The sequence below is a fragment of the Tardiphaga sp. genome (genome assembly GCF_044336785.1).
GTDB lineage: Bacteria > Pseudomonadota > Alphaproteobacteria > Rhizobiales > Xanthobacteraceae > Tardiphaga.
The window spans coordinates 1-57,671 of record NZ_JBIIOT010000022.1; the positions used below are offsets into that span (position 1 = coordinate 1).

Sequence of the window (57,671 nt, forward strand, 5' to 3'; positions counted from 1 at the left end):
TGGCAGTAAACCGTCCGGTGTCCGCCGCACGCCCAGCCTATACTCCCGCATAGCTTGTCCAGCCCTAGCGCTTGGTGCACCCAGACAGTCAGGCTTTGGTGCTGTCGTTATTCGGTTGCAGCCGGCAGACCGGAGCCCCGGGTCGGTCGCGAGGCTTAACCGGCCGACCCACCATGGCTTTTGGAACAGCGATGACCACTCTGATATATATTGATGGGGCTGAACGGTCTGCTCAATGTCGGCAACGGGATCTATATGCTCTATGACCCGGCGACCTGGTATGTCATCGTGCCGACGGTGACCGGGACCGGACCGTTCAACCAGCATTTCATCCGTGACATCGGTATCAGTCACCTGCTCGTCGGCATCGGCTATCTCTGGGGTATCGCCGCGCCGGTGCAACGCATCTGGATGTGGGGCGCCGCGACGGTATGGCTGACCTTTCACGGCATATTCCACCTTTGGGAGATAGCCGTTGGCATCTGCGGAACCGATGTCATTGCGCAGAACTGGCACGCGGTCTACCTGCCAGCCGCCGTCGGATTACTCGGCGTGATCTGGGCCTATGCGGAGCCAACAACAACTCCCGAGGCACGCGCATGATTCCTAATGCGCTCGTCATCGGCGGAAGGGGCCTGCTCGGGTCCGCCATCTGCCGTCAACTCGCCGCCCGCAACGTACCTTACGCCGCCGGGAGCCGGAGCATCTCGCCGTCGGAGATCTCCTCCAGATGGAAGCAATTTGATGCCGTGACCGGCGATGGCCTGGCCGATGCACTGACCTGCCGTTCGATGGTCTTCAACTGCGCCACTTCGCAGTCGAAGCCGACCGACGACCTCGTAGTGGTCGATCGCTTGATCGAAGCTGCCCGACGGAATCCGTTCCACATCGTGCAGGTGAGCATTGCAGGGATCGAGGCGTCTGCTCGCTATCTCGCCTACTACAGGGTAAAGTTGGAGATCGAGGAGAAGCTCGCGAAAAGCGGCGTGCCTCACACGATCGTACGGCCGACCCAATTCCACGAATTCGTCGATTTCATAATCCGCAAGCTAACGCTCGGACCATTCACCTTTGCGCCGAAAATGGTCCTGCAGCCGCTTGACGTGGATTTTGCCGCTACGCAGATCGTAACATCCACCCTCGATGGACCTCTCGATGATCGCAACATCATATGCGGCCCCGAGCGGATCGCGACCGGTTCTCTCGTCACGACCTGGATGGAGGCGAGGCACCGGCGAAGCTTCCGAATTAGCCTGCCATCGATCGGGCTACTTGCCGCATTCTCGACCATTGAATCGGTTTCCGGCGTAACTGGCGGACGTACATGGTCTCAATGGAATGCCGATGCCACCTCCGCTCAATCAAACAGCCGGAACGGATTGGCACGCGGTGCGTGAGACACAACGCACTCAAAGGAAATCGCTTCCATGCCGGTAGACGTTTCCGCAGTCTCGAATCTACCCATCTTCGCTGGTCTTGACGCAGAATCCTGCGAACGAGTCCTCTGGGAATCCCATTCAAGCCAGGTCGCGCAGGGCAAAGCGGTGTTCCAGCAGGGTGTGGAGGTTTTCTCCATCTATCTCCTGCTTCGAGGACACGTCCGCGTTTCACGAATAACCGAGTCCGGAGATCAAGTCATAGTCCGCCTCGTTTCCGGCGGCGGCATTTTCGGTGCCGCTCACGCAATGGGGGTGGCCACGCACCCGGTATCAGCGACGGCCGTGGAAGACAGCGTGGTTCTTTCTTGGCCGGCCACGGCTTGGGGCGCGCTGTCTGCACGATTCCCGCTTCTTGCCGCCAATACGCTCAAGGCCATTGGGGAAAAGCTGCAGGAAGCGCAGAACCGTGTTGTGGAGATGTCCACGGAACATGTCGATCAGCGCCTCGCCCGGACGCTGCTCCGCCTCGCGGATCGCTCCGGCTGTCGAACGGATGACGGTGTTGCGATCAACTTTCCGCTGACACGCCGGGACATCGCGGAAATGACGGGTTCAACGATCTTCACCGTCAGCCGCAGGCTCAGTAGCTGGGAGGAGCGTGGCTGGATCGACGGAAGTCGACAACGCGTGGTCCTCAAGCACCCTCAAGCCTTGCGGGCGATCGTCGCAGACGTTCGCGCTCCGAGAAGTTAACCTGCACGCCATATCCGCCGAAATGTTCGTACCGTGGCAATCGCCCAATGAACGGCATGAGGGGCTACTTGGCGGCAGCTTTTTCGAACAGTGAGGCAAAAGCAGGTTTGGCCTTGCCTGGCTGCGTGACGCGCTTCGCGTCCTCGACATTTGTCGGTGCGCCGACGACGACCAGGGCCACCATTCCCATGCCGTAGTGCGGAGCACACTTGACCCCGTAGACGCCGGGCCTGTCGAAGGTGACGGCGACATCCTGGCTCATTTTTCCAGCGAAAGGAGTGGCATCTGCGGGCATCATGCCTTTGATGGATTCTGCACTATGCCCTTTATCGCTTGCGACAAACTTCACGGTATCTCCCGCCTGGATCTTGATGAGGGCTGGCTCGAATACCATCGCAGTGCCATCGGATCCCTTGTTGAGCATCTTGACCTCGACTTCCGCCGCGTCGACGACGCCGGCCATCGAAACGAGAGCAACGGTGACTGCAAGAAACGTGATCTTGCGCATTTCAGTTCTCCTCGTCTTCCCGCAGACGCGCGGTGTGCCGGGAGACTAGGCTTTGACCGCGTAGCGGAGATTGCTCCAGCGCAATGTTGCCCTTGATCGCCGTCAATATTCGCGGCCTGGACATGCGCGGTGAAGAGCGAGACTGTTTTTTGCAAGGCAAGCAGGTGATCGTGCGCCAGGTTGCGAACGGGAAGGTCTTCGGCCTCAGGAAGGCGATCGGCTTTTCTCGATATCAGGCGACCGCGATCGCCGTCGATGGCAGCGCCGTCATGTACTGCCCGCCCCCGTTGGGCAAATCCTACCTAGCACTATGCTCCGCGCACAGTGCGACCGCCTCCTCCCAAATCGTGGCTTCGAGCAAGGACTTGATTTCGGCGGGCATGCCGAACTTGCGCTATCGCGCCGGAATGCGCCGGCGGAACCAGCAGGAGGCGCTGGGTGGGTTTATCCAGGGAAAGAGCATCTTCTTCGCAATTCGGCGCATGTTGTGGCCACCTTTGTGTACCACCGGACCGATTGTAAAAGCCTTGTTTCTAAAGAAACAATATGAATTTCAGGGCTTTAGGAGAGCTACTGGCGGAGAGAGAGGGATTCGAACCCTCGAAACGGTTTCCCGTTTACACGCGTTCCAGGCGTGCGCCTTCAACCACTCGGCCACCTCCCCAGTGCGCCTCTCATGACGGCTGCACGACCGATTTGCAAGCGCGCGCCGACACGGATCGTGCGCTTTTTCGCAATTATCTGGAAAATATGGGGATTTCGCCACCTAGGAGACCGTTCCCACCGCTAAATCTGCGCAGGAGAACGGCTAAAACTCAATGCAAACGGGACGTGGCCGCCGCCGAAGCGACCGAATGAACCGGCCAGACCACCGGGGCTGCGCCCGGCATATTGTCGTTCTGCGCGGTGTCGTTGAGTGCATGGGCATCCTGCAACGCACCGACGAAATCGCTGAACCATTCCTGGATCGTGCCGGCGCGCAGCTTGGCCATCATAGCTTCCCAGCGCATCCGGCGTTCCAGCAGCGGCATCGAAAAGGCGGTGGCGATGGTGCGGGCCATGCCGTCGATATCGTGCGGGTTCACCAGCAAGGCCGTATCGAGCTCATTGGCAGCACCGGCGAATTTCGACAGCACCAGCACGCCGGGATCGACCGGGTTCTGGGCCGCGACATATTCCTTGGCGACCAGGTTCATGCCGTCATGCAGCGGGGTCACCACGCCGACCTGGGCCGTGCGGTAGAGGCCGGCGAGCACGGTCTGGCTGAAGCCCTTGTTGAGATAGCGGATCGGCGTCCAGTCCACCTCGCCATGGCGGCCATTCACATCGCTGACCAGCTTGGCGAGCTGATTCTGCAGGTCGCCATAAGCCTCGATATTGCCGCGCGACAAAGTCGCGATCTGCAGCAGCGAGACCGAGCGCTTGAGCTGCGGCTTCGCCGTGAGCATGCGATCGAATGCTTCGATGCGATTGACGAGACCCTTCGAGTAATCGACGCGATCGACGCCGATTGCGAGCTTCTCGCCATTCAGGCTGCGACGCAGACGCGACACATCCGGATGCGACGACGATTTCGCCGCGAAGGCAGCGAACTTTGCGGGATCAATGCCGATCGGGAACACGGCGCAACGCGACGCGCCATAACGTGACTGTACGGTGCCGGCGGACACCTCGAGACCGAGATCGCCTTCGACATAAGACAGGAAATTGTCGCGATCACCGTCGGTCTGGAAGCCGATGAGATCGTAAGCCAGCATCGCTTCAACCAGTTCGCGATGATGCGGCACGCCGCCAAAGATGTCGCGGGTCGGCCATGGCGTATGCAGGAAGAAGCCAAGCGGCTGCGTCACACCAAGCGTGCGCAACTCGGCGCCAAGCGCGAGAAAATGATAATCCTGAATCCAGAACGCGGTGTCTGGCTTGCGGAATTTCAACAGCGCACGCGCGAAAAACGAGTTCACTTCGCGATAGGATTGATAATTGTCCTGCGTGGTGCGGATCAGATCGGTGCGGGAATGCAGCGCGGGCCACAGCGCCGAATTGGCGAAGCCTTCATAATAGCCTTCGTAATGGGCGGCCGGCAGATCGAGCATCGCCAATGCGCCCGCACCAAGGGCTTCAATTTCGGCGAACGGTTCTTTCTGCGCGCCTTCGCGCAAACGACCGGAGGAACCAACCCAAATCGCGCCGGACTTCTCAACCACGGGCAGCAATGCTGCAGCCAATCCTCCCGTCATCGGTTCATTGGCCGAAGCGCGGGAGACACGGTTTGAGACGACGACGAGATTCACAAGATTCCCTCCTGATGACTGGTCGAGAATAAACGTCCGTTCATCAATATGGTTCCTGGTCATCATTCGACCCGAATGAAACCAAATTCGGGCACGTGGGAATGGAACCGGACATTTTTGTGGAGTTCCGTCGCTTCATAGTGACGCGACGAAGCCCTTACGCGAGTTTTGCATCATCGATCAGAAGTCGTCCGAGCCACGCACGCACGTCGCGCGGCTCAGCGAAATGCCCTGCAACCCCTTGCGCATGTCGGCCCACGGAGAATGCCAATCCATTCATGCCGGGCATGATGGCGAATACGCTCTCGTCGGTCACATCATCACCGAGGAAAATCGGACGCCGTCCCTTGAACGGTTCATGCGTCATCAACTCGATCACGCCGGTCGCCTTGGTGAATCCCGACGGCTTGATCTCGCAGACAAACTTGCCAGGCAGCACTTCGATCGGCGCATTCGGCAGATCGGCGCGGATCGCCGACACCGCATCATAGATCGCCTTCTCCGCATGGGGCGCGAGGCGATAATGCAGCGCGAGTGAATAGCCTTTGTCCTCCAGCAGGATTCCGGGCGAGAGCTTTGCGATCGCAGCTAGCCGCCGCTTCAATTCCTTGTCCATCGGCGGCGCACCGGATGAGACGGATTCCACCTCACGCGCAAGCCGCATCTCGGCGCCATGGCCGCCGACAGCGGGGAACTGCTGCGGCGCAAAGATCAAATCGATATCGTTGACGGAGCGGCCGGACACCAGCGCCATGGCGCCATTGGTCCGCTGCAGCAGCTTGCCCATATTGGTGGCGAGATCCGGTGGCACCCAGACTTCGCGCGGCGTCGGTGCCATATCGAGCAATGTGCCGTCGATATCGAGCAGCAGCGCGCATTCAGAAAGACGCGGCAATTCGATATCGACGTGGTCGAAAATTGCCGATGCTGCGGGCGGCGCTTCATCCAAAGCGATTTCGATGATTTTCTGCGGTGAAGTCATGATGTCACTCCGTCGCGGCCAATGGCCGTGCAACTGATTCAAGCGGCTTGCGTTCCGCCGCGATGGCATAGCGCCAGCCGACGATCGCAGCTGCGATCATCAGGACAGCACCAAGGAGATAGCCGGCGAACACGCTGTTGCGCGAACCGGTATCGATGAGGACGCCAAACAACGCCGGGCCGGCAATGCCGCCGACGCCGGTGCCGATGGCGTAGAACAATGCGATCGCCAGCGCGCGAACCTCGATAGGAAAGGTTTCGCTCACCGTGAGATAAGCAGCACTGGCAGCGGGTGATGCGAAGAAGAAGATCACCATCCAGACAATCGTCTGCGTCTGCGCGCTCAGCACGCCGATGGAAAAGAGATAGCCGGAGCCGGCGAGCAGGATGCCGGACATGCCATAAGTGAAGGCGATCATGGTGCGACGACCGATCGTATCGAACAGCCGCCCGAGCAGCAGCGGCCCGAGGAAATTGCCGGCCGCGAAGGGCAGCAGATACCAGCCGACATGGCTGGACGAGATGCCGTAGAAATCTGTCAGGATCAGCGCATAGGTAAAGAAGATCGCATTGTAGAAAAATGCCTGCGCCGCCATCAGCACCAGCCCGACAATCGAGCGCTGGCGATAGGACACCAGCAGCGTCTTCGCGACTTCCGCCAGCGGCGTGTGATCACGCTGGGTCAGCTTGATCTTCGGCAGGGAGGCGATCACATCAGGTGAGGGTTTTTGATGCGCTGACGTTTCAATGTCGCGCACGATCTCTTCTGCACGCTCCGGCTGACCATGGATCATCAGCCAGCGCGGACTTTCCGGAATCCACATGCGCATCAGCAACACCACGAGGCCGATGGCAGCACCGGTGAAATAGGCGATGCGCCAGCCATAGGCTTGCGACACCACGGCGGGATCAAGCAGCACAATGGCACAGACGGCGCCCATCGCCGCGCCAAGCCAGAAGCTGCCATTGATGACGAGATCGGTCCAGCCGCGATAGCGCGCCGGTACCAGTTCCTGGATCGTTGAATTGATCGCCGTGTATTCGCCGCCGATGCCGGCACCAGTGAGAAACCGAAACAGCGCGTAGCTGGCGAGGCTCCAGGAGAATGCCGTCGCCGCAGCCGCCGAGAGATAAAGTGCCAGCGTGATGAAGAACAGTTTCTTGCGGCCGATGCGATCGGTGAGCCAGCCGAAACCGAGCGCGCCAGTCACGGCGCCAGCGAGATAGGCGCTGCTGGCGATGCCGATATCGAAATTGGAGAATTTGAGGACGGGGTCGTCCTTCAGGGCGCCGGACAACGCGCCGGCAAGCGTGACTTCAAGCCCGTCGAGAATCCAGGTGACGCCAAGCGCAATCACGACGCGGGTGTGAAAACCGCTCCAGTGCAGATTGTCGAGGCGCGAAGGAATATCGGTCTCGATCACACGCGCACCCTGCGCCGGCAGCCCGTCCGGCGCTATCGCTGGCGCGTTATTCATATCGCCCTGCTCCGAAGCATCGACACTGGGGCCCCTCGGTTCAAAGGCAAGGCGGCAACACCAAAGCGAAGATCACCCGACGCCCACAGGCACGGGTCGATTTGGTGCTGACAGAGAATTCCCACGCCGGGCTAACCGGTTGCCGCTGCGAAGGTTCCCGAAAGAAGGCCGCAGTAGCCCGCAGGACGGATAAAGCGCAGCGGAAACCCATCCTGCGATCTCGAAACGCGCGGTGATGGGTTATCGCTCCGGCGCTGCGTGCCTCCACTCAACCATCCTACCGGTTCGAGACTGGCGCTTGACAATGCCTGCGTTCCCCTCCCTTATTGCGACTAGTTCGCATTAGCATTCGCAGTAAAGACGAGGGTCCAGCGTGGGTTTGGGGAACTGGGTATCGGCGGCGGCGCTTTCCGGAGCGGCCTGCATCCTTGGGGCGAGCGCCGGCGCGCTGCGCGCGCAGGAAGCGTTGTCGGAGATCACTGTCACCGCGGAGCGCGAAAAGAAGGAGGCTGACGCCTTCCAGTCCACCACCCAACTCTCCGGCGAGGCGCTGCAGCGCGCCACCTCGTCGTCCCTCGCCGATCTGCTGGCGACCCAGCCCGGCATTGCCGCCTCGACCTTCGCGCCGGGCGCGAGCCGGCCGAATATCCGCGGCCTCGACGATTATCGCGTGCGCATTCAGGAAAACGGTGTCGGCAGCCAGGACGTCTCGGATTTCAGCCAGGACCATCAGGTGCCGGTCGATCCTCTCACCGCCGACAAAGTCGAAGTGATCCGCGGCCCGGCCACGCTGCGCTATGGCAATCAGGCGATCGGCGGCGTGGTGAATGCCGTCAACAACCGCATTCCGGAGGCGATGGTGCCGAATGGCTTTGCGGCCAAGATCAAGGGTGGCGGCTCATCGGTGGACAGCAGCGTCGATGGCGCAGCAAGCATCGATGCGTCAGGCAATAATGTCGCCATTCATGTGGATGCGTTCGCCCGCCGCGCCGGCGACTACCGCATTCCCGGCGGCGGCGTGCAGGCCAATACGCGCCAGCAATCCGAAGGCCAGGCCATCGGCGGCTCGTATATCTTCGATGGCGGCTATATCGGCACCGCGCTCCAGCACATTACCAGCCTCTACCACATCCCCGGCATCGCCGAGTCCGCGAGCCGCACGCGCATCGATCTCGAACAGACCAAGTGGACGACCAAGGGCGAATGGCGCGCGCCGAACGACAAGATCGACGCGATCCGCTTCGCCGTCGGCGTCAGCGACTACAAGCACAAGGAGCTCGGCATCGGCGGCGACGGCGTCGATGGCCTGCAAAACACCATCACCAACAAGGAGATCGAGGGCCGCATCGAGCTCGATCATGCGGCAGTCGCAACGCCATTCGGCGCGCTGACTGGTAGCTGGGGCATCCAGGCCTCTAATCGTAAGCTCGGCACATCAGGTGTGCTCGGCGGCCTGCTCGCGCCGACCAATACGGATGCCGTGGGCGGCTTTGCCTTCGAGCAGTTGCAACTGAACGATACTCTGAAGCTGCAGGCGGCCGGCCGTATCGAGACCCTCACAGTTTCCGGTATGGCCGCAACCTTCCCTGCCAATTTCCTGCCGCCGCCCGATACGTTCACCGAAACATCCGCGACGCGTAACTTCACGCCGATGAGCTTTAGCTTCGGCCTGCTGCAATCGCTGCCGTGGGACATGGTGGTGTCGCTCAATGCCAGCCGCACCCAGCGCGCACCCGCAGCACCCGAACTGTTTTCGCGCGGCTCGGACGGCGCCTCGGGCACATTCGTGATCGGCAATCCCGATCTCAAGATCGAGACGGCCGAGTCCGTCGAACTCGGCCTCAAGCGCACGGCCGGCCAGTTCCGTTTCGAGGCCAGCATCTATTACACGCGTTATCTCGACTTCATCTTCAAGCAGCTCACCGGCAATTTCTGCACCGATGTGTTTGCCAGCTGCGGCGCAGCAGGGCCGCTGATGCAGGTCGCCTATGGCCAGCGCGATGCGAATTTCCGCGGCGCTGAATTCATGGCGCAGCTCGACGTCGCCCCCATCCATGACGGCATGTTCGGCCTCGACGGCCAGTTCGACGTGGTGCGCGCCACTTTCGCCGATGGCAGCAGCGTACCGCGCATCGCGCCGATGCGGGTCGGCGGCGGCGTCTGGTGGCGCAGTGCGGAATGGTATGCACGGCTCGGCCTGCTGCATGCCTTCACCCAGAACGACATCGCCGAGTATGAGACACCGACCAATGGCTATAATCTTTTGAAGGCCGAAGTGAGCTACACGCACACCTTCACGAAAATCGACGGCGGCATGCGCGACATCACTTTTGGTGTGGTCGGCGACAATCTGCTCGACGAGCGCATCCGCAACCACATATCGTTCAAGAAGGCCGAGGTGTTGCAGCCCGGCCTTGGCGTGCGACTGTTCACGACCTTGCGATTCTAACCGCCATGACCTTGGAATCGCTCCAGTTTAGATCACAACACGCCGCCACGGTGGCGACATCGCCGGTGTCGGGGGATATGGTCCGCCGCACTTTGCACTTGGCCACGATCCACGGAATGCAGCTTCGATGACCGGCTCCCGCTCCACGCTCCTTCTCGCCGCCGCAGCACTCGCCACGCTCACCGTTACACCCGCCTTCGCCGCCGGCGCCGAGGGACTGCTGCCGGCCAATCTGTCGCCCTGGGGCATGTTCCAGAATGCCGACATCGTGGTGAAAACCGTGATGGTCGGCCTCGCTTGCGCCTCGCTAGCGACCTGGACGGTGTGGCTCGCCAAGACCATCGAATTGCGCCGCGAAACCAATCTCGCGCATAGCCGGCTCGAAATGCTGGAGAGCGACACCTCGCTGCGCCAGGTCGAACGCGACAGCGCCGACGCCCGCGATGCCGTCGCGCAACTGATCCACACCGCCGTGCGCGAGACCGAGCTTTCGCACGGCATTTTCGACGACGGATTCAAGGAGCGCATTGCGTTGCGGCTCGAGCGCGTCGAAGGCGCGATGGCGCGGCGCATTGCGCGCGGCACCGGCATCGTCGCCACCATCGGCTCGACCTCGCCCTTTATCGGCCTGTTCGGCACGGTCTGGGGCATCATGAATGCGTTCATCGGCATCGCCGAGACCAAGACCACCAATCTCGCGGTCGTTGCTCCCGGCATCGCCGAGGCGCTGCTGGCCACGGCACTCGGCCTCGTCGCCGCGATCCCGGCCGTCATGATCTACAATGCGCTGGTGCGCAGCATCACCGGCTATCGCGCGCTGTTGGGCGATGCATCGGCACAGGTCATGCTGCTGATCAGCCGCGACCATAGCCGCCGCGGCATGCCGCTGGCGCGGGCAGCAGAGTAAGAGCAATGGGCTCCAGGTTAGGCAGCCGTATCGGCGCGGGCGACGATCTCGAAGTCAATCACGAGATCAATGTCACGCCATTCATCGACGTGATGCTGGTACTGCTGATCATCTTCATGGTCGCAGCGCCGCTGGCCACCGTTGACATGGGCGTCGATCTGCCCGCCTCGACCGCCGAACCGCAACCACGACCGGACAAGCCGGTCTTCGTCACCGTGAAGCCGGACATGACGCTGGGTATCGGCGAGGACGTGGTGCCGCGCGAGGGACTGGGCGAGGCGCTTGGCACGGCGACCAGGAACAACAAGGACGAACGCATCTTCGTGCGCGCCGACAAGGCCGTCAGCTATGGCGACCTGATGGAAGTGATGAACATGCTGCGCAATGCCGGCTATCTGAAGATCGCTTTGGTCGGCCTCGACGGACGTGCCGCGCTGCAATGAACGCCTTCGCGCTCCATCACCCCGGCGACAAAGCCGCCTGGCGCTGGACAGGCTCGGCGCTGGCGATCATCGCCATTCACGCCGGCCTGATCGCGGCGGGCATCGCGTTCTATCAGAACCACGCACCGCCGGGCGTTGCCGAAACCACCGTGATGATCGATCTATCGCCCGTCTCGGCCGCGCCGGAAGCGCAGGTGCAGGACGTGGCACCCGGCCCGCAGATGCAGGAGGCCGAGGCGCCGTCCGCGCTGCCGGAGCCGCAGGCGCAGCAACAGGTCGAAGAACAGATTCCGCCGACACCTCTGATGGAGAAGGCCGAGGTTCAAGCCCCGCCGGAGCAGAAGGTCGAACCGACGCCGCCACCGCCGGAGCCCGCCAAGGTCGCGCCCGAACCACCGAAGCCGATCCCGGTGAAGCCGAAGCCCATCCAGGCCGAGGTGAAGAAGAAGCCGGTCGAGAGCAAACCGGCGCCGCGCACCACCGCACCGCAGCGCGCCGAAAACACCGCACCGACGACGTCGGCCGCCATGGCCGGCGCCTCACGCGCCGCCATCGTGAGCTACAATCAGCTCGTTCAGTCCCATGTGCAGCGCTACAAGCAGTATCCGTCCGGCGCGCGCAACGGACAGAGCGGCAAGGTCCGCACCATGGTGGCGTTCACGCTGAGCCGTTCCGGCAGCGTTTTGTCGGTGCGTGCGATCGGCTCATCGGGCAATCCGGCCTTCGATGCCGAGACCGTGGCAACGGTGCGTCGCGCACAGCCATTTCCGCCCTTCCCCGCCGAGATGGCCATGTCGAGCCAGTCGTTCACGCTGCCGCTGTCGTATGATTTGCGGTGAAGCTGTAGGGCGGATGAGCGCAGCGTCATCCGCCGTTCTTCGCCACACTCACTCGGCCGGCGGATGACGCCTTCGGCTCATCCGCCCTACGATTACTGCGCCGGGTTGGCCCGCTCGAACTGCCGCAGCAATTTATTGCCGCGCTCCACCGCTGCATCGAGCGCCTGCTGTGCCGGCTTCCTGCCCGCGAACGCCGCTTCCAGCTCATCCTCGATGGCATCGCGGATCAGCGTGAAAGAGCCGAGCCGCAAGCCCGTCGAATTCTCCGTCGGCGATTTGAGCGTGATCTGCTCGATGGATTTTTCCGTGCCGGGATTGCGCTGATAGAAGCCCTGCGACTTTGTCAGCTCATAGGCTGCGCGCGTGCTCGGCAGATAGCCCGTGTTCTGATGCCATGCCGCCTGGATGTCCGGTTGTGACAGGAAGGCGAAGAACTTTGCGACGCCCTTGTATTCGTCACGCGGGCGATCACGCAGCACCCACAACGTGGCGCCGCCGATCATCGAATTCTGCGGCGCACCGGCCACATCCGACCAGTAAGGCAGCATGCCATAGCCGACGTCGAACTTTGCATTCTTGAGAATGTCAGCGCGTGTGCCGGACGAGCCCAGAAATATTCCGCATTCACTCTTCTGGAAGCGTGGCTCCGCGGCCGTCGCGCGGCCGCCATAGTCGAACAGCTTTGTCTTCTGCCATTCCGCCAGCTGCGCGATATGGCGCACCATGGTCGGATTGTTGATGGTCAGCACCGCATCGAGGCCGCCGAGACCGTTGGACTTGGTCGCCATCGGAATATTGTGAAACGCCGAAAAGTTCTCGACATTGATCCAGGACGGCCATGACGTGGTGAAGCCGCAAGGGGTGCCCGCCGAGCGCAGCCGCTTGGCCATGCTGGCCAGCTCCGGCCATGTCTTCGGCGGCTGCTCGGGATCAAGGCCGGCCGCGCGGAACAGATCCTTGTTATAGTACAGGATCGGCGTCGAGGCATTGAACGGGAACGACAGCATGTTGCCCGCCGTATCCGTGTAATAGCCTGTGATCGCCGGCAGATAAGCCGATGGTGTGAAGTTCTCCGCCTGGTCGCGCATCAGCTCATAGACCGGATAGGTCGCGCCCTTGGCCGCCATCATGGTCGCCGTGGCGATCTCGTTGACCTGCACGATGGCCGGCTGACTTCGCGAGCGGAAGGCGAAGATCGCCGACGTCACCGTCTCCGTATAGTTGCCCTTGTAGACAGGAACGATGCGGAAACCGGTCTGGGTGGCGTTGAAGTCGGCCGCCAGCTTCTCGACCTGCCGGCCCAGCTCGCCGGACATGGCATGCCACCACTGCACCTCGATGGCCGCCCGCGCCGGCGCGATCGCCGGCAGCATGGCCGCGAGCAGCGCAAAACATCCCAGCGCGAGTTTTCGCATCATGAAAATGACATGTCCGACAAGGTTTTAACGGGCCGCTGCGTACGGCCAAGGGCGAATTAAGCATCAACCCGCCACCCTGTGTTAAATTCCGATGCCTTTCGGTTCAATCGCAAGTATAGCTGCAAGAGCTTAGACTTAGTTTGTCCGCCAGATGAACCTTTCCCGAAGCCAGATGACACACTCGTGGTGACAAGCCAAAGTGAAGTATCCGAAGGTCAGGAAGGGCTGGCGGCTCAGGGCCGGACCGGCATCGTCGGGCTTGTGCGCGCGATTCCGATCCGCTGGCGCATTCTCTCCATTGCAGCACTGAATTCGGCCGTTGTCCTCGTCCTGGCCGGCCTGATCTGGAGTGGCTCCCGCGTTCTGTCCTCAGCCTGGGAAGATGTGCGTCAGGTGCGCCAGTCCGACCAGGTGCTGGCGCTCTTGGAAAGCGAGACCGGCCGGCTGCAGAACCTGATCCATCGCTACATCAACCAGCCGAGCCCCGAACTCTTCGCCGAGATCCTGCTGCTGCGCGAAGCCGTGCTGGGCACGCTGAACACCCGCGCCTCCACCGACCCGATGATTTCGGGATCGGTCGAGGAACTCGAGCGTGTGACGGAACGCTTCCTCTCAGGCTTCGGCGAGCTGCGCGCGCTGCAGACCACCATCGCCAAGACTTATGAGGACCAGGTGCTCGGCCCGGCCAAGGACATGGCGGGTCTCTATTCCATCATCGAAGGGGCCACCGGCCAGCGCGATGCCCTGATCTGGCCGGCGCTCGGGAAGTCACGCGAAGCCTTTACGGCCATGCTGGTGGCGGCGAATTCCTACTATCTCTCGCTGGCCTCGGCCGCCGCCGAAGAAGCCCGCCGCAATGCCGAGACGATCGAACGCACCATTCCGGTGATGACCGATCTCTCCGACAATGACCTGCAGCGCATCGCCCTGCAGCGGCTACGGGGCCGCGCCATCGCCTTGCGCGAAGGCCTCGCCAAATTGTCGGAGCAATTGTCCAGCCGCACCGATCTGCTGCGCAACTCCATCGATGCCAGCCAGGCCGAAACCATCGCCGCCATCGATGGCCTGTCGGTGAAGATGCGCCAGCGCGAGCAGGCTGCGCAAACGACCTTCGCCCGTACGCTGGCCGCGATCTCCCGCAATGTGATGGTGATTGCAGGCGCTTTCCTCGGCATCATCCTCACTGCCGGCATCATTATTACGCTCAGCATCCGCCTGCCGCTGCGCCAGATCATGACCTCGATGCGGGCCATCACCTCCGGTGATCTCGATCGCAAGGTGCAGGGCACGACCGCTACCGACGAAATCGCCGCAATGGCGCGCGCCGTCGAGGTGTTCCGCCAGAATGCCATCGCCAAGCGCGACGCCGAAATCGAACTGCGCGCCGCCAAGGAAAGGGCCGAGAGCGCGCTGGTCGAACTCAACACCGCCCAGCAGAACCTGATCGATGCCGAACGCCTCGCCGCCCTTGGCGGCCTCGTCGCCGGCGTCGCCCATGAGGTCAACAATCCGATCGGTATCAGCCTCACGGTGGCCTCGAGCTTCGCCCGTCGCGCCGAGATGTTCGATGCCGAACTGCGCTCGAAGTCCCCGCTCAAGCGCTCGCAGCTGGAGGATTTCGTCAGGACATCGCAGGATGCTGCGCAGCAACTCGTCGCCAACCTGCATCGCGCGGGCGACCTCATCCAGTCGTTCAAGCAGGTCGCCGTGGACCGCTCCCATGCCGAGCGCCGTCAGTTCAGCCTCTCCGAGGCTACCGACCAGATCATCGCCAGCCTGCGGCCGGTATTGAAGAAGGCGCCGATCAGCATCACGGTGGATGTACCGGACGGCCTGCTGGTGGACGGCTATCCCGGCTCCTATGGCCAGATCCTGACCAATCTGTTCCTCAATGCCGCCAACCACGCTTTCCCGGAAGGGCATCCCGGCGCGATTTCAATCACCGCCAAGGCGCGCGGCAGCGATGACATCGAGATCAGTTTCTCGGACAATGGCGTCGGCATGAGCCCTGACGTACAACGGCAGGCATTCGATCCATTTTTTACGACGCGCCGCAACGACGGCGGCACAGGCCTCGGCCTGCATATCGTTTACAATCTGGTCACCCAGCAACTGGGCGGCCGCATGATGCTGGAATCCCGTTTGGGGCAAGGCACGACATTTCGAATTATCATGCCGCGTAGCGCCACCGGTGCCGCCGGCTCATTTGACGGGACGACGCAGCAATGGCCGACCAGGACGATGTCCTCTACCTGATCGAAGACGACGGCGAGGTACTCGAAGAGTCCTATGCCCGCAAATGGAAGATCGCCGTCATCGACGACGATCAGGCGGTGCATGAAGGCACGCGCTTCGCGCTCAGCGACTATGCGCTGAACGGCCAGTCGCTGGAAATTCTCTCGGCTTACTCCGCGGCCGAGGGCCGTGAGCTGATGCGCCAGCATCCCGACATCGCCGCGGTGCTGCTCGATGTCATCATGGAAACCGACGATGCCGGTCTCGCCCTCGTCGAATTCATCCGCAACGAGCTGCATAACGAGACCGTCCGCATCATCCTGCGCACCGGCCAGCCCGGCCAGGCACCCGAGCGCCGCGTGATCGTCGACTACGACATCAATGACTACAAGGCGAAGACTGAACTCACCGCCGACAAGCTGTTCACCTCGCTGACCGCGGCGCTCCGTTCCTATCAGCAGCTCGAACGCATGGTGCAGACCCGGCGCGGCCTCGAGATCATTCTGGATGCCGCATCGACGCTGTACGATTTCCGCTCGATGCAGCGGCTGGCTGAAGGCGTGCTGACCCAGATCGCCTCGCTGCTCAATGTGGATTGTGCGGGCATCCTGGTGCTGCGCGATGGCGGCAGCGGCCAGGAAGACTTTGCCGTGCTCGCGGGCTCCGGCTGCTACAGCCGTTTCACCGGCTGCCCGAAACCGGATCTGCTCGACAAGGATCTGCGGCAGATGGTGGAAGACGCCTTCCGCCGCCGCAAACATGATTTCGACGATCACCGTACCGTACTTTACATCCGCACCGGTTCTGGCCGCGAAGTGGTGGTGCTGCTGCAGGCCGAGCGCGAACTCTCCGAGACCGACCGCTCGCTGGTGGAGCTGTTCGGCAGCCGCCTCTCCATCGCCTTCGACAATGTGATCCTGTATCAGCAGCTCCAGGTGGCCAATACGCAGCTTGAGGATCGCGTCACCCAGCGCACCCGCGCGCTGATGCAGGCCAATCGCCGGCTCTCAGCACAGTGGCTGCGGCTGCAGCGCGCCAATGGCTTCAAGAATGAAATTCTCGGCACCGTCGCCCATGACCTGAAAAACCCGCTCGGCGTCATTCTCGGCCGCACCGAGATGCTGACCGAGCTGATCGCCGCAGGCTCGGCGAAGGAAGGCGTCGTCGCCCAGATCGATCACATTCGCGATGCCACCAAGCGCCTGACTTCGATGGTCGATCACCTGATCTCCGACGCCATGGCCGATGCCTTCGACATCACCATCCGCCGCGAGCCCGTCGATCTCTCGGCATTGGTCACCGAAGTGACCGAGGCCAATCGTCCCTCGGCCGTCAACAAGCAGCAGCAGCTCACGGTGTCATCGCCCGGCCATTCCGATCTCACAATGTGTGATGCCGATCGCATGCGCGAGGCCATCGATAATCTCGTCAGCAACGCGATCAAATATTCGCCCATCGGCGGCAAGATCGATATTCTCGTCGATGGCGATGCCGATCATGTCCGCATCAGCGTCAGCGATGAGGGCGCAGGCCTGTCGCCGGAAGATCTCGACCGCCTGTTCGGTCGCTTCCAGCGGCTGTCCGCCAAACCCACCGGCGGCGAGAGTTCGACCGGTCTCGGCCTCTCCATCGTCAAGCGCATCGTCGACATGCATGGCGGCGAGGTCACCGCCGACAGCGCCGGCCCCGGCCAGGGCGCGACATTCTCCATCCTGCTGCCGGCCACCATCGAGGCCCAGTCATGAGCACGAGCCCGCATATCATCGTCGTCGATGACGAAGCACCCGCCCGCGAGATGGTCGGCGATTATCTGAAGATGCACGGCTTCACCGTGACGCTCTGCGACGGCGGCAAAAGCCTGCGCGGCGAGATCGAAACCAAGGTGCCCGATCTCGTGGTGCTCGACCTCAACATGCCCGAGGAAGACGGCCTCTCGATCATCCGCGATCTCAAGAGCCGCATCAATGTGCCGGTGATCATGCTCACCGCCACCGCGAGCCCGATCGACCGCGTGGTGGGCCTTGAACTCGGTGCCGACGACTACATCGCAAAGCCCTGCGAGTTGCGCGAGCTGATGGCACGCATCCGCTCGGTGCTGCGCCGGAGCGGGCCGGCCAAGGCGGCGGCAGAGGCCGCACCGGCAAAGAACAGCAAGGACCATCTCGTCCGCTTCGGCACCAAATGGCTTGATCTCGAAGCCCAGGCGCTGCGCGACGAGGAAGGCAACGAACATCCGCTCACGGCGTCCGAATTCGGCCTGCTGAAGGTGTTCGCCGCCAATCCGAAGCGCGTGCTGTCGCGCGAGCGGCTGCTGGAGCTCGCCAATGCCCGCGACGCAGAAGCGTTCGACCGTGCCGTGGACCTCCGCATCATGCGCATCCGTCGCAAGATCGAGCCCGACCCGACAAAGCCCGCCGTGATCCGTACAATCCGCGGTGGCGGCTATTTGTTCTCGCCCGCCGGCGAGAAGGCTTAATCCGCCGTCCGAAATGCTATCTCATTAGAAACATTCGATTTTCATGCCCGAATGTTTCGTCTCCCCGGCCCCGACGAAACAATTCTTCCCTACCACGAAACCATTTTCCGCTTTTCAAGCCGCCGTCCTGAAACCGGCAAACCTTAACAACTGGATCCAACGAAACGCCCATCACCGACGTTTCACCGGGAGCCAGTCATGCAGAACGTCATCGCACTCAACGCCGCAGGCCGTCAGGGCATCATCACCGCTCGGGCCACCACGGATGAGATGCTGCTGGAACGCATCGCCGAGGGCGATCGCTCCGCGATGCACACGCTCTATGCCCGTCACAATGTCCGGGTCTATCGCTTCGTATTGCGCATGCTGCGCGACGTCACCGCGACCGAAGATCTGGTCAGCCAGGTGTTCCTCGACGTGTGGCGCACCGCCAGCCAGTTCGAGGGCCGCTCGCAGGTCTCCACCTGGCTTCTGTCGATTGCGCGCTTCAAGGCGCTCACCGCGCTGCGCCAGCGCCGATATGAAGACATCGACCAGGACGAGGTGATGGACGTCGCCGACAGCGCCGACACGCCGGAAGCCTCCCTGGATCGCAGCCGCACCAGCGAAATCCTGCGCGCCTGCGTGGCCAAGCTCTCGCCGGCACATCGCGAGATCGTCAATCTCGTCTACTATCACGAGAAGTCGGTGGAAGAAGTCGCCGGAATCGTCGGCATCCCCGCCTCCACCGTGAAGACGCGCATGTTCTATGCCCGCAAGCAGCTCGCCGATCTCCTGCGCAATGCCGGCATCGACAGCATTGCGGCGTAATCCAGCTTTTCCTCCCAACCTCCAAGCCTCCACCCGGACAGGATGCCTCCTGCTCCGGGTTTTTTGTTTGCCCGCGCTTTTAATCAAATCGTCACTCCCGCAAACGACCATGCCGGCAATTCACGGGTTCACGTGCTTGTGCCGCGATGCTATGCAGAGCCGAACCGTCAAATCGGGAGATGCCGGGATGATCGACCTCCGCCGCCTGCTCGGGCTCGCAGTCATTGCTGCAACCGGACTGACATTGTCGATCACGCATGCTAGCGCGCAGATGCAGCGCCCCGATGTCGGCGACGAGCCGGGCCTGATCGCCGACGACTCCATCGAATTGCCGCCGGAATTCCAGAAGCAGATGGTGCTGTACCGTACCACTGAGCCACCCGGCACCATCATCATCTCCACCAATGAGCGCTATCTGTATCTCGTGCAGGGCAACGGCCGCGCCATGCGCTACGGCATTGGTGTCGGCCGCGATGGTTTCCAGTGGCAGGGCCTCGTGAAAATCTCGCGCAAGGCGGAATGGCCGGACTGGACCCCGCCCGCGGAAATGATCCAGCGCCAGCCTTATCTGCCGCGCTTCATGGCTGGCGGCCCCGGCAATCCCATGGGCGCCCGCGCGCTCTATCTCGGCGCCACCGTCTATCGCATCCACGGCACCAACCGGCCCGACACGATCGGCACCGCCGTCTCCTCCGGCTGCTTCCGTCTCGTCAATGCCGATGTCAGCGATCTCTATGAGCGCGTGCCTGTCGGCACCAAGGTCGTGATCCGGCAGAAGCCGGAAATCTGAGCGCTGCCGCTCATCCTTTGCATCACATTCTGCCAGACAATCAGGGGGCTGACCGCTCATGGCGATGAAACGCACTTTCGTGACCGGCCTGGCCATCGGCCTCGCGGTCGCCACAGCCGTGGCTGCCGCCGCGATCACCTATGAACGCTACGACACTAAGACGCTGAAACGCACCGTCAAGCGCGACGCCGTGCTGTGCGGCGTCAATCAGAGCTTGCCCGGCTTCTCCGCGCCGGATGCGCAAGGCAACTGGACCGGCTTCGACGTCGACTTCTGCCGCGCGGTGGCCGCCGCCATCTTCGATGATCCGAAGAAAGTGAAATTTGTCGGCCTCGACGCCAATGAGCGCTTCAAGGAGCTGCAGAGCCGCAAGATTGACATCCTCGCGCGCAACACCACCTGGAGCATGTCGCGCGAAAGCAATCTGGCACTCTATTTCCCCGCCGTTTCTTACTATGACGGCCAGAGCTTCATGATCCCGAAGTCGCGCAATATCGACTCGGCGCTGGAGCTCGATGGCAGCAAGGTCTGTGTCCAGGACAACACCACGACGGTGCTGAATGCGCAGGACTACTTCCGCGCCAACAACATCAAGTACACCGAAGTGAAATTCCCGAAGCTGGAGGACGTGCTCAAGGCCTATAATTCCGGCCAGTGCGACACCTTCACCGCCGATGCGTCCCAGCTCTACGCGCTGCGCCTGACGCTGGCGAAGCCGGATGATCATGTGATCCTGCCTGATGTCATCTCGAAGGAGCCGCTGGCCCCCGTCGTCCGCCAACGCGACGACGACTGGATGATGATCGTGAAATGGACGCTCTATGCGATGATCAATGCCGAGGAGCTCGGCATCACCTCGAAGAATATCGACGAAGCGCTGAAGTCGAAGAAGCCCGACGTGATGCGCCTGGTAGGCACCGAGGGCGCCTATGGCGAGGATCTCGGCCTCTCGAAGGACTGGGCCGCCCGCATCATCCGCCATGTCGGCAATTACGGCGAAGTCTATGAGCGCAATGTCGGCGACGGCTCGAAGCTCAAGATTCCGAGGGGATTGAACCAGACGTGGAGCAATGGCGGCATCCAATACGCGCCGCCGATCCGCTAACCACCGCCACTGTCATCGCCCGGCTTGACCGGGCGATCCAGTAGACACTCACATCAGCAATAGCACCGCGGCGTCGGCGTTTACTGGATCACCCGCTTTCGCGGGTGATGACAGACCGAGGATGCTGCCCCTCAATACTTCTTCATCTTCGCCAATTGATCAGAGTGATAATTGCTGTCCCCCAGCAATTCCTGGCACACCCGCGCGCGCTTCATGAACAGGCCGACATCGAACTGGTCGGTCATGCCCATGCCGCCATGCATCTGCACGCCCTCCTGCACCGCCAGCGTCGCCGTCGTACCGGCCTTGGCTTTCGCCACAGCAACGGCCGCCGCCGCATTTGGCGCATCCGCATCGAGCAATTGCAGCGCCTTCATCGCCGCCGCCCGCGTCACCTCGATCTCCGTATAGAGATGCGCCGCGCGATGCTGCAGCGCCTGGAATTCGCCAATCAGCTTGCCGAACTGCTTGCGCTCCTTGAGATAGGTCACCGTGCGGCCGAACACCTCGTCCGACAGACCCACCATTTCAGCTGCGACTGCACCACGACCGATATTCAGCACACGATCGAGCAGCGCACCGCCCTGATCGACCTCGCCCAGCACGCTGTCCGCATCAACGGCCACATTGTCGAACACGATCCGCGCCGCATTATGCGCGTCCACCATAACTGTGCGTTCGATTGCGATGCCCTTCGCCTTGGGATCGATGGCGAACAGTGTCAGCCCCTCGCGCTCGCCGGCACTGCCACCGCTGCGCGCCGCGACGATCAGGAGATCGGCGGTATGGCCGTCGATCACAAACGCCTTGTCGCCGTTGAGCTTGAAGCCATTGCCGGAACGCTCGGCCTTTAGCGCGATGTTCAGCGGACGATGCTTGTTGCCTTCATCCACGGCCAGCGCCGCGAGCAGCGCGCCCTCCGCGATCTTCGGCAGATACGCCGCCTGCTGCGCCTCGCTGCCGCTACGGAGCGCGGTGACCGCTAGCACCGACGTGGCGAAGAACGGCGACGGCATCAGCGTGCGCCCGATCTCCTCCATGATGACACCGGCCTCGACAGCCCCGAGCCCGCTGCCGCCGTGGGCTTCCGGCACCAGCAGGCCGGCAAAGCCCATCTCGGCAAAGGTTTTCCAATGCGCGCGGGAGAAGCCGGTTTCGTCCTTGCTGTCGCGCAGCTGCCGGAAATGGGCGATCGGCGCCTTGTCACCGATGAAGCCGCGGGCGCTGTCGCGAAGCATGGTCTGTTCGTCGTTGAGGAGGAGAGGCATGGGATGATCCGATGTTGAATGGGTTATCTCGGTCCCCTCATGGTGAGGAGGCGCGCAACGCCGTCTCGAACCATGAGGATGCGGAGCTCCGTCGCCATCCTTCGAGACGCGGCCTGCGGCCGCTCCTCAGGATGAGGGCGGAGTGGGAGGCAGCTCATGCCCCTGGCAAATCCAGAATGCGCTTGGCGACAATCCCCAGCATGACTTCACTGGTGCCACCCTCGATGGAATTCGCCTTTGTCCGCAGCCAGGCGCGCGGCTTGGCACCCTCATGCGACCGCTCGCTCTCCCATTCCAGCGCGCCGCTGCCGCCGGCCGACATCAGGATTTCGTGGCGGCGCTTGTTGAGCTCGGTGCCGTAATATTTCATCGCCGACGAAAACGCGGGATGGCCCTGCCCCGCCTTGGCGAGATCCACCGCGCGCTCGGCCGCACAGGACAGCGCCGCTTCATCCACCTCGAATGTCGCGATCTGCCCGCGCAGCATCGCATCGTCGAGCCTGCCTTCGCCATCCACACCGACCGTATCCGCGGCGACCTGGCCGAGCGGACGGCCGACGCCGCGCTCGCCCATGCCTGAGATCATCGCCCGCTCGTGCTGCAGCAGATACTTTGCGACATCCCAGCCGCGATTGACGGTGCCGACCACATGCGACTTCGGCACGCGCACATTGTCGAAGAAGGTCTCGCAGAACGGCGACCTGCCGGAGATCAGCAGGATCGGCTTGGTCGAGACGCCCGTGGACGCCATGTCGAACAGGATGAAGCTGATGCCGTCATGCTTCTTGGCAGCACCATCGGTGCGCACCAGACAGAAGATCCAGTCGGCGTAATTCGCGTAAGATGTCCAGATCTTCGAGCCGTTGATCACATAGTGATCGCCGTCGCTCTCGGCGCGCGTCTGCAGCGAGGCGAGATCGGAGCCCGCATTGGGCTCGGAATAGCCCTGGCACCAGCGGATCAGGCCCGCCGCGATCTTCGGCAGATGCTCCTGCTTCAGCTCGTCATTGCCATATTTCAACAGCGCCGGCCCGAGCATCCAGATGCCAAAACTCGACAGCGGTGGCCGCGCGCCAATCCTTGCCATCTCCTCCCGCAACACTTTCGCCTCGGCGCCATCGAGGCCGCCGCCGCCATATTGCTTCGGCCAGTCCGGCACGGTCCAGCCCTTGTCGCGCATGCGCTCGAACCAGAGGCGCTGCGGCTCCGATGCAAATTTGGTGTTGCGGCCGCCCCAGAACACATCCTCGTCGGCCGTGACGGGCTTGCGCATCTCCGGCGGGCAGTTCGCTTCCAGCCAGGCGCGGGTATCGCTGCGGAATTGATCGAGATCCGGCATCGGGTGTTTCCTGTTGTTTGTGCGCAAGCGTGGGGCGCCCGCATTGTTGTTGGCGCGAAGCTTACCCGCCAGACCGTGGAATTCAATGGCTTGTGGTGGCTTGCGAAGAACCGTTAGTTTCGTTGCCAACAAGACCAAGACGAGGAAACGCGATGCGCCTGAAACTTCTTTCGCCTGGCGAAATGTCCGCCGACCAGAAGGCGATCTATGACGAATCTATCGCCAGCAAGCGCGGCAAGCCGCCGGAGCCGATGATGGCGTGGCTCGCCAGCCCGGAAATGGCGCGCCACGCCACGCGCCTCGGCGCGTTTCTGCGCTACGATACGTCACTGTCGGATGCCCATGCCGAACTGGCGATCCTGGTCACCGCGCGCCACTGGACGGCGCATTTCGAATGGTATGCCCACAAGCGGTTTGCGCTGAATGCCGGGCTCGATCCGGCCGTCATCGAAGACATCAAGAACCGCCGTACGCCGACATTCGGCGAGACGAGGGAGCGCGTGATCTACGATGTCGCGAAATCGCTGCATGAGGCGCAGGGACTGTCGAAGCCGCTTTACGATGAAGCCAATGAGGTGCTCGGCGCCAAGGCGCTGGCGGAGATCATCGGGTTGTGCGGCTATTACACGATGGTGTCGATGACGCTGAACACGTATGAGTTCGGCTTGCCGGATGGGCAGGTATCGGAGCTTGCCTCTTCGTAGGATGGGTTGAACGAAGCGAAACCCATCATCGCATGCGCCAAGCCCTGATGGGTATCGCTGACGCTCAACCCATCCTACGTTCGCGCTATTCCCGGAAACGATGGGTTTCGCGAAGACGCCCTACCCATCCACCGATTCGGTGCCTAGCTCTTTGTGAGCATCACATCACTTAGGAGCCTCTCATGCCCGCCACCAACCCGCCGATCCCCGCCGGCACCAGGATCGGGCATGTGCATCTCAAGGTCGCCGATCTCGATCGCGCGCTCGGCTTCTATCGCGATGTGCTCGGCTTCCAGGTCAAGCAGCGTTATGGCGACCAGGCCGTGTTCATCGCTGCCGGCGACTATCACCATCACATCGGCCTCAACACCTGGGAAAGCAAAGGCGGGCAGCCACCGGCGCCCGGCACCACCGGCCTGTTCCACACCGCCATCCTGTATCCGACCCGCCCGGCGCTCGCCGATGCACTGCACCGCGTGCTCGAAGCCGGCATCCAGCTCGACGGCGCCAGCGATCACGGTGTCAGTCAGGCGCTGTATCTGCGTGACCCCGACCAGAACGGCGTGGAGCTGTATTGGGACCGCCCGGAAAACGAATGGCCGCGCGATGCCAATGGCGGGATTGCGATGTTCACGAAGCGGCTGGATGTGGAGGATTTGTTGAAGGCAAGGGAGGCATAACAACACTCCCCCTCATCCTGAGGAGCGCGCCCTCGCGCGCGTCTCGAAGGATGGCCGCAAACTCCGGAGCGCCACAATCTCATGGTTCGAGACGGCGCTTCGCGCCTCCTCACCATGAGGATCAGAGTTTCACGGCCCGCCCCCGCACCATGATCATGACAGCCGCCATCATCTGCAGCGCCATGCAGCTATAGAACGGCACGCTATAGCTCCCCGAAATATCGCGCAGCCAGCCGACGATGCCCGGCCCGAAAGCGTAGGTCACCTGCGTCACCGACGTAATCAAGCTCACCAGCACACCGAATGAGCGCGGATCGAATTCGCGCTGCACGATCAGCGCCGGCAGTGTGATCAGGTTTCCCACCGAGAAGCCGAACAGCGCGCAGGCCAAGAAGATCAGCGCGTCGTTGTGGAAATTGATGACGATCACCAGCGCCACGCCCTGACTGACAAACGAGAATGCCGCTGCCATCCGCTGATTGAGCCGGTCGATCACCGTCGAGAACAGCACACGGCCGACCACCGCCATCACGGTCATCAGCGATATCGCGGCTGCTGCGCGCTCACGGCCGATCACCGGATCGAGAAACGAGATCAGGTGAACGATGAAGCCGACTTGCGCGAACAGCCCGAGCGCGAACGCGACGGCGACCGTGAGGAAGGCGACATCGCGCATCGCCTGCGCGCGAATGCGCGTCGATGACGGCGCATCCGCTGCTGCGACATTGCCGATGGTCGTGCGATGCGGTGGGTGACCGACGAACAAGATGATGACCGGCACCAGCAGCAACAGCATTGCACCAACCGCCGCCATCGTTGCGCCGGCAAAGCCGAACGCATTGCTCGCGGCCACCAGCAGCGGCACCCCGACGATGCCGCCAAAGCTCGCGCCATTGAGCGCGAGGCTGATGGCCATGCCGCGCTTCTTGTCGAACCACATGCCGAGCGTGTTGGTGATGGCGCCGAGACTGGTGCCGGCCCAACCGAAAGCGAGCAGCACATTCACCGCGTAGAGTTGCCATGGCGCCGTGATCTGGCCCAGCAGGAGGGTCGCGACGCCGAGCATACCGACACCCGCGAGCAGTGTATTGCGCGGCCCGAGCGCGCGCATCGCCTCGCTCACAAAGGCGACCAGCAACGCGCCGACGAGATAAAAAAAGGTGGTGGCCGTGGCGATGGTCGAGGCAGGCCAGCCGTGGACCCGCTGGAGTTCCGCGAGATAGACACTCTGTCCGTAGAAGCCGAGCGCCCATCCGAAAGTCGCAAGAACGAAGCAGACACCGACGATCCGCCAGCCTTCGTAACGAATCGAAGTCTCGTCACTCTTCCCCTGTGAAGTCGCGTCCATTCCGGATCTGCTTTCTTGATATTTCCCCGATGCATGCTGCTCTGCGACATCACGCCGCGCAGATTTAGCATCGTTCCAGGCGTTCACCACCCGTTTTCCCGCGAAAAAGCCTGCGTTTTTTAACTTCGCTTGCAAGCTATCCAAATGTTCACGTTCTTGGCAGATGAAGTCTGCGACGCCATATGCTAGGGAAGATTGCAGATGGAGGATTTGAAACCGTGAACGCTCTTGCCGAAGTGACCGAACAGACCGACCGCTCGCTCCTGATCGTTGAGGACGACAAGCCGTTTCTGGAACGCCTGTCACGCGCGATGGAGACCCGCGGTTTTACCGTCACCTCCTGCGATACCGTCTCTGATGGCCTTGCTCACATCGGCAAGTCGGCGCCGGCTTTCGCCGTGGTCGATCTTCGCCTCGGCGATGGCAACGGCCTCGATGTCGTCTCCGCATTGAAGCAGCAGCGCCCGGACGCCCGCGCCATCGTGCTCACCGGCTATGGCAACATCGCCACCGCCGTCACCGCGGTGAAGATGGGCGCCGTCGATTATCTGTCGAAGCCGGCCGATGCCGACGACGTGGTCAATGCACTGCTCGCGATCGATAGCGACAAGTCGGAATTGCCGAACAATCCGATGTCGGCGGACCGCGTGCGCTGGGAGCACATCCAGCGCATCTATGAGATGTGCAACCGCAACGTCTCGGAAACCGCGCGCCGCCTCAACATGCATCGCCGCACCCTGCAGCGCATCCTCGCGAAACGCGCGCCGAGGTAAGAGAGCTACACACTCCCCCTCATCCTGAGGAGCCGCGCACAGCGCGGCGTCTCGAAGGATGGACCAAGCAACTCATGGTTCGAGACGACGCTGTGCGCCTCCTCACCATGAGGGATTGAGATAGCTAGAACTCATTCGGCCAGGCTGCATGACCTTGAGGGTCGTGCAGCCTGTTCAGTCTGTGGGCTGCCGTCATTGCAAAACGCAGCATCATCGACTTGCGCGTGGCCGCAGGAAGCTTGTGCTCCGGCGCCTCGCATTGCACATGCGCGCCATAGGCGTCCGCCACGATCAGCCCGGTGTCACCCGGAAAGATCTTGCAGGGCAGATCCTGCGTGAAGGCGAAGAACAGCCGGTCGCAATGGGCGCGGTAGTCCGGCCATTTCTGGTCCGCGCGCAGATCCTCCACCGATGACTTGATCTCGACGATCCAGATCTCGCCCTTCTCGTTCATCGCCACCAGATCCGCCCGCCGCCCCGACGGCAGCGACAGCTCCACCACGCATGAAAATCCGAGCGAGCGCAGCAGGCGCACGGTTCCGCGCGCGATGGCCAATGCCGTCTCGGACTGGCGGCGGTCGAAAATCAGCGTCGGGCTTTGAACGGCGTTCGATTCCATGGCGACGAACTTAGCCGATTTCAGCAGGAGCGCCCAATACGCCCCGCAGACGCCGGCCGCTGGAATGCCGCTGTGCTGCCTCTGTGTTGCCGCACCAAACCAAACCGGCGCCTGAAACCGCAAAGCACGCTCACGCGCGCGTGATCAAGCGAAAGAACCGGAGACATTCCATGAGTTTAGCCCGTATCGGCCGCGTCGCTCTGATTGTCGCTGCCGCAAGTTTGCCGCAAGTCCTGTTCGCGTCGATTTCGCACGCAAAACCCACTGTCGAAGTCGCTTTTGTGCTCGATACGACCGGCTCCATGGCCGGCCTGATCGAAGGCGCCAAGCGCAAGATCTGGTCGATCGCGACCTCAATCCTCGACCAGAATCCGGACGCTGAGATCCGCATCGGCCTCGTCGCCTATCGCGATATCGGCGATGACTATGTGACAAAGAAATTCGACCTCACCACCGACATCCAGGACCTCTACGCCAACCTGCTGCAGGTGCGTGCGCAGGGCGGCGGCGATTGGCCCGAAAGCGTCAACGAAGCGCTCGATGTCGCCGTTAACAAGCTGCAATGGACCAAAGGCAGCGACGCCCGCCGCATCGTGTTCCTGGTCGGCGACGCCCCGCCGCATATGGATTATGCGCAGGACACGAAATACGAGACCACGATGAAAGTGGCGCAGCAGAAGGACATCATCGTCAATGCGGTGCTGACCGGCGGCGCCCGTGATACCGAACGCGTCTGGCGCGATGTGGCCCAGCGCGGCGACGGCCGCTTCATGGCCATCCCGCAGGATGGCGGACAGGTGGTGATCATCGAGACGCCCTATGATGAGGAGATCATCATCCTGCAGAACGAGATCAACAAGACGGTGATTCCCTATGGTCCGCGCGCGTTGCAGAAGCGCACGGAAGACAAGACGCGACAGCTGACGGAGGTCGCGCGCGCGGCGCCGGCATCGGCGTCTGACATGGCGAGCTACATCAACAAGAAAGCGAAGGTGTCGTCGGAGGCCGTGACCGGCGGCGGAGATCTGGTGAGCGACGTGGCCTCGGGCGGCAGGAAGCTCGACGGCATCAAGGATGACGAGCTGCCGGATTCGCTGCGAAAGCTGTCGATGCAGGATCGCACGGCCGAACTCGACAAGCAGATGGCAGTGCGTAAGGAACTGAACACCAAGCTCGCGGCACTGGTCGCCAAGCGCGATGCCTATGTGGCCGCCCAACGCGACAAGACGGCGGCCCCAAAGGCATCGTCGTTTGACCGCGAGGTGGAGGCGACGTTGAAAGTGCAATTGAAGAAGTAGTTCGGACAGAGCGTAGGCCCCTCACCCGGATCGCACGTACGATCCGACCTCTCCCCGGAGGGGAAAGGTGAAGCGGCTACAATGCTCGCCAAAAATCTAGAAACTTCGCAACGACGCTCGGACACCTCTCCCCACCGGGGAGAGGTCGAAACCGAAGGTTTCGGGTGAGGGGCTCTTCCCTCTCGGATAAAAATCGGCATTGTGGCGCGATGACACAGAACGCACCCAAGGCCCAGGCGGGCGGCACCATCATTCCCGTCACGCTGTTTCAGCAGAACTGCATGCTCCTGTGGGATGAAGCCACCCGGCAGGCCGTCGTGATTGATCCCGGCGGCGACGTGCCGCTGATCCTCGAAGCCATCGCGAAAGCCGATGTGAAAGTCGAGCAGATCTGGCTCACCCACGGCCATATCGACCATGTCGGCGGCGCTGCCGAATTACGCGATGCGCTGAAGGTCGAGATCATCGGCCCGCACCAGGCCGACGATTACCTGCTCGACAATGTCGAATCCTCTGGCGCCAATTACGGCATCACAGGTGTTCGCAACTTCAAACCGGATCGCTGGCTCAACGAAGGCGACAAAGTCAGCATCGGCGGGCTCTCCTTCGACATTCTGCATTGCCCCGGCCATTCGCCAGGCAGCGTTGTCTACTACAGCAAGGAGATGAAATTCGCCCATGTGGGCGATGTGCTGTTTGCCGGCTCGGTCGGCCGCACGGATCTGCCTGGCGGCAGCCACGAGACGCTGATCAATTCGATCATGACCAAGCTGATCCCGCTCGGCGATGATGTCGGCTTCATCTGCGGCCACGGTCCGGGATCCAGCATCGGCCAGGAGCGGATGACTAATCCGTTCCTCACCGGGATGGCCTGACCGATCATGCCTGAGGAGCACATACCGAAGGCCGAGATCGCGAGGGACAAGGCGCTCTCAAGACATATCCTGCCGAGCTCCGGCACGATGATTGGTGTCTGCGCCACCGTGATCGGCTTGGTGAAAGTGATGGAGCCCGATATCGGCCCCAGTCGGGTCGATGAATATGCGGCGCTGGCATCGATATTCTTTCTCGCCGGCGCCGTGGCGTCCTATGCATCGATGCGCAATGCGGGCCGACCGCATACAGCGGCGCGCTATGAGGCAGTGGCCGACCAGTGTTTTCTCGGCGGCCTGGTCGCCGTGACGTTGATCATCCTGCTGTTTGCTTACGAAGTGATCTGAGGGCCGGCTAGCCGACGCGATCAAGATTGATCCAGTCGTCAATTTGCGAAGCGGCAATGGTCCGCTTGGGCTGAACGGGATTCAGCGTACCGGCCGTGGCGGTCCAGCCCTTTGCCATGATCTCGCGCGCAAAGACCTTGGCATCGATTTCGGATTTGAATGTTTTGGTGGTGCGGGCCGGCCCCGTCGCGCGGGTATCGGACTTGATCGTCCGGTCCGGTCCAAATGCAACATACCAAGTATCTGGCTTCGTCATCATGGTTTTAGTAACGCCAAATGTGACGAAAAGTTGCACGAGCTGTGGCGCCCCGCAGATTTGTCGCAGTGATTAGTTGGCCTCACAAAACAAGGCAGGCCGCCCGACCGGGACGACCTGCAGTTTGGGAGATGCGTTGCTCTCAATGAGTCAGGTGGACGACTCTTAGTCGATCACTTCGACGATGCGGTGCGAGCGCGGCTCGACCAGCACCGTACGGCCATTCACCACCGTGTAGCGATATTCGCGGGCGGCCGAATATTCAGCCGGCACCTCGTAATAGGTCACACCGCTGGCGGGCAGCACCGCGCCTACGCGGACATCACTGTCATAGGTGTAGGACGGGCGACGCTGATCGACCACATAGCTGCGGAAACGCGGGCGGTCATCGACACCGAGGATGCCGGCAACGCCGCCGACAACACCGCCGACGGTGCCACCGACAATGGCGCCGATCGGGCCGGCCGCACGCTCACCATCGCGTGCGCCACGCTCGATGCCACCGGGAACGCCCTGGGCCTGAGCGATGGCAGGAAGTGCCATCGTGGCAACGATGGCGGCAGTTCCAAGAAGACGGCGGATCATGATGATCTCCATTTTGCGATTGCATATATTGCGGCACGACAAGCGCGTCGCCGGGCAATGGTTCCGGAGATAGAAACGCGGAAACACGCGCGTCGAACGGGAATTTTTCGCGTGCGCGGGGAACCGATTGCCGATGCGGAGATCGGCTAAGTCACCATGGCGCGGATGCGCCGCGACAGCACATCCAGATCGAATGGCTTAGTGATCATCTCCATGCCAGGCAGTAGAAAGCCTTCCGCCATGGCGACGCTTTCGGCGTAGCCGGTGATGAACAGGATCTTGAGATCCGGCCTGGTCTCGCGGGCCTGATCGGCGAGCTGGCGGCCGTTCATGCCGGGCAGGCCGACATCGGTGACAAGCAGATCGATGGTCGGCTCGCGGCGCAATGCTGCCAGGCCCGATGGGCCATCCACGGCTTCCAGCACACGGTAGCCCTCGTCCTGCAGCATCTCGACCACGACCGAGCGCACAACCGGCTCGTCTTCGACCACCAGCACGGTCTCGCCGGCCGATTGATGCTCGTCGCGCTGGCTGCCGGTGATCGCTTCCGACGCAGCGCCTTCATAGCGTGGCAGATAGACATTGACCGTGGTGCCGAAGCCGACGCGGCTGTCGATACTGACATGCCCGTTCGACTGCCGCGCAAAACCATAGATCATGGACAGGCCAAGGCCGGTGCCCTGCCCGATCGGCTTTGTGGTGAAGAACGGGTCGAAGGCGCGTGCCAGCACGTCGGACGTCATGCCGGTGCCGGTATCGGTCACGGCGATGCAGATGTAGTCGCCGGGCGTCAGCGCCGGCGTGTCGGCGGTGATGGTGCCGACGTGAATATTGCGCGTGGCTATGACCAGCTTGCCGCCATCGGGCATCGCGTCGCGCGCATTGATGGCGAGATTCAGCAGCGCGCTTTCCAGCTGGTTGGGATCGCACAGCGTGAACCAGAGATCCGAGGCAGTGGCGATATCGAGATCGAGCTTTTCGCCGATGGTCCGGCGCAGCAGATCCTCCAGCGACACCACCAGCGCATTGGCATCGACCGATTTCGGCACCAGCGGCTGCCGGCGCGCAAAAGCCAGCAGGCGATGCGTCAGTGCCGCCGCGCGATTGGCCGAAGTCATCGCGGCATCGATATAGCGCGGCAGGCTCTCAAGGCGGTTCTGCCCCAACCGCGTCTGCATCAGATCGAGCGAGCCGACGATGCCGGTGAGCAGATTGTTGAAGTCATGCGCAATGCCGCCGGTGAGCTGGCCGACGGCCTCCATCTTCTGCGACTGGCGCAGGGCCTCCTCGGTCGCCTTCAGCCGCTCTGCTGCGGCTTTCTCCTCGGTGATGTCGCGAGCCACGCAATAAATGAGGTCGTCGTCGGGCACGGCGGTCCAGGATAGCCAGCGATAGGAGCCATCCTTGTGGCGCAGGCGGTTCTCGAAGCGCACCGTTTGCTGGCCGGAAGCGAGCCTCTCGACCTCAGCCATGGTCTTGGCCTGATCGTCGGGATGTTCGAGCCAGCGCGAGGTGCGATCGAGCAGATCGGCTTCGCTCCAGCCGAGCACCTGGGTCCAGGCCGGGTTCACGGTGCGCCAAGCGCCGCTGTAATCGGCGACCATCAGGAGATCGCGCGACACGCTCCAGATGCGGTCGCGCTCGCGCGTCTTCTCGCGCACGCGCTCGGCCAGCGTGGCATTGAGCTCGGCGAGCTTGAGCGCAAGTTGCCGCGCCTCCTCTTCACTGCGCAGCAAGGCTTCACGGGCCTGAACTTCCTCGGTGACATCGGTATGCGCGCCCACAAGACGGATCGGCTTGCCATCCTCGTCGCGCTCGATGATTGCCTTGACGGAGATCCAGCGCATCTCGCCGTCGCTCGGACGATGGATGCGATATTCCACCCCATAGTCACGGGCGCCGCTTTTCACGGCCTCGATGAATTTGCGCTCGGTCGCTTCCCGATCGTCGGGATGAACACGGGCCACCCATTCTTCATGGGTCTCATTGGTGGCGTCCGGCGGCAGGCCGTGGATGCGCAGATATTCCGGCGAGCGGCGGTTACGAAAACCGGTGCGCAGATCGACTTCGAGGCCGCCGATCTTGCCGATTTCCTGCACGCGCGCCAATTCGGCCTCGCGTTCGCGCAAAGCGAGATTGGCGTAATGATCAGCGGTGACGTCGCGGCAGATCACCATCACGCCACTGATACCGTCATCGCCATCCAGCGGGCTATAACCATAAGTCCAGTAGCCGTGGGTCAGCTTGCCATTGCGCGTGACGGGGATCTGCTGGTTTTCGTTCCAGGTGGGGCCACCGCCCGACATCACCTGATCCACCTGCGGGCCAACCATGGCCCAGACTTCGTGCCAGAATTCACGGCCATACGCGCCCAGGGCGCGCGGGTGCTGCGCATCATCGAGTGTTTGACGATAGGCATCGTTGTAGAACTGGATGAGATCGTCGCCCCACCAGATGAACATCGGATGATAGGTGTTGAGCAGGATACGAATCGCGGTGCGCAGCCCTTGCGGCCATGTGGATGGCACGCCGATCGACGTGGAACCCCAATCATAGGCCCGCATCAATGCGCCCATTTCGCCGCCGTCGGCGAGGAAATCGACTTGGTTCTCTCTGAGCTCTGCCGCCATATGCGGGAACAATCGATCCGTATGAATTGACGCGCGACGTTAGCCGCGGCGCATCACGCACGCAAATCGCAACGTCCGCGCGCGATCCGGCCAGCGACTATTTGATGAGGCCTGTCGCCTTCAGCGCGCGGGTGATGGTGCCGGAGACGTCGAGTGCCCGCCGGCCTGGGGGATCACGCCGCGCATTGCGACGATCCTGGTCCGCGCGCGGCTGCTGCGGGCGCGACGGTCGGGTGCCCGACTCTTCCAGGGCCGCTGTGTAGATCGGCGCTTGCTTGGTCAGACCAAAAAACTTCGCAATGTGCCAGGAGGATGCGATACCGGCATCGAGCATGAATTTGGTGGCCGCGCCGTACGCGTCCTCCTGGCCCTCGATGGCGAGCGGCGTGCCATGGGCCATTCCAGTGATGGTGTAGGACTCCACCATCGTCTCGCCATCGCCATTCCACCACACGTCGCGCGGATAGCCATCGACATCGCCAGCCGACATCGGCGCATCCGGCAGGCCGTGCAGATCGAGCCATTGCTTGACGATCTCGCCGGCATTGGCGGGATTGACGGTGCGATCGGCGGCACCATGCCAGACCGACACACGCGGCCATGGCCCTTGATGCGGCGACGCCTTGCGGACGAGATCGCCGAGTTCCTGCGCGCTGCGGGTGGGCGCACGATACATTCCGGCCAGCGCTTCCTGCATGGATTGTGCGACGCCATAAGGCAGGCCGGCAATGATGGCGCCGGCAGCAAAGACCTCCGGATAGGTGGCAAGCATCACCGAGGTCATGGCGCCGCCGGCCGACAGGCCGGTGATATAGATGCGGGCGGGATCGACGCCATGGGCGATGGCGGCATGTTCGACCATCTGGCGGATCGACAGCGCTTCGCCGCTACCGCGCGCGATATCTTCGGGCGTGAACCAGTTGAAACACGTGTTGCTGTTATTGGCGCGCTTCTGCTCCGGCATCAGCAGCACGAAGCCATAGCGCTGCGCCAGCTTCGACCAGCCGCTGCCGATGTCATAGCCAGCGGCCGTTTGCGTGCAACCATGCAGCACCACAACGAGGGCCGGCTTTGGCGCCAGCCGCTCCGGTGCGTAAACGAACATCTTCAGATCGCCGGGATTGCTACCGAACTCGGTGACTTCATCGAGCGGGCTATCACCGGCGGGAAGCTGCGTACGCCCCAGGCCGTTCATCGCACCCGGCATTTTCGGCAGGTTGCGGAAGAATTCGATGTTATCGGCGAGGGACACGGCAGCTCCTAGGGTCGGCGTGCTTATACAACAGCACCGACGACATATGGTTGCTGCACTGCAAAATAATAGCGATTCGCTCGCAAAAACCCATCAACCAAACGCGATCTGGGGAGATACTTTGCAAGAAAGGTATTATGAGAAGCCCTGCATGACAGGTCATGCAGGGCAGAGGCACCGACGGGGCCTAATTCTTCTTCATCATCATGTTGTTGTCCTTCTTCATGCCGTCCTTGTGCATGGAGTCTTTCTTCATGCCGTCTTTCTTCATGCTGTCCTTGGCCATGCCCTGCGACGCGCCGTCGCTCTTCTGCATGCCTCCGCCCATCTTGGAGTCCTGCGCCATGGCAGCGAACGGGGTTACTCCAATGGCAACGGCGCAGACGGCGGCGAGAACGGTTTTCTTCATGGTCGTTTCTCCCAGGTGAGCAACGTCGCTCGACGTCATGTCGAACGTCACGGTCCTCCCCTCTCCCTACGCGCAGACGCGGCGAACGTTACATCCCAGGCCAAAGGACTGTCGCAAATCCGTTGTAGAGATGTCGGCTCACACCGTCTGGCCTGATTGCTGCATGAGTTTGTAGCCGGCTCATTTCCCTCCGAGACATTGCCCCATGCATGACTACGATATGATCGTCATCGGCTCTGGCCCATCGGGCCGGCGCGCAGCCATTCAGTGTGCCAAGCTCGGAAAATCGGTGCTGGTGGTGGAGAAAGGACGGCGGGTCGGCGGGGTCTCGGTGCATACAGGCACGATCCCCTCCAAGACGCTGCGTGAAACCGTGCTTAACCTCTCCGGCTGGCGCGAGCGCGGCTTTTACGGGCTCGGCTATCGCGTCAAGCAGGATATCGGCGCACAGGATCTGATCGCGCGGCTGCACAAGACGCTCAATCACGAAGTCGAAGTGCTGGAGCATCAGTTCAGCCGCAACGGCGTGCGCACCGCGAACGGCGAAGCACGCTTCACCGGCCCGCACGACATCGAGATCCTCTCGGAACGCGGCGATATCAAACGGGTCACCGGCGCAAAAATCCTGATCGCCTGTGGCACCCGGCCTTTCCGTCCGGATTACGTGCCGTTCAATGGCAGTAGCGTGCTCGATAGCGATGAAGTGGTCGAACTGCCAAAGCTTCCCCGCAGCCTCGCCGTGGTCGGCGCCGGCGTGATCGGCGTCGAATATGCGACCATCTTCAGCGCGCTCGACGTGGCGGTGACGCTGATCGAGCCACGATCGAGCTTTCTGGATTTCATCGACAAGGAGCTGATCGGCGAGTTCATGCATGAACTGCGCGATCGTAATGTCGCATTGCGGTTGGGATCGAAGGTGTCATCAATCAGACTGGCCGAGAGCGGGCATATCGTCACTGACCTCGCCGATGGTCGCCATGTCACGTCCGACATGCTGCTCTTCGCCGCTGGCCGCGTCGGCGCAACCGACGCGCTAAAGCTCGACTCCGCCGGCATCGAGGTCGATCATCGCGGCCGCATCAAGGTGGATCCGACGACCATGCAGACCAATATCCCGCATATCTATGCGGCCGGCGACGTGATCGGCTTTCCGTCGCTCGCCTCCACATCGATGGAACAGGGTCGCGTCGCTGCCTGCCACGCGCTTGGCATTGACGCGCATGCGCCCCCGGAATTCTTCCCATATGGCATCTATTCGGTGCCGGAGATCTCGACCACGGGCCTCACTGAAGAGGAAGTGCGCGAAAAGGGCATTCCTTACGAGGTCGGTATCGCGCGTTTCCGCGAGACCTCACGTGGCCATATCATGGGGCTGAACACCGGCATGATGAAAATGATATTCTCGACCCGTACCAAGCGTCTGCTGGGCGTGCATATTCTGGGCGAAGGCGCCACGGAGTTGATCCATATCGGCCAGGCCGTGCTCAATTTGAAGGGCACCATCGACTACTTCATCCAGAACACGTTCAACTATCCAACGCTGGCGGAAGCCTACAAGATCGCCGGGCTGGACGCGTGGAACAGGATGACGGCGAAATAGACCCGTCATCAGTTCAGCTTCACGACCTCCACGCGCCGGTTCTTGGCGCGCCCGTCATCGGCATCATTCGATGCTGCGGGCGCCAGCATGCCGACGCCGGCCGCGCGCAGGCGTTTGCCGTCGGCGCGGTAACTGGCGGTCAGCGCAGCAACCACTGCTTCCGCGCGACGGCGGGACAGATCGAGATTGTAGTCGTAAGCGCCCTGATTGTCGGTATGGCCCACGATCAGCACGGCGAGCTTCGGATCGGATGACAGCAAGCCTGCGATTTCCTGCAAAGTCGGCGCCGACTCCGGCTTGAGATCCGACTTCGCGGTATCGAAGAAGATTCCGTATAGCGCGACACGGCCGGTCGAGCCGATCGTCTTCGCCATCTCGTCGGCCTTCACCACCACCATCTTCTGCTCGCGCGGCTTCGGCTCCACGACATGCACCAGCGCGACCGTCCGCTCGTTGAACGCCTTGCAGTAGAGATCGTCTTTCACCTGGAACGTATGCACGGTGACGTAAGCCTCGCCGCCGGGCTGCGGAATTTTTGCCGCGAAGAAACGCTGATCATCGATACCTGATGCCAAAGCGCATTTGCCGTTGGAGAAATCGGCATCCTTGATCTGAGCTTCGGTGACGAAATGCATCATCAAGCTCATATCGCCGCCGCCACCCGAGCTCGCGCGGGTCGCTTCGCCGCCGCAATCCTCGCCCTTGCAGCTGAACAGGACTTCGCCGCCGGCCGATTTCACCACATCCTGATAGTTGCGCAGCACTTCCAGCGGCGAGCGGTTGGCGGGCAGCAGATAGGCGATGCGTGTTCTTGCGCCCTCGACCTCAAGCGCCTGCTTCGGTTTGTAAATCTGGTTGTTCATCCGATCGCGTTCGCTCTCGCCGGCCTTTTCCAGCTTCGACAGCGGGATCGTCAGATCGGTGAAGGCCAGCCGTTCATAACTGACGATGAATGAACCGTCATAGCGCTTGAGCAACACATTATCACGCGCGTTTGGAATATCCTTGGTGGGAATCGTGGCCTCAGCGAATGAGCCACCAGCGCCGACCAGGCAGAAAAGACCAAGCATCAGAAGGCGTCGCAGCATCGGTGACATATCTCCGTGGCACTGACGGACACGATCACCATTCAGAATGCGGACACAAGAAAACTCGTCAGTGGCTGAACGCCGCGCAGCCATGTCCGGATTTCGTTGAACCGAACATGGCTGCGCAGTGACTTATTCGATCGCCTTTGCGGGCGATCAGCCCCACGGGCCACGACGCGGCGCATTGCCGCCATTCCACGGGCCGGTCGCGGCGGGCGCTACCGGTCGCTGCTGCAGCGTGCCGCCGCGTGCGCCCATCTGGCTCGCCAGCTGCTGCAGCGCCGCGATTCGGTTTTGCGTGGCCGGATGCGTCGTGAACAGACTGTCCATGGCCCGGCCCGACAGCGGATTGATGATGAACATATGCGCGGTCGCCGGTGCGCGCTCGGCATCCTCATTCGGGATCTGATGCGACGCGTTTTCGATCTTGGCCAGCGCCGAGGCGAGCCACATGGGCTGGCCGCAGATGCGTGCGCCCATCTCGTCCGCCGCATATTCGCGGGTGCGGCTGATCGCCATCTGCACCAGCATGGCGGCGAGCGGCGCGAGGATCATCAGCGCGATCTGGCCGATCATGCCGGGACCATTGTTGTTGCGGTTGCCGCCAAAGAACATGCCGAACTGGGCGATCATCGAGATCGCACCGGCAATGGTGGCGGTGATGGTCATCAGCAGCGTGTCATGATGCTTGATATGCGCCAGCTCGTGCGCAACCACGCCGGCGAGCTCTTCGCGCGACAGCTGCTGCATCAAACCGGTGGTGACGGCGACCGCGGCATTTTCCGGATTGCGGCCGGTTGCAAACGCGTTCGGCTGCGGGTTGTCCATGATATAGACCTTGGGCATCGGCAGACCGGCATTGTGGGCGAGCTCACCGACCATGCGATACAGGTCCGGCGCGTTGCGCGCGTCCACCGGCTGCGCGCCGTGCATCGACAGCACCGCGCGATCCGAATTCCAGTAGGCGAACATGTTCATGCCGGCGGCAACCACCAGCGCGATCATCGCGCCTGACGCGCCGCCCATGAGATAGCCAACGCCCATGAACAAAGCGGTCATGCCGGCCAACAGAATAGCGGTCTTGAAATAGCTCATTGGTCCTCCTGCCCGCCTGCATCAGCAATGCGGTGCAGGCTTAAAATGGTGATGGCAGTGATTGTTCCGCAAGGCGGCACGATGCGGCAGCGCGTCGCGGCCATGCTGCCAAATGCATTGACGCCGCCAATGGCAGCCATAGGCTGCGGACAACGAAAAACATTACAAAGAGGAAACCTCCATGGCTCGCGTGAAGTTCGGCGCCTTTCTCGCTCCCCACCATCCGATCGGCGAACATCCGATGCTGCAATTCCGGCGGGATCTCGATCTGGTCGAGCAGCTGGATTCACTCGGCTATGACGAATTCTGGTGCGGCGAGCATCATTCCTCTGGCTGGGAGATGATCGCCTCGCCGGAGATGTTTCTGGCCGCCGCCGGCGAGCGTACCAAGCGGATCCGGCTCGGCACCGGCGTGATCTCGCTACCCTATCATCACCCCTACAATGTCGCCCAGCGCATGGTGCAGCTCGACCATATGACCGGCGGGCGGGCCATCTTTGGCTCCGGGCCGGGCGCGCTCGCCTCCGATGCGCATACGCTCGGCATCGATCCGATGACCCAGCGCGATCGCCAGGACGAAGCGATCGACATCATCCGCCGGCTGTTCAAAGGCGAGCGCGTCACGGCCAAGAGTGACTGGTTCACCATGAATGACGCTGCACTGCAGATCCTGCCGCTGCAGGAAGAGATGCCATTCGTGGTGGCGTCGCAGATCTCGCCGTCGGGCATGACGCTGGCCGGCAAATACGGGATCGGCATCATATCGCTCGGCTCAATGTCCACGCAGGGACTGATGGCGCTGCCGACCCAATGGGGCTTTGCCGAGGATGCCGCCAAAAAGCACGGCACCACGGTGGACCGGGCCAACTGGCGGGTGCTGTTGAGCTGGCACATTGCCGAGACACGCGAACAGGCGGCGCGCGAGGCCGGGCCGGGGCTGATGCGCTGGCATAACGAATATACGGTGAAGACGCTGCAGCGGCCGGGCGTGCAGCCGTTCAGCTCACCCGAAGATGCCGTCGAGAAGACGGCGGGTGGCGAGAATGCCGCCTCGACCATCGGCACGCCGGACGATCTGATCAAAACCATCAAAAACCTGATGCAGGTGTCGGGTGGCGTCGGCACCATTATCGGCTTCGTGCACGACTGGGCCAATCCGGAAAACACACGGCGCAGTTGGGACATGGTGGCGCGCTATGTTGTGCCGGAAATTAACGGCTATATCGCGAGCCTGCGCAAGTCGCAGACCTGGGTGATCGAGAACCGTGAAATCTTCGAGCGCGCAGGACAGGCCGTGATGGCAAAAATCATGCAGAACGACAAAGCCGCAGCGGCACTGCCGCTGACTGGACCAGGACGCGTGGCGATCCCGACGGTGAATGCACCGGATTTGCGGAAGGGATGAGGCGACGACCTCAACTGTCATCACCCGCGAAAGCGGGTGATCTGATAAACACTCCTGTCAGTCAAATGCGTAGGCTGCTGTGTCTACTGGATCGCCCGGTCCGGCCGGGCGACGACAGTGGAGGCTCTTGCGATATAAACGAGTCCTACTTCCCGTAATATTCCTGCGTGGTCTCCCACGCCGCTGCCTGCAGGACCCCAGCCGTCGCAGCATCGAGGCCGGCGCGATACGGACTGCCGACCGGCGAACGGCCCGTCAAAGCCGTGAACACCACGCAGGATGCGAGATAGGTCCCCGCCATGCTCGGATGACGCTTGTCGGGCTGATACAGATTGAGCTCAGGCTGTTTCGCCCGCACCTTGGCAAAAGCCAGCCCCGCCGGGATCACCAGCGCATCATTGGCATTGCCGGCCACCGTATAGGCCTCCGCCAGTTCCGCTGTCATTTCGGGCTTGTCGAGATAGGCCCATGACATGAAGAAGATCGGCCGGGCGCCATGCGCGCGCACGATATCCGCATCCTTCTTGGCATAGTCGGTGAAGACCGATTTCAGCTTGGGATGGATCGGACATTGGCTGCAATCCATCATGATGGCCGCATCGAACAACTTGTCGCGCTTGTTGAAGATGATGTTGTTGTTGTCATCGAATGAATAGGAGGCGATGGCGTTCGGCCGGAAATAACTTTCGACATCGTGCCATTCGAAGCCGGAACCACCGATTGTGACGGAGGTCGCCTGATAGCTGGCTCGGTTGGCAGGATCGGCTGCGCGGACCATCGCCAGCACATGGCTGTGCATGCTGTTGTTGAAATAGAAGAAGCTGTTGCCGATGAAGATTTCGGTCTTCGGGAAATCCGGGCCGAGCGTGGTAACCTTCGGTTTGGTCTGCGCCCATGCCGAATGGACGTCGAAAGTCACGGCGACAAGGGCCGCGAAGACAATGCGGATCAGAATGGACATGTCCCTCTCCTTCGCGCAATGCGCTCAATGATTGTCCGTTCCGAACATCTGCCGCATACCGACATAACCGGCTTGCTGCTGACTCCAGTTACGGCCGCCAATCACGCCACCATCGACCACGAGATCGGTGCCGTTGACGAAGCTCGACTCGTCACTCGCAAAGAAGACGGCGGCATGCGCGATGTCGTCCGGCAGGCCGGCGCGCGGGATCGGCTGCGCGGCCTTGAACACCTCGCGCATCTTCGCTGCGGTGTTGTCTGCGTCCTCCACCGAGAGGCCGAGCGCCTTGCCGAAAATGCCGGTGGCAATGGCACCCGGCGAAATGCTGTTGACGCGCACGCCGCTCTCGCCGAGCTCCATGGCCACACATTTGGTAAGATGGATCACGGCAGCCTTGGCAGCGCCATAGACCACCGACGACGAATAGCCGGCAAGATGACCGGCAATGCTGCCATTATTGATGATGCTGCCGGAGCCCTGCTTCTTCATATGTGGCGCGGCGTGTTTCATGCCGAGCATGACGCTGCGGACCAAGGTTGCCATCGCGGCATCGAAGCGATCGACCTCGAGGCCTTCGATGCCGCCGGTCTGGGCGGGACCACCGGCATTGTTGAACAGGCAATCGATACGGCCGAACTGATCGACCGCGAGCGCAATCAGCGCCTTCATCTGCGCTTCATCGGTCACGTCAGTCTGCAGGAAGCGGCAATTGGCACCGAGCTGCCTGGCGAGTGCATCGCCTTCGGCCGCGCGGCGCCCGGCGATCACAATCTTCGCGCCTTCGGCCACGAAGACCTCGGCCGTGCGCAAACCGATGCCACTGGTCGCACCAGTGATGACGGCGACCTTGTTGTCCAGACGTCCCATGAACGCTTCCCCATTCTTGATTTTATGGGGAGCATTTGACGCCGGAGCATGGCCGCGGCGCAAGGCGTATTTCAGTGATTTATTTCACCCGCAGCGAAAGCTTCATCAAGTCTGCCGGTTCGGGCATTCGCATCTGCACGCCGGCCATGATCGGCGCATCGCGGTAATGGCGCACGCCGTTCAGATCGAGCACGAATAGCGGCTGGTGATTGAGCAATTGCACATCTTCCACCATGGCCATGCGGCGATTGTCGAGCAGCCACCAGCGGCCATCGAGGCGGATCGAGGCGACGGCATGGTCTTCCTGGCGCAGCGTATCGCGCAGGATGACAAGACGAAGATCACTGTTGGCGACACCGGTGGCGCGCAAAGCGACGAATTTGGCAATCGCATAATCCTCGCAATCACCGGCACCAGTGGTCAGGAAAGCCAGCGGCGCACGCCAGACATCGGCCTCGCCATAGAGGGCGAGATCATCGCCGGGACGCGCTGCAAGATTGATAGCGCGGTTGATCTCGCCAGCACGGGCGCGACCATCCTTGGCTTTGCCGGCATCGACGATGGCGAGAAACTTTCTCGCAACGGGTGATGTGCATTTGCTGCGATCTTCCTCGCAAAGGGCGAGGACCAGCATCTCATCGTCGATCTGGCGTTCGACGCCGCGCCACTTTTCACTCAGCGCGCTGTCGTCCGGCAGCGTTGTGGCCTGGCGTGAGAACGGCTCAAAGGATCGTAGAATATCCGACGCCTGGAACGGCATCATCGGCGCAGCGACCGCGCTGCCAGCAACAAAGCACAATCCACAAGCGAAAATTGTTGCGCGTATCCTGCGCGACAGACCAAGTTCGAACATCTGAAACACCCCGTCCCGTCCGGGTCATCGGCGAGCCCCCGCTCGCACGTGTCCGGATCATTGATGCGGGCAGCATGGGCGCGGGTGTTTGCCGCCTCGTTAAATGCGGGCAATGGCCCGGCGGTTTCATCGAATGCGGCTAAGCCGACCTCTCGCATTTAGTGACAATTTGAACGATCGCGAGGCTGGGCGGGCATTCTGTCCGCCCGGTTCGGTTCCGGGGGTACCGCGGTTCCGAGGACGGAACCAAATCTTCAGGCTGAAATCAGGGTTAACGAGAATTTACCTTTGAGATCAAACGCCTAGAAGACGCGGATGAAGCGGCATTTCCAATCGCAACGTGCTGCGTACACGTCCACTTTCGCATTGCACCCCGTGGTGGTATGCATGGCTCAATCCTTAGTAAATTCTTAATGATGAGCGCAGGCTTTGAACTACGCCGGCAATTTTGATTTCGGGCTGCTCGGGAACTCGTCTTCCATCGATGAGGGCACTGGCGTTGTCACAACACGCGTTGCCACTGATGCCTCGGCCATCGTCGTTGACGATGCACAATTGCTGTTCGGCGGCGATTACGCGCGCCGGGGCTCCGATCTCGTCTTGTCCAAAGACGGTCATGACCATGTCATCGCCGATTATTTCAAAAGCGCCCAGCGCAAGGCGCTGAGTTCGTCCGACGGGGCGATGCTTTCACCCGATCTCGTCAAGGCGCTGGTTGGAGAAGTGCAAGTCGCCCAGGCCGGCGGTGCGGCAGCCGGTGCGGCGCAGGTGATCGGCTCCGTGAGCAAGCTCGCCGGCTCTGCCACCGCGATCCGCAACGGCGTCTCGGTGATGCTCAATGTCGGCGATAACGTGCAGAAGGGCGATGTCGTCCAGGCCGGCGCGGATTCGTCGCTCAATCTCACTTTCATCGACGGCACCGTGTTCGGCCTTTCGGCCAATGCCCGCATGGTGCTGAACGAGATGGTCTACGATCCGCAAGGGTCGGCAAACTCCTCGCTGCTGAGCCTCATTCAAGGCACCATCACCTTCGTTGCCGGCGAGACCGCGAAGAATGGCGACATGCGTGTCGATACGCCGGTAGCGACCATGGGCATCCGCGGCACCGCGGTTCTGGTCGAGATCGGCTTCGAGGTGCCCGGTCAGGGAAGCGCACCACCGGTGAAATTCCAGGTGCTGGTGGAGCCGAACGGCCGCACCGGCTCTTACGTGCTCTACAATAAGAACACCGGCGCCATCATGGGCACGGTGAACCAGGCCGGACAGGTGACATCCATCACCGGCGGTGGTGACCTGTCGGTTGGCACGGCCGAACCGCTGTCCTCCATCGCCCAGTCGATCATCCAGCAGACCCTGCAGCAGTATTTTCCGAGCTATGTGCCGAATGCCAACCCGCGCAGCGGCGGTGGCGGCGGTGGTTCGACGCCGTCAGACCCCAATTCCGGCACCAACCCCGACCCGCTGAAATTCGCACCACCGCCAGAGCCCTTCCCCGGCCAGCCATTCCAAGTGCCGATCAACCTGCCCGGCAGCGACATCAATACGCCGCCCGTCAATGTCACCATCACGCGCTTCAACACTGCGCCCACGGTGACCGTGACGCCGGTGGTGGTCGTGCTGCCGCAGGACCAAAACAGCTTCGAGATCGGCAAGCAGGTCACCATCACCGATCCGGACGCTGGCGATGTCGCCACGCCCTATGTGCCGGGCAGCGCGCGGATCATCTCCGCGACCGGCCCCAATGGCACGCCCGCCTCGCTGAACTTGAAATCGCTGGTGACAGTCGATCCGCAGACGGGTCATGTCACCTATGATCCAGCGGCGTTCAAGTTTCTCGGCGCTGGGCAGAAGGCGGTCTATGTCATTGAGTTCGACAGCCAGTCCGGCCCGGACACGACGCATCAGACACTAACCTTTACCGTGGACGGGACCAATGATGCGCCGGTGGTGACCGCCGCGCTGACGGGTGCTGTGCATCAGGGCGACACCGCACAGGTGTTCGATCTCGTCGCCGACGCGTCCGATCCGGATCTCGGCGATACGGCGACGCTGAGCGTCACCAATATCCATTATACGCTTAACGGCAACCAGATCCCGGCCGCGCCGAACGGCGTGACATTGAACGGCGCCCAGCTACATATCGATCCCGCCGCCTTCGCCTATCTCGGCGCAGGCCAGATCGCCACGCTCGTGATCGCATATAGCGTCACCGACGCGCACGGCGCGAGCGTCACCCAGACCGAAACGATCACCATCACGGGCACCAATGATGCACCGGCGATCAATACCGCTCAAACTACGGCAACAGCCGAAGCGCAGAACCAGGGCACTGCGGTAACCGCGCAAGGGACGATCGCCTATACCGACGCCGATCTTACAGACACGCATGACGCCAGTGTCGCCGATGATGAAACGGCTATCGGACAACTGGTGCTCATTCCCGCTCCCAATGGCAATGCGTTTAACTGGAGCTACTCTGCCGATCCGGCCGAGATTGCTGCCGCATTGCTAGCGAGCGAGGACGGTGTCTTTAGCCAAACTTTCCTGGTGACCATCGCCGACGATCACGGCGGCAGCGTCACGCAGACGGTCACCGTGACAATTACCGCGAATGTTTGGACGAGTGGCCCAACGCCGCCGCTAACGCGTACGGCTGTAGAGACCGACAGGCCGATCGGCAATAACGATTGGAACAATCCGGACAACTGGAGCCAAAAGCAGCCGCCCGACGCCACGCAGTTTGTCTTGTTTCAAAGCGATACCTACGCCACCGTCAATCTGAGCGACGATGTCACGATCGGCTCGCTGCTGATCGATGACTGTGCATGGATCACGCTGACCAGTTCGGGCGCCACTCATAAGCTCACCGTGACCGATACATTCGTCAATGCCGGCCACATTGAACTCGCTCCGGGCATGTCGCTGCAGGTCAGTGGTTATGTGCAGAACAGCGGCACACTGGTGATCGACGACGTCTGCACGCCGGCCGGCGCAGCATTGGTGATCGATGGCACGGTTACACTCGGGGGCGGCGGCACGGTCACGCTAGACGGTTTCGCCGACCGCATCGTTGGCGCGCCAACGGGCGACAAAAACCATGCCAAACTGATCAACCTGGATAATGTCATCGAAGGCTACGGCACGCTCGGCGACGGCCGGCTCGATATTTTGAACCTGAAGCTGGGCAGCATTGTCGCTGACAGCTATTACAAGCTCACCATCGATGTCCGCTTCGCCGATTTCATCAATTGGGGAACAATCGAATCCAATGACTGCGGTGGCCTTGAGATCAAGGGTGATCTCGTCAATTACGGCGAACTCCACGCCTATTCCGGTTTGCTCAAGATTGATGGCGATCTGACGGGCTGGGGCAGCGCCAAGATTCAGGGCGGCTCGCTGGAATTCGGCGGCTGGTCGAGCGCCAATGTCACATTCAGTGGCGTGAGTCATGACACACTGATCCTCGACCGTGGCTCGCATTTCACCGGAACGGTGTCGGGCCTGTCCTATGGTGACAGTATCGACCTGAAGGGAATTGCGCCCTGGCAGCTTTGGTTCGGCAGTCACAATGGCGTCGTCGATGTGCATTATGGCCGCGGCGCGGATGACTATTTCACGCTGACCGACCCGAATGTGCTCAAGCATCTCGACATTAGCTATGACTATCGCGGTGGTACCGAGCTCACCTGGAAGAACGATGCGCCGGAGATCGATACGTCGGATGTTCATCTCGTCAAAAGGGGGAGCAGCTACACGCTGTCCAACCTGTCTGTCACAGATGCCGACTCGTCGCGGACCGAGCAATACAAACTAGAAATCACCGGCAAGGACTCGTTGACCGCAACGCTGGCGTCGATCGATGATCGCCTCGATGGCAATTTCGCGTCCGTACAGGGCAACGGCGGCCAGGCTATGGTTACAGTCAAGGTGACCGATAGTTTCGGCGCTAGCGATCAAGTCAATTTCATCTTCAGCACCGCGACAACGCCGAAGAACGTTCCCCTGACCCTTACGGGCACCGATGGCAAAGACCTGATCTTTGCCAGCAATCACGACGACACGTTGAAAGGCTTCGGCGGCGCCGATCAGTTCATTTTCCAGTCTGGCACCGGCAAGGACACAATCAAAGACTTCCAGGTCGGCATCGACAAAATTGAACTCGATGGCATTCGCGGCGCGCCGGGCCTGTCCGGGCCGCTGGCAGAGCTTCAATTCCAACTCTGGAAACTGAGCGGCGGCATCGAGCAACACGGTTATGACACGATCATCCATCTCGATGGGCATAATTCCGTGACACTGGAAGGCGTGAAGTCATGGCAGCTGCATGCCAGCGACTTTATCGTGCACAATCAACCGAGCATGGTTTAGTCGCAGTTCCGACCATTAACCCTCTCGCATCCACCGCCTGCACAAACGAGCCGATCAATGGCATAATGCCGCGCATCGGGGCTTGAAGACTGGACCTGAGCCGGCGCATGACGTCGGAGCCGTGACGGCCACGTCCAGATGATCCGCAAAGGTTTGACCATGCAGCGTGCATTGACGCAGCGTAGTTCGGCACGACCCTCCAGCCCACCGGCGCGGACCGAGCTTGGCAATGCCTTGCGCGCCTGCCGCGGCGCCTTTTTGGGCGTCGGGCTGATGAGCTGCATGATCAACATCCTGTATCTCACCGGCTCGTTCTTCATGCTCGAAGTCTATGACCGGGTGCTGCCGAGCCGCAGCGTGCCGACGCTGGTGGGGCTGATCGTGCTCGCTGGCGGGCTCTACATCGCACAGGGCGTGCTCGACCTGCTGCGGGGGCGCATTCTGGTGCGGATCGGTTCCTCGCTCGACGAAGCCCTGAGCCCACGCGTGTTCCAGACCGTGGTGCGGTTGCCCCTGCTGGCCGGCAAGAGCAATGAAGGCCTGCAGCCACTGCGCGATCTCGACAATGTCCGCTCTTTCCTCTCCGGACAGGGACCGAGCGCGCTGTTCGACCTGCCCTGGCTGCCGCTCTATCTCGCCATCTGCTTCGCCTTCCATCCCATGATCGGCGTCACCGCGCTGGTCGGTGCATTGCTGCTGGTGGCACTGACCGTGCTCACCGAATTCATGACCCGCACGCCAGCACAGGAAGCCGCCAGTCTTGCCGCCAGGCGCGGCAGCATCGCGGCATCCGGCCGGCGCAATGCCGAAGTCGTGGTCGCCATGGGTATGGCCGGCAGGCTGGCGCAACGCTGGAAGGATGCCAACGAAACCTATCTGGCCGGCAATCAGCGCACCAGCGACGTCGCTGGTGGGCTCGGTGCCATCGCCAAGGTGATGCGCATGATGCTGCAATCTGCCGTGCTCGGTGTCGGCGCATATCTCGTGATCAATCAGGAAGCCACCGCCGGCATCATTATTGCCGGCTCGATCCTCAGCGCCCGCGCGCTGGCGCCGGTGGACCTCGCCATCGCCCATTGGAAGAGTTTTGTCACGGCGCGCCAGAGCTGGCATCGGCTGAACGGTCTACTCCACGTGCTGCCCGAGCAGTCGCCGCTCACGCAACTGCAGAATCCTCGTGACACGCTTAGCGTCGAGACCGTCAGCATTGCCCCGCCAGGCGAACAGCGTGTCACCGTGAGCGATGTCACGTTTGCACTGAAGGCCGGCAACGGACTCGGCATCATCGGACCGTCCGGCTCCGGCAAATCGTCGCTGCTGCGGGCGCTGGTCGGCGTGTGGCGGCCGGTGCGTGGCCATGTCCGCCTCGATGCGGCGGCCATCGAACAATGGGCACCGGACGATCTCGGCCGCCATATCGGTTATCTGCCCCAGGATGTGGAACTGTTCTCCGGCTCCATCGCGGATAACATCAGCCGCTTCGATCCCGACGCCAGGGATGACGACATTATCGATGCCGCAAAGCAGGCCGGCGTGCATGAGCTGATCGTGAGCATGCGGGAAGGCTACGACACTGAAGTCGGCGACCATGGCAGCGTACTTTCCGCCGGCCAGGCACAGCGCATCGCGCTGGCGCGGGCGCTGTACGGCAACCCGTTCCTGATCGTGCTCGACGAACCGAATTCCAATCTCGACACCGATGGCGACGAAGCGCTGACACGCGCAGTACGTGCCGCCCGCACGCGCGGCGCCATCGTCGTCGTGGTGGCCCATCGCCCGATCGGCATCGAGGGCGTCGATATGCTGCTGGTAATGAAGGACGGTCGCATGCAGGCTTTTGGGCCGAAGGAAACCGTGCTCGGCCAGGTGCTGCAGCGCCCGGCGCCGCAGCCGATCAAGATCGTCGCCGATGGCGGAGTGGCCAAGCCATGACGACAACCAACACGCCTTCACAGCGCTCCATCCGTTTTCACCTGATCATCGGGCTCGCCGTAGTCCTTATACTAGGCGGCGGCCTTGGTGGCTGGGCTGCAACCGCACAGCTCGCCGGCGCGCTGATCGCGCCGGGCTCGGTGGTGGTCGATACCAACGTCAAGAAAGTGCAGCACCCGACCGGGGGCGTGGTCGGCGAAGTTCGCGCGCGCGATGGCGACATCGTAAAGGCTGGCGACGTCGTGGTGCGGCTGGATGACACCGTGACCAAAGCGGGCCTCGCCATTGTCACCAAGAACCTCAACGGTCTGTGGGCGCGCGCCGCACGACTCGAGGCCGAACAACGCGGCGCCGATCGCATCACCTTCCCGCCGCAGCTACTGGATCAGATCGCGGACGAGGACGTGAAGAACGTCATCGCCAGCGAGACGAAACTGTTCAATGTCCGCTCGACCGGTCGGGTCGGCCAAAAACAGCAGTTGCGCGAACGTATCGCTCAGTTGAATGAGGAAATCTCCGGCCTGATCGCACAGGAAGCTGCCAAGACCCGCGAGATTGCGCTGGTGGAAAAAGAACTGGTCGGTGTCCGCGGTCTGTTCGACCAGCAATTGGTGCAGATTTCACGTCTGACCGTGCTGGAGCGCGACGCTGCCCGCTTGGCGGGCGAGCGCGCGCAATTCATCGCGGCGCGAGCACAAGCCAAGGGCAAGATCACTGAAATCGAACTGCAGATCTTCCAGATCGACAAGGATCTGGTCAGCGAGGTCTCGAAGGATCTGCGCGAAACCAATGACAAGATCGGCGAATTCGTCGAACGCAAGGTGACCGCAGAGGACCAGTTGCGCCGCATCGACATCCGCGCGCCGCAAGACGGCGTGGTGCTGCAATCCAATGTCCATACGGTCGGCGGCGTCATCACCGCCGGTGATACCTTGATGCTGATCGTGCCGCAGACCGACAGTCTCTCGGTGGAGGCCCGTGTCAATCCGCAGGACATCGACAAGCTGATGATCGGTCAGAAGACCGTGCTGCGCCTCACCGCCTTCAACCAGCGCACCACGCCTGAATTGAACGGCGAAGTCAGTCGTGTCTCCGCCGACACGACAACCGACCAGCGCACCGGGCAGGCCTATTACACGATCCGCATCTCACTGCCGCCGTCGGAGGTGACGCGGCTGGGCGATGTTCGCTTGATCCCCGGCATGCCGGTGGAAGCCTTCGTGCAGACCGGCGAGCGCACGATGCTCTCCTATCTCGCCAAGCCACTCAGCGACCAGTTCATGCGTGCGTTCCGCGAGAAGTGATGCACGCATCATGAAACTTGCTCGGCGACTGAGACGGCTGGCGCGGCGGTTCGGCAAAGCCCGCGCCTTTTGCGTCGTGCTGCTTTTCGCACTGGCTGCGCTGCGAATCGCCGACATCCCCGCGCTTGAAGAGCTACGCCTGCGCAGCTTCGACACCTATCAGGTAATCGAGCCACGGGTGAAAACCGTGAAACCTGTCGCGATCGTCGATATCGACGAAAAGAGCATCCAGAAATACGGTCAGTTCCCATGGCCGCGGACTCTCCTCGCGGACCTCGTGAACAAGCTGCGGATGGCAGGCGCAGTGGTGATCGCCTTCGACGTGGTATTCCCCGAGCCTGACCGGCTCAATCCCGATCTCGCAGCGAATACATTTGCCGGCCTCGACGACGACACGCGTGCGCGCCTGAAGGCGCTGCCGAGCAATGACCAGGTCTTCGCCGACGCCATCAAGCGATCGCGCGTCGTACTTGGCGAATCTGGCCTTCCCTACGTTTTGCGCGAGCTCGACAAGAAACTTCCCGTGACCGGACTGGCGACGCTGGGCGGAGAGCCGCAGCCTTTCATGCTGAATTTTCCCGGCCTGCTGCGCAATATCGAGCTGATCGAGAATGCTGCGTCCGGACGCGGTATCTTTTCGATCCGCAACGAGCGCGACGGCATCGTGCGTCGCGTGCCGATGTTGATGCAGACGCAGGGCATCATCATGCCCTCGCTCAGCTTCGAGATGCTGCGCGTGGCCTCCGGCAACGACACCATCCTGGTGAAATCCGACCGCGCCGGCATCAAGAGCGTCGGCGTGCGCGGCCTCGAAATCCCCACCGACCGCAACGGCCAGCTCTGGGTTCATTTCGCCAAACATGATCCGAGCATCTATGTCTCGGCTGCCGATATCCTCGACGGCACCGCACCGCCACAGGCTCTGGCCCGCAAGCTGGTGCTGATCGGCACATCGGCAGTGGGGCTGCTCGACGTCAAGACAACACCGTTGGACGCCTCAATGCCGGGCGTGGAAGTCCATGCGCAGGTCCTAGAAAGCGCGCTGACCAAGACCATCCTGTCGCAGCCGAATTATGCGATCGGCGCCGAACTGCTCACCGCGATCATCCTCGGCATCATCGTGATCTGGCTGGCGCCGATGTTCGGCCCAATCACACTGGTGATCATGGGATCGATCTTCGCGGCGCTGGTGATCGGCACGTCGTGGTATTTCTTCCAGCAGCAGCGCCTGCTGATCGATTTCACTTACCCGCTGCTGTCCACGACGCTGATCTATCTGATCCTCATCTTCAGCAATTTCGTCCGCGAGCAGGCGCAGCGCCGCCGTATCCGCTCGGCCTTCAGCCAGTATCTGTCGCCTGCCCTCGTCGCGCAGCTCGCGCAATCACCCGAGAAGCTCAAACTCGGCGGTGAGGAGCGCGAAATGACCATCATGTTCTCGGACGTGCGCGGCTTCACCACCATCTCGGAGTCCTACAAGCACGATCCGCATGGCCTGACCACGCTGATGAACCGCTTCCTGACACCGCTCACCAATGCGATCCTCGATCGCAAAGGCACTATCGATAAATATATGGGCGACGCTATCATGGCGTTCTGGAACGCGCCGCTCGACGATCGCGAGCACCAGATCAATGCCTGTCATGCCGCTCTCGACATGCTGGAGAAGATCGAAGCGCTGAACAAACTACGCGAGGATGAGGCCGCCCATGGCGGGCACGTCTACATCCCGCTGAATGTTGGTATCGGCCTCAACACCGGCATTTGCGTGGTCGGCAATATGGGCTCCGACTTGCGCTTCGATTATTCGGTCCTCGGCGACAGCGTGAATCTCGCGTCACGGTTGGAGGGGCAGTCCAAGGAATACGGTTTTCCGATCATCGTGGGATCGAAAACTGCGCTTGCGGCAAAGGACAAATTCGCGATTCTCGAACTCGATTTCATCATGGTGAAAGGAAAAACCGAGCCGGAAGTGATCTATGCCGTCGCTGGCCGTGAGGATATGGCACGATCGGAACGCTTCCAGCAATTGCGCAACCTCACCATCGAGATGCTCGCCTGCTATCGAAATCGCGACTGGGACGGCGCGCTGTTTGCCATCGAGCGAGGGCGTGGCTCGGATGCCGGCCATCAGCTGGAAGCGCTATACGGATTGTACGAGAAACGGCTTCACACCTATCGCGACAGCCCGCCTCCGGCGGACTGGAATGGCGCATTTGCGCTGCTGACCAAATAGATGATCAAATCTCCCGTAACGCCCGCGGCGTCGGCAAGCTCACTTCCGCGAGCTTGAGATTATCCTCGTTCTGATCGATCGCCACATATTGCCCGTCCCAATAGGTCAGGGCCGTGTGCGGGGCGGCCGTCACGACATCGCGAACCCGGCCGATAACGATGGCGTGGGAGTGACGCTCGATCACTTCCTCGACTTCGCAATCGAGGGCCGCGAGCGCGCCAGATAACAGCGGCACGCCGGTAGCACGCGTTATCCATTGCGCGCCCGTAAAACGATCTGCCCCCTTGAGGCCTCCCTTGCCGGAGAAACGCTCGGCGACATCGACTTGTTCGGCGGAGAGAATGTTGACGCCGAAAGCACCGTAGCGCTGCAGCAGTGGCCAGGAGGAGGACTGCCGGTTGACGCTGACGATCAGCGTCGGCGGCTCGACCGAGAGCGACGATACGGATGTCACCGTCATGCCGGTGATGTCCTTGCCGCGTCCGACGGTGATCACGCTCACGCCGCCCGCAAGCGAACGCATCGCGCCCCGGAACGCATCGGACGATGCATCGCGATCGAAGGTGATGTTGCGCACAATAGAGTTCATGGCGTCCTCGCGGGTAATGACTAGACGTCCGTGCCGAGCAGGTTGCGGAGGATTTCACCCTCGAGCGCGGCCTGATCTGCAGCACCATGCTGGCGCGGACGTGGAATATCGACAGTGATATCGTGAGCAATACGGCCTTCTTCGATCACCAGAACGCGGTCGGCCAGCGCAACGGCTTCCGACACGTCGTGAGTGACCAGGATCGAGGTAAAACCCTGATCGGCCCAGACGCGGTTGAGGAGGCCCTGCATCGAAATGCGGGTCAATGCATCGAGGGCGCCGAGCGGCTCGTCCAGCGCGAGCACGCGCGGATGACTGACCAGCGCGCGGGCCAGGGCAACGCGCTGCTTCTGGCCGCCGGACAGAACCGAAGGCCACTGATCGCGCTTGTCGGTGAGGCCGACTTCGCCGAGTGCCTGTTCGGCGCGCGCTTTCGCATCCGCCTTGCGGCGATCGCGACCGAGGCCGACTTCCACATTCGACAGCACGCTGGCCCAGGGCAGCAAGCGCGGCTCCTGGAACATGACCCGGATGTCTTCTGCACGCGTATCGTCGCTGAAGCTGATGGTGCCCGCAGTCGGCTTTTCCAGGCCGGCGATCAGGCGCAACAGCGTGCTCTTGCCGCAACCGCTCTGGCCGACAATCGCGACGAACTGGCCGGCGGGAATGTGAAGATCGATGCCGCGCAGGACTTCATTGTCGCCGAACGCCTTGCTCAGACCGCGGATGGTCAGCGCCGCGCCGCGCTTCGACTGCGAACGGCGCGCCTTTTCAGCCAGCGCCTGCTCGACACCGACGGGCGCCTCGACGCGCTGGGCTTCGGCATGGCTGAGACGAAGGGATTGCTGAAGGGTCATGTCAAAACGCTCGCTTTCGAATTCGCTCAGTGTTTCTGAAAAGCCGGATGCCAGGACAAAGTCAGGCGCTCGAGCAGGCGGGAGGCGCTATCGGCGACCTTGCCGAGCAGCGCATAGATCAGGATGCTGAGCACGACGATGTCGATCTGCATGAATTCACGTGCCTGCATGGCCATGTAGCCGAGGCCCGACGAGGCAGCGATGGTTTCCGCGACAATCAAGGTCAGCCACATGATGCCGAGCGCGAAGCGCACGCCGACAAAGATCGACGGCAGCGCGCCTGGGAAGATCACGCGACGGAACAGCTCGCTATTCGTCATGCCATAGATGCGGCCCATCTCGATGAGCTGCGGATCGACGGTTCGGATGCCATGCAGCGTGTTGATATAGATCGGGAAGAACACGCCAAGCGCGACCAGGAACAGTTTTGCCGACTCATCGATACCGAACCACAGGATAACCAGCGGGATCAGGGCCAGATGGGGGACGTTACGCACCATCTGTAGTGTGGTGTCGGTGAGCGTGCTCGACAGGCGCGACAGGCCGTTGGCGAGACCGAAGGCGAAGCCGATACTGCCGCCAATCAGGAAGCCGACGGACGCCCGCCAGAACGACACCCAGATATTCTGGGCGAGCTCACCTGACATGAGCAGCTTCCAGCCTGCGACGGCCACATCGGTCGGCGCCGGCATGACGCGGGATGGCATCAAGCCGGTGACGCTGGCAGTCTGCCACGCCAGCAGGATCACGAGCGGAACAATCCACTGCGCCAGACCATCGATACGCGGCAGCCGCAGACTGCGTGCGCGAGGAAGGATTTCAACGATGCTCATGATGGGATTGCCTGTGGGATTTACGATGCGCTTTGCGCGCGATGCTCATTGGCGACGATTTCGCCGACTGGGCCGGTGCGGGAGCGCAGCGACGTCACGTTGTCGTGGTTCTGCAGCGACAACAGCGGGAAGACGAGTTCGGCGAAGCGATAGGCTTCTTCGAGATGCGGATAGCCGGACATGATGAACGTATCGACGCCGACGTCCTGATATTCCTTGATCCGTGCAGCCACTGTCTCCGCATCGCCGACCAGCGCCGTGCCAGCGCCACCGCGCACCAGACCGACACCGGCCCAGAGATTAGGGCTGATCTCGAGCTTGTCGCGGCGTCCGCCATGCAGCTGCATCATACGCTGCTGGCCGACCGAGTCCTGACGAGCCAGCGTCTTCTGCGCATTGGCGATCACGTCATCGGTGACATACTTGATCAGATCGTCTGCAGCTGCCCACGCAGCTTCGTTAGTCTCGCGCACGATGACATGCAGACGGATGCCGAAGGACAGTTGACGGCCACGCTTTTCGGCCGCCGCCTTCACCCGCGCGACCTTTTCGGCCACCTGCGCCGGAGGCTCGCCCCAGGTCAGATATTTATCCACGCTATCGACGGCGACATCGATGCCGGCGTCCGACGATCCGCCGAAATAAAGCGGCGGGCGGGGCGACTGCACCGGCGGAAAGATCAGGCGACCATCCGCAATACGGATATGCTTGCCTTCGACATTGACCGTCTTGCCAGCAAGCAGATCGTTATAAACGCTCAGGAACTCGCGCGTGACCTCATAGCGTTCGTCATGCGACAGGAAAATGCCGTCGCCAGCATTCTCGACGGGATCGCCGCCGGTGACGACATTGATGAGCAGTCGGCCATTGGTGACACGATCCAGCGTCGCGGTCATGCGTGCAGCGACGGCCGGCGACTGCAAACCGGGGCGCACCGCAACCAAATAGCGTAGACGCTCGGTCCAGGGCGCAACAGCGGAGGCAACGACCCATGAATCCTCGCAGCTGCGCCCGGTCGGGAGCAACACGCCGTAGTAGCCGAGCTGATCGGCGGCCTGGGCGATCTGGCGGAGATAATTGAAATCGACATCGCGCGCACCATGCGCGGAGGCCAGATAGCGGCCGTCGCCGTGGGTCGGCAAAAACCAGAGCACTTTGGCTGGCGACGGATTGCTCATAAAAACGTATCCCAAGCATGTCTATTGCGAATGCAAGGGATGATGGGGACACCTTCTCAACCTGTCGAGACGCCCGCAAAAATAGTGACATGCGCACTGCGACATCCGTCAAGTACGCAGTGTTCGTTTCGTTTTTAGAGCGGGTTGAAGGGCATTTTTCTCCGCGCACAACACCCAATCGGTCGATCACGAGATCGTGGACCGTTCAGTAAGCCCGTCATGCAATTTGGCGGGCGCCTCTCATAGATAAAAAATCTACAAGGCCCGAGAATACGACAAGAACGATCTTCCCTTCCCTCGATTTGAAGGGCGCCATTTCGCAGGGGCCATTGACGTTCTGTTAATGACGTCGGTGTCCTGATCCCACAATTGCGCCAACATTTACACAACTACCGTCTTTCCGAGATCGGTTTAACCAAACTTACAAGGCGTTTTGCGAGGTTCCACAACCATGCAGAATGCATCAGCCCCACAGTTGCCGCCTCCTCCGGAACAGACCGACCAATCTGCCTCGCCTTCGCGCGGCGCGGAGGAATCGCCCCATGACGTGTCCGCTATCGAACTTTCGATGCTGCGTGAAATCGTCCGCATGCTGCCCTCCGCGGTCACGGTCCAGGATGAACAGGGCGAGTTCGTGCTCGTCAACGATGCTGCCGCAGCGCAATTCAACACGGCGCCGGACAGCTTTCTGGCGCATAGCGAGAGTTCGGATTTCCTGAAACAGGCGCTGTCACATCGCCGTGTCACAGCGCTCAACCTGATCGAATCGGGCCGCACCGCGGTGTTCGAGGAGCGCGTCAATTCGGAACTCGACAAGCGCGTTTTCCTCACCACGCACCGGCCGGTGACGATCGGCGAGCGCACATTGCTGCTCTCCACCGCCAGCGATGTGAGCCGGCAGAAGCAGATCGAGGAAGAGCTGTTTCGCCGCGCCTATTACGATGAACTGACCGACCTGCCGACACGGCGCGTGATCGAGAAACATGTCGGCGACCTCATTGCGGAGGACACCGCTTGCCCGGAAGGCGGCTATGGCCATTTCGCGCTGGCCTTCCTCGACATCGACAATTTCAAGCATATCAACGACTATTACGGCCATAGCACCGGCGACGGATTGCTGTTGCAATTCGCCAAGCGCATCGGCCTCGAATTGCGCCCGACAGACATGCTGTCGCGCATCTCCGGCGATGAATTCCTGCTGCTGCTCAATCCGATCCAAAGCCAGCAGGAAGTTGCCGACTATCTGGAGCGACTGGTGCAAC

49 protein-coding genes and 1 tRNA gene (1 of these 50 running past the window's edge) are annotated in these 57,671 nt (G+C 61.7%); 26 read left to right on the forward strand and 24 right to left on the reverse strand.

Going from position 1 to position 57,671, the window contains the following annotated elements; translation table 11 throughout:
- Positions 1–213: 213 nt before the first annotated feature.
- The 3 genes from ACIQ2A_RS08975 to ACIQ2A_RS08985 are packed head-to-tail and all read left to right on the forward strand — an operon-like array spanning position 214 to position 2,132.
- Positions 214–603, forward strand: a complete 390-nt coding sequence (locus tag ACIQ2A_RS08975; RefSeq protein ID WP_398478038.1) for a hypothetical protein — start codon at positions 214–216, stop codon at positions 601–603.
- The gene (locus ACIQ2A_RS08980) at positions 600–1,397 is read left to right on the forward strand and encodes an SDR family oxidoreductase (RefSeq protein ID WP_398478040.1); all 798 of its coding nucleotides are present in this window, start codon (positions 600–602) and stop codon (positions 1,395–1,397) included. The genes ACIQ2A_RS08975 and ACIQ2A_RS08980 overlap by 4 nt, the downstream gene beginning before the upstream one ends.
- A gap of 30 nt (positions 1,398–1,427) precedes the next feature.
- Positions 1,428–2,132 carry a Crp/Fnr family transcriptional regulator gene (locus ACIQ2A_RS08985; protein WP_398478042.1) on the forward strand — a complete coding sequence of 235 codons (705 nt, stop codon included), beginning with the start codon at positions 1,428–1,430 and terminating at the stop codon, positions 2,130–2,132.
- 64 nt (positions 2,133–2,196) lie between these two features.
- Here the strand turns inward: ACIQ2A_RS08985 and ACIQ2A_RS08990 are convergent, their stop codons facing one another.
- The 5 genes from ACIQ2A_RS08990 to ACIQ2A_RS09010 form a co-directional block, all read right to left on the reverse strand.
- Entirely contained in the window at positions 2,197–2,640 is a 444-nt protein-coding gene (locus ACIQ2A_RS08990) for a pseudoazurin (RefSeq protein WP_398478044.1), read from the reverse strand.
- A 574-nt stretch (positions 2,641–3,214) separates the two neighbouring features.
- Positions 3,215–3,304, reverse strand: a tRNA-Ser gene (locus ACIQ2A_RS08995).
- A gap of 151 nt (positions 3,305–3,455) precedes the next feature.
- Positions 3,456–4,931 (reverse strand): trehalose-6-phosphate synthase, encoded by a 1,476-nt coding sequence (locus ACIQ2A_RS09000; RefSeq protein ID WP_398478046.1) that lies wholly within the window; start codon positions 4,929–4,931, stop codon positions 3,456–3,458.
- Between the two features lie 157 nt (positions 4,932–5,088).
- A complete protein-coding gene (gene otsB, locus ACIQ2A_RS09005) occupies positions 5,089–5,913 on the reverse strand; it encodes a trehalose-phosphatase (RefSeq protein ID WP_398478048.1) in 825 nt (274 codons plus the stop codon).
- Positions 5,914–5,917: 4 nt separating this feature from the next.
- Entirely contained in the window at positions 5,918–7,390 is a 1,473-nt protein-coding gene (locus ACIQ2A_RS09010; protein ID WP_398478050.1) for an MFS transporter, read from the reverse strand.
- Positions 7,391–7,763: 373 nt separating this feature from the next.
- On the opposite strand from ACIQ2A_RS09010, the gene ACIQ2A_RS09015 reads away from it, so the two are divergent.
- From ACIQ2A_RS09015 to ACIQ2A_RS09030, 4 genes are all read left to right on the forward strand, one after another.
- Positions 7,764–9,839, forward strand: a complete 2,076-nt coding sequence (locus tag ACIQ2A_RS09015) for a TonB-dependent receptor (RefSeq protein ID WP_398478052.1) — start codon at positions 7,764–7,766, stop codon at positions 9,837–9,839.
- 127 nt (positions 9,840–9,966) lie between these two features.
- Positions 9,967–10,746, forward strand: coding sequence for a tonB-system energizer ExbB (gene exbB, locus ACIQ2A_RS09020; RefSeq protein ID WP_398478054.1), 780 nt, complete (start codon positions 9,967–9,969; stop codon positions 10,744–10,746).
- A 5-nt stretch (positions 10,747–10,751) separates the two neighbouring features.
- A complete protein-coding gene (gene exbD / locus ACIQ2A_RS09025) occupies positions 10,752–11,189 on the forward strand; it encodes a TonB system transport protein ExbD (RefSeq protein ID WP_398478056.1) in 438 nt (145 codons plus the stop codon).
- The gene (locus ACIQ2A_RS09030; protein WP_398478058.1) at positions 11,186–12,028 is read left to right on the forward strand and encodes an energy transducer TonB; all 843 of its coding nucleotides are present in this window, start codon (positions 11,186–11,188) and stop codon (positions 12,026–12,028) included. Before exbD ends, ACIQ2A_RS09030 begins: the two co-directional genes overlap by 4 nt.
- A 92-nt stretch (positions 12,029–12,120) precedes the next feature.
- On the opposite strand, the gene ugpB is transcribed toward ACIQ2A_RS09030, so the two are convergent.
- The gene (ugpB, locus tag ACIQ2A_RS09035; RefSeq protein WP_398478060.1) at positions 12,121–13,446 is read right to left on the reverse strand and encodes a sn-glycerol-3-phosphate ABC transporter substrate-binding protein UgpB; all 1,326 of its coding nucleotides are present in this window, start codon (positions 13,444–13,446) and stop codon (positions 12,121–12,123) included.
- A 270-nt stretch (positions 13,447–13,716) separates the two neighbouring features.
- Here ugpB and ACIQ2A_RS09040 point away from each other — a divergent pair, with 270 nt between their 5' ends.
- The 6 genes from ACIQ2A_RS09040 (at position 13,717) to ACIQ2A_RS09065 (ending at position 20,862) form a co-directional block, all read left to right on the forward strand.
- Positions 13,717–15,702, forward strand: a complete 1,986-nt coding sequence (locus ACIQ2A_RS09040; RefSeq protein WP_398478138.1) for an ATP-binding protein — start codon at positions 13,717–13,719, stop codon at positions 15,700–15,702.
- Positions 15,672–17,426 carry a DUF3369 domain-containing protein gene (locus ACIQ2A_RS09045; RefSeq protein WP_398478062.1) on the forward strand — a complete coding sequence of 585 codons (1,755 nt, stop codon included), beginning with the start codon at positions 15,672–15,674 and terminating at the stop codon, positions 17,424–17,426. Before ACIQ2A_RS09040 ends, ACIQ2A_RS09045 begins: the two co-directional genes overlap by 31 nt.
- A complete protein-coding gene (locus ACIQ2A_RS09050) occupies positions 17,423–18,157 on the forward strand; it encodes a response regulator (RefSeq protein ID WP_398478064.1) in 735 nt (244 codons plus the stop codon). Before ACIQ2A_RS09045 ends, ACIQ2A_RS09050 begins: the two co-directional genes overlap by 4 nt.
- A gap of 198 nt (positions 18,158–18,355) precedes the next feature.
- A complete protein-coding gene (locus ACIQ2A_RS09055; protein WP_398478066.1) occupies positions 18,356–18,967 on the forward strand; it encodes a sigma-70 family RNA polymerase sigma factor in 612 nt (203 codons plus the stop codon).
- A gap of 187 nt (positions 18,968–19,154) precedes the next feature.
- Complete coding sequence (locus ACIQ2A_RS09060; protein WP_398478068.1) at positions 19,155–19,757, forward strand: L,D-transpeptidase; 603 nt, start codon at positions 19,155–19,157, stop codon at positions 19,755–19,757.
- A gap of 64 nt (positions 19,758–19,821) precedes the next feature.
- A complete protein-coding gene (locus ACIQ2A_RS09065; protein ID WP_398478140.1) occupies positions 19,822–20,862 on the forward strand; it encodes an amino acid ABC transporter substrate-binding protein in 1,041 nt (346 codons plus the stop codon).
- A 131-nt stretch (positions 20,863–20,993) separates the two neighbouring features.
- Here ACIQ2A_RS09065 and ACIQ2A_RS09070 read toward each other — a convergent pair whose 3' ends face one another.
- Both ACIQ2A_RS09070 and ACIQ2A_RS09075 read right to left on the reverse strand, forming a co-directional pair.
- The gene (locus ACIQ2A_RS09070) at positions 20,994–22,130 is read right to left on the reverse strand and encodes an acyl-CoA dehydrogenase family protein (protein WP_398478070.1); all 1,137 of its coding nucleotides are present in this window, start codon (positions 22,128–22,130) and stop codon (positions 20,994–20,996) included.
- Positions 22,131–22,284: 154 nt separating this feature from the next.
- On the reverse strand, positions 22,285–23,469 hold the full coding sequence (locus ACIQ2A_RS09075) for an acyl-CoA dehydrogenase family protein (RefSeq protein WP_398478072.1): 1,185 nt from the start codon (positions 23,467–23,469) through the stop codon (positions 22,285–22,287).
- A gap of 152 nt (positions 23,470–23,621) precedes the next feature.
- On the opposite strand from ACIQ2A_RS09075, the gene ACIQ2A_RS09080 reads away from it, so the two are divergent.
- Together ACIQ2A_RS09080 and ACIQ2A_RS09085 are read left to right on the forward strand one after the other, a co-directional pair.
- Positions 23,622–24,173, forward strand: coding sequence for a carboxymuconolactone decarboxylase family protein (locus ACIQ2A_RS09080; RefSeq protein ID WP_398478074.1), 552 nt, complete (start codon positions 23,622–23,624; stop codon positions 24,171–24,173).
- A 182-nt stretch (positions 24,174–24,355) separates the two neighbouring features.
- Entirely contained in the window at positions 24,356–24,853 is a 498-nt protein-coding gene (locus tag ACIQ2A_RS09085) for a VOC family protein (RefSeq protein WP_398478076.1), read from the forward strand.
- Between the two features lie 121 nt (positions 24,854–24,974).
- Here ACIQ2A_RS09085 and ACIQ2A_RS09090 read toward each other — a convergent pair whose 3' ends face one another.
- Positions 24,975–26,201 carry an MFS transporter gene (locus ACIQ2A_RS09090; RefSeq protein ID WP_398478078.1) on the reverse strand — a complete coding sequence of 409 codons (1,227 nt, stop codon included), beginning with the start codon at positions 26,199–26,201 and terminating at the stop codon, positions 24,975–24,977.
- Between the two features lie 218 nt (positions 26,202–26,419).
- Here ACIQ2A_RS09090 and ACIQ2A_RS09095 point away from each other — a divergent pair, with 218 nt between their 5' ends.
- Positions 26,420–26,974 (forward strand): ActR/PrrA/RegA family redox response regulator transcription factor, encoded by a 555-nt coding sequence (locus ACIQ2A_RS09095; protein WP_398478080.1) that lies wholly within the window; start codon positions 26,420–26,422, stop codon positions 26,972–26,974.
- A 124-nt stretch (positions 26,975–27,098) separates the two neighbouring features.
- Here ACIQ2A_RS09095 and ACIQ2A_RS09100 read toward each other — a convergent pair whose 3' ends face one another.
- Entirely contained in the window at positions 27,099–27,593 is a 495-nt protein-coding gene (locus tag ACIQ2A_RS09100) for an MmcB family DNA repair protein (RefSeq protein WP_398478082.1), read from the reverse strand.
- Positions 27,594–27,763: 170 nt separating this feature from the next.
- Between ACIQ2A_RS09100 and ACIQ2A_RS09105 the strand changes: the two genes are divergently transcribed.
- The 3 genes from ACIQ2A_RS09105 (at position 27,764) to ACIQ2A_RS09115 (ending at position 30,111) form a co-directional block, all read left to right on the forward strand.
- Positions 27,764–28,891, forward strand: coding sequence for a VWA domain-containing protein (locus ACIQ2A_RS09105; protein ID WP_398478084.1), 1,128 nt, complete (start codon positions 27,764–27,766; stop codon positions 28,889–28,891).
- 209 nt (positions 28,892–29,100) lie between these two features.
- Positions 29,101–29,766 (forward strand): MBL fold metallo-hydrolase, encoded by a 666-nt coding sequence (locus ACIQ2A_RS09110; RefSeq protein ID WP_398478086.1) that lies wholly within the window; start codon positions 29,101–29,103, stop codon positions 29,764–29,766.
- A gap of 6 nt (positions 29,767–29,772) precedes the next feature.
- Entirely contained in the window at positions 29,773–30,111 is a 339-nt protein-coding gene (locus tag ACIQ2A_RS09115; protein ID WP_398478088.1) for a hypothetical protein, read from the forward strand.
- 7 nt (positions 30,112–30,118) lie between these two features.
- Here ACIQ2A_RS09115 and ACIQ2A_RS09120 read toward each other — a convergent pair whose 3' ends face one another.
- The 5 genes from ACIQ2A_RS09120 to ACIQ2A_RS09140 all read right to left on the reverse strand — a co-directional run bounded on the left by ACIQ2A_RS09120 (position 30,119) and on the right by ACIQ2A_RS09140 (position 35,243).
- Positions 30,119–30,406, reverse strand: a complete 288-nt coding sequence (locus tag ACIQ2A_RS09120; RefSeq protein ID WP_398478090.1) for a hypothetical protein — start codon at positions 30,404–30,406, stop codon at positions 30,119–30,121.
- Positions 30,407–30,532: 126 nt separating this feature from the next.
- A complete protein-coding gene (locus tag ACIQ2A_RS09125) occupies positions 30,533–30,952 on the reverse strand; it encodes a DUF1236 domain-containing protein (RefSeq protein WP_398478092.1) in 420 nt (139 codons plus the stop codon).
- A 146-nt stretch (positions 30,953–31,098) separates the two neighbouring features.
- The gene (locus ACIQ2A_RS09130) at positions 31,099–33,582 is read right to left on the reverse strand and encodes a PAS domain-containing protein (protein WP_398478094.1); all 2,484 of its coding nucleotides are present in this window, start codon (positions 33,580–33,582) and stop codon (positions 31,099–31,101) included.
- 97 nt (positions 33,583–33,679) lie between these two features.
- Positions 33,680–34,834, reverse strand: coding sequence for a PHB depolymerase family esterase (locus ACIQ2A_RS09135; protein ID WP_398478096.1), 1,155 nt, complete (start codon positions 34,832–34,834; stop codon positions 33,680–33,682).
- 187 nt (positions 34,835–35,021) lie between these two features.
- The gene (locus ACIQ2A_RS09140) at positions 35,022–35,243 is read right to left on the reverse strand and encodes a pentapeptide MXKDX repeat protein (RefSeq protein WP_398478099.1); all 222 of its coding nucleotides are present in this window, start codon (positions 35,241–35,243) and stop codon (positions 35,022–35,024) included.
- A gap of 205 nt (positions 35,244–35,448) precedes the next feature.
- Between ACIQ2A_RS09140 and sthA the strand changes: the two genes are divergently transcribed.
- Positions 35,449–36,843, forward strand: a complete 1,395-nt coding sequence (gene sthA / locus ACIQ2A_RS09145; RefSeq protein ID WP_398478101.1) for a Si-specific NAD(P)(+) transhydrogenase — start codon at positions 35,449–35,451, stop codon at positions 36,841–36,843.
- An 8-nt stretch (positions 36,844–36,851) separates the two neighbouring features.
- Here sthA and ACIQ2A_RS09150 read toward each other — a convergent pair whose 3' ends face one another.
- Positions 36,852–37,931, reverse strand: coding sequence for a DUF4892 domain-containing protein (locus tag ACIQ2A_RS09150; protein WP_398478103.1), 1,080 nt, complete (start codon positions 37,929–37,931; stop codon positions 36,852–36,854).
- Between the two features lie 156 nt (positions 37,932–38,087).
- Complete coding sequence (htpX, locus tag ACIQ2A_RS09155; protein WP_398478105.1) at positions 38,088–39,026, reverse strand: zinc metalloprotease HtpX; 939 nt, start codon at positions 39,024–39,026, stop codon at positions 38,088–38,090.
- Positions 39,027–39,207: 181 nt separating this feature from the next.
- Here htpX and ACIQ2A_RS09160 point away from each other — a divergent pair, with 181 nt between their 5' ends.
- Positions 39,208–40,431, forward strand: coding sequence for an LLM class flavin-dependent oxidoreductase (locus ACIQ2A_RS09160; RefSeq protein ID WP_398478107.1), 1,224 nt, complete (start codon positions 39,208–39,210; stop codon positions 40,429–40,431).
- Positions 40,432–40,576: 145 nt separating this feature from the next.
- On the opposite strand, the gene ACIQ2A_RS09165 is transcribed toward ACIQ2A_RS09160, so the two are convergent.
- The 3 genes from ACIQ2A_RS09165 to ACIQ2A_RS09175 form a co-directional block, all read right to left on the reverse strand.
- On the reverse strand, positions 40,577–41,392 hold the full coding sequence (locus ACIQ2A_RS09165) for a hypothetical protein (protein ID WP_398478109.1): 816 nt from the start codon (positions 41,390–41,392) through the stop codon (positions 40,577–40,579).
- Positions 41,393–41,416: 24 nt separating this feature from the next.
- Positions 41,417–42,259, reverse strand: a complete 843-nt coding sequence (locus ACIQ2A_RS09170; RefSeq protein WP_398478111.1) for an SDR family NAD(P)-dependent oxidoreductase — start codon at positions 42,257–42,259, stop codon at positions 41,417–41,419.
- A gap of 79 nt (positions 42,260–42,338) precedes the next feature.
- Positions 42,339–43,112: a transglutaminase-like cysteine peptidase gene (locus tag ACIQ2A_RS09175; RefSeq protein WP_398478113.1), complete on the reverse strand. Its 774-nt coding sequence runs from the start codon at positions 43,110–43,112 to the stop codon at positions 42,339–42,341.
- 429 nt (positions 43,113–43,541) lie between these two features.
- On the opposite strand from ACIQ2A_RS09175, the gene ACIQ2A_RS09180 reads away from it, so the two are divergent.
- The 4 genes from ACIQ2A_RS09180 (at position 43,542) to ACIQ2A_RS09195 (ending at position 52,952) form a co-directional block, all read left to right on the forward strand.
- Entirely contained in the window at positions 43,542–47,480 is a 3,939-nt protein-coding gene (locus ACIQ2A_RS09180; RefSeq protein ID WP_398478115.1) for a VCBS domain-containing protein, read from the forward strand.
- A 159-nt stretch (positions 47,481–47,639) separates the two neighbouring features.
- Positions 47,640–49,412 (forward strand): type I secretion system permease/ATPase, encoded by a 1,773-nt coding sequence (locus ACIQ2A_RS09185; protein WP_398478117.1) that lies wholly within the window; start codon positions 47,640–47,642, stop codon positions 49,410–49,412.
- A complete protein-coding gene (locus tag ACIQ2A_RS09190; protein ID WP_398478120.1) occupies positions 49,409–50,716 on the forward strand; it encodes an HlyD family type I secretion periplasmic adaptor subunit in 1,308 nt (435 codons plus the stop codon). Before ACIQ2A_RS09185 ends, ACIQ2A_RS09190 begins: the two co-directional genes overlap by 4 nt.
- 10 nt (positions 50,717–50,726) lie before the next feature.
- Entirely contained in the window at positions 50,727–52,952 is a 2,226-nt protein-coding gene (locus ACIQ2A_RS09195) for a CHASE2 domain-containing protein (RefSeq protein ID WP_398478122.1), read from the forward strand.
- Between the two features lie 4 nt (positions 52,953–52,956).
- Here ACIQ2A_RS09195 and ACIQ2A_RS09200 read toward each other — a convergent pair whose 3' ends face one another.
- The 4 genes from ACIQ2A_RS09200 to ssuD are packed head-to-tail and all read right to left on the reverse strand — an operon-like array spanning position 52,957 to position 56,409.
- Positions 52,957–53,541: a flavin reductase family protein gene (locus ACIQ2A_RS09200; RefSeq protein WP_398478124.1), complete on the reverse strand. Its 585-nt coding sequence runs from the start codon at positions 53,539–53,541 to the stop codon at positions 52,957–52,959.
- A gap of 20 nt (positions 53,542–53,561) precedes the next feature.
- Positions 53,562–54,398, reverse strand: coding sequence for an ATP-binding cassette domain-containing protein (locus ACIQ2A_RS09205; RefSeq protein WP_398478127.1), 837 nt, complete (start codon positions 54,396–54,398; stop codon positions 53,562–53,564).
- A 26-nt stretch (positions 54,399–54,424) separates the two neighbouring features.
- On the reverse strand, positions 54,425–55,231 hold the full coding sequence (gene ssuC / locus ACIQ2A_RS09210; protein ID WP_398478129.1) for an aliphatic sulfonate ABC transporter permease SsuC: 807 nt from the start codon (positions 55,229–55,231) through the stop codon (positions 54,425–54,427).
- Between the two features lie 20 nt (positions 55,232–55,251).
- A complete protein-coding gene (gene ssuD / locus ACIQ2A_RS09215) occupies positions 55,252–56,409 on the reverse strand; it encodes an FMNH2-dependent alkanesulfonate monooxygenase (RefSeq protein WP_398478131.1) in 1,158 nt (385 codons plus the stop codon).
- A 568-nt stretch (positions 56,410–56,977) separates the two neighbouring features.
- Between ssuD and ACIQ2A_RS09220 the strand changes: the two genes are divergently transcribed.
- Positions 56,978–57,671, forward strand: partial view of a putative bifunctional diguanylate cyclase/phosphodiesterase gene (locus ACIQ2A_RS09220; RefSeq protein ID WP_398478142.1) — the 5' end (the start) only. The gene runs 1,043 nt beyond the window's last position; the window shows 694 of its 1,737 coding nt (coding positions 1–694); its start codon is at positions 56,978–56,980; its stop codon lies off the right edge, out of view.

Coding starts and splice junctions, on each gene's coding strand:
- ACIQ2A_RS08975 (WP_398478038.1), top strand. CDS start 214: ATGGGGCTGAACGGTCTGCTCAATGTCGGCAACGGGATCTATATGCTC.
- ACIQ2A_RS08980 (WP_398478040.1), top strand. CDS start 600: ATGATTCCTAATGCGCTCGTCATCGGCGGAAGGGGCCTGCTCGGGTCC.
- ACIQ2A_RS08985 (WP_398478042.1), top strand. CDS start 1,428: ATGCCGGTAGACGTTTCCGCAGTCTCGAATCTACCCATCTTCGCTGGT.
- ACIQ2A_RS08990 (WP_398478044.1), bottom strand. CDS start 2,640: ATGCGCAAGATCACGTTTCTTGCAGTCACCGTTGCTCTCGTTTCGATG.
- otsB (WP_398478048.1), bottom strand. CDS start 5,913: ATGACTTCACCGCAGAAAATCATCGAAATCGCTTTGGATGAAGCGCCG.
- ACIQ2A_RS09010 (WP_398478050.1), bottom strand. CDS start 7,390: ATGAATAACGCGCCAGCGATAGCGCCGGACGGGCTGCCGGCGCAGGGT.
- exbB (WP_398478054.1), top strand. CDS start 9,967: ATGACCGGCTCCCGCTCCACGCTCCTTCTCGCCGCCGCAGCACTCGCC.
- exbD (WP_398478056.1), top strand. CDS start 10,752: ATGGGCTCCAGGTTAGGCAGCCGTATCGGCGCGGGCGACGATCTCGAA.
- ACIQ2A_RS09030 (WP_398478058.1), top strand. CDS start 11,186: ATGAACGCCTTCGCGCTCCATCACCCCGGCGACAAAGCCGCCTGGCGC.
- ugpB (WP_398478060.1), bottom strand. CDS start 13,446: ATGATGCGAAAACTCGCGCTGGGATGTTTTGCGCTGCTCGCGGCCATG.
- ACIQ2A_RS09045 (WP_398478062.1), top strand. CDS start 15,672: ATGGCCGACCAGGACGATGTCCTCTACCTGATCGAAGACGACGGCGAG.
- ACIQ2A_RS09050 (WP_398478064.1), top strand. CDS start 17,423: ATGAGCACGAGCCCGCATATCATCGTCGTCGATGACGAAGCACCCGCC.
- ACIQ2A_RS09055 (WP_398478066.1), top strand. CDS start 18,356: ATGCAGAACGTCATCGCACTCAACGCCGCAGGCCGTCAGGGCATCATC.
- ACIQ2A_RS09060 (WP_398478068.1), top strand. CDS start 19,155: ATGATCGACCTCCGCCGCCTGCTCGGGCTCGCAGTCATTGCTGCAACC.
- ACIQ2A_RS09065 (WP_398478140.1), top strand. CDS start 19,822: ATGAAACGCACTTTCGTGACCGGCCTGGCCATCGGCCTCGCGGTCGCC.
- ACIQ2A_RS09070 (WP_398478070.1), bottom strand. CDS start 22,130: ATGCCTCTCCTCCTCAACGACGAACAGACCATGCTTCGCGACAGCGCC.
- ACIQ2A_RS09075 (WP_398478072.1), bottom strand. CDS start 23,469: ATGCCGGATCTCGATCAATTCCGCAGCGATACCCGCGCCTGGCTGGAA.
- ACIQ2A_RS09080 (WP_398478074.1), top strand. CDS start 23,622: ATGCGCCTGAAACTTCTTTCGCCTGGCGAAATGTCCGCCGACCAGAAG.
- ACIQ2A_RS09085 (WP_398478076.1), top strand. CDS start 24,356: ATGCCCGCCACCAACCCGCCGATCCCCGCCGGCACCAGGATCGGGCAT.
- ACIQ2A_RS09090 (WP_398478078.1), bottom strand. CDS start 26,201: ATGGACGCGACTTCACAGGGGAAGAGTGACGAGACTTCGATTCGTTAC.
- ACIQ2A_RS09100 (WP_398478082.1), bottom strand. CDS start 27,593: ATGGAATCGAACGCCGTTCAAAGCCCGACGCTGATTTTCGACCGCCGC.
- ACIQ2A_RS09105 (WP_398478084.1), top strand. CDS start 27,764: ATGAGTTTAGCCCGTATCGGCCGCGTCGCTCTGATTGTCGCTGCCGCA.
- ACIQ2A_RS09110 (WP_398478086.1), top strand. CDS start 29,101: ATGACACAGAACGCACCCAAGGCCCAGGCGGGCGGCACCATCATTCCC.
- ACIQ2A_RS09115 (WP_398478088.1), top strand. CDS start 29,773: ATGCCTGAGGAGCACATACCGAAGGCCGAGATCGCGAGGGACAAGGCG.
- ACIQ2A_RS09125 (WP_398478092.1), bottom strand. CDS start 30,952: ATGATCCGCCGTCTTCTTGGAACTGCCGCCATCGTTGCCACGATGGCA.
- ACIQ2A_RS09130 (WP_398478094.1), bottom strand. CDS start 33,582: ATGGCGGCAGAGCTCAGAGAGAACCAAGTCGATTTCCTCGCCGACGGC.
- ACIQ2A_RS09140 (WP_398478099.1), bottom strand. CDS start 35,243: ATGAAGAAAACCGTTCTCGCCGCCGTCTGCGCCGTTGCCATTGGAGTA.
- sthA (WP_398478101.1), top strand. CDS start 35,449: ATGCATGACTACGATATGATCGTCATCGGCTCTGGCCCATCGGGCCGG.
- ACIQ2A_RS09150 (WP_398478103.1), bottom strand. CDS start 37,931: ATGCTGCGACGCCTTCTGATGCTTGGTCTTTTCTGCCTGGTCGGCGCT.
- htpX (WP_398478105.1), bottom strand. CDS start 39,026: ATGAGCTATTTCAAGACCGCTATTCTGTTGGCCGGCATGACCGCTTTG.
- ACIQ2A_RS09160 (WP_398478107.1), top strand. CDS start 39,208: ATGGCTCGCGTGAAGTTCGGCGCCTTTCTCGCTCCCCACCATCCGATC.
- ACIQ2A_RS09165 (WP_398478109.1), bottom strand. CDS start 41,392: ATGTCCATTCTGATCCGCATTGTCTTCGCGGCCCTTGTCGCCGTGACT.
- ACIQ2A_RS09170 (WP_398478111.1), bottom strand. CDS start 42,259: ATGGGACGTCTGGACAACAAGGTCGCCGTCATCACTGGTGCGACCAGT.
- ACIQ2A_RS09175 (WP_398478113.1), bottom strand. CDS start 43,112: ATGTTCGAACTTGGTCTGTCGCGCAGGATACGCGCAACAATTTTCGCT.
- ACIQ2A_RS09185 (WP_398478117.1), top strand. CDS start 47,640: ATGCAGCGTGCATTGACGCAGCGTAGTTCGGCACGACCCTCCAGCCCA.
- ACIQ2A_RS09190 (WP_398478120.1), top strand. CDS start 49,409: ATGACGACAACCAACACGCCTTCACAGCGCTCCATCCGTTTTCACCTG.
- ACIQ2A_RS09195 (WP_398478122.1), top strand. CDS start 50,727: ATGAAACTTGCTCGGCGACTGAGACGGCTGGCGCGGCGGTTCGGCAAA.
- ACIQ2A_RS09200 (WP_398478124.1), bottom strand. CDS start 53,541: ATGAACTCTATTGTGCGCAACATCACCTTCGATCGCGATGCATCGTCC.
- ACIQ2A_RS09205 (WP_398478127.1), bottom strand. CDS start 54,398: ATGACCCTTCAGCAATCCCTTCGTCTCAGCCATGCCGAAGCCCAGCGC.
- ssuC (WP_398478129.1), bottom strand. CDS start 55,231: ATGAGCATCGTTGAAATCCTTCCTCGCGCACGCAGTCTGCGGCTGCCG.
- ssuD (WP_398478131.1), bottom strand. CDS start 56,409: ATGAGCAATCCGTCGCCAGCCAAAGTGCTCTGGTTTTTGCCGACCCAC.